A 43,773-nucleotide genomic window follows, 5' to 3' on the forward strand; every position below is an offset into this window, starting at 1 on the left:
ACCTATAAGCCACATAAACCGCAACATATAGCTGAAAATGTTTTAAATAGAAAATTCCAAGCCGACTATAACGCGATGGAAGTATTATTAACAGATGTCACTGAATTCAAGTACGGAGTTCATTCGAAAGCATATTTAAGTGCCATCTTGGATTATGGTGAAAATAAAATTGTAGCCTATAAATTATCACGACATAATAACAATGCCTTAGTACGTGATACGGTCACTCAGATTAAAGATACGATTATTCCAATGAAGACATTATTTCATAGTGATCGTGGCTTTCAATACACCTCCCATGGATTTAAAAACTTTGTGGAAGAACACAAAATTATCCAGAGCATGTCACGTGTTGGTAGATGTATTGATAACGGTCCAATGGAGAATTTTTGGGGGATCATCAAGGAAGAGATGTATCGATTAACCACTTATAACACATTTGAAGAATTAGAAAAAGATATTGAGGCTTATATTGAATTTTATAATACAAAGCGCGTGACGTTGAAGATGGGGCTAAGAATTCCAGCATAAGAAAAGCCATGCATGGAATTCATACATGGCACAAAAAATTTGTTTTTTTACCTGTCTACTTGACAGGGGGCAGTTCAAGCTTGAGTCACTTTCTTCCTTTTTGTATAAATTCTGCTACAATACGCTGATGAATATCCGGATGACATGTCAATACAGGATTTTTATCAACCATATTTAATTGGTTGCCATCAATATCTGTTGTAATACCTCCAACTTCATTAACTAGAATTATACCTGCTGCTATATCCCATGGCGCTAAACTCATCGTTATGTAAGCTTCTACTATCCCCTCTGCCACATACGCAAATTCTAATGCAGCAGATCCATATGTTCTTGTACCACGTACGGTCTTCACAAGAGACTGCATAGACTGTTCCTGAACCAAACGGTTTTGGCATAACCATAAATGATTTAAGCCAATGACCGACTCTTCTAAGACTTGTCCCTTTTTAAGGGGGGCTAATTTAACCTCATCACGGAATGCTCCCTCTCCCCTTTTTGCATGATAAAGGATATCATCCATCACATTATAAATTAACCCTATTTCGCCGATACCATTATGATAAATACCAATAGAAATAGCAAAGTTTCGTTTTTGTTGTACAAAATTCATCGTACCGTCAATAGGATCTATAATCCAGACTATACCATCTAATGACCGAATATCATCTCCAAATCCTTCTTCAGATAATAAAAGATGATCTGGATAAGTTGTCTTAATTTTTTCCACAAAATATTTTTCGGTATTTTTATCCATGGAAGTAACGAGATCATTTGGATTGGATTTCGTCGATACGTCAAGTGGATCATTTATTTTATTGCGAATCGTACTACCCGCTTCTAAGATCCAATTCCTTGCCTGCTGGTATAATTCATCACGTAGTAATTTATCCATCATAAAGCCTCCATTACAATCTGATTACTACAATAGTATCAGATTGTACCATACCCGTCATATATTATGAAATTTTCGTTATGTACAAAAAAATCCCCCAAAGGAACTCCTTACTTACAGTAGGATCCCAATTGAGGTAGTGAACTATTAATCCAATAAATCAAGTAGTTGCTTGCGTAATTGCTTTAGTTTTTGCTTCGATTTAATCATTTGTACGTTATCTTCGACTTGCATGGCATCATATAACGTTAATAATTCATAATCAATTTCCAAACGAATGACTGGTAGTCGTTCTTTTTCTTCTTGCTTTCTTACTTCCTCAAGTATATATTTCAACCGTTCCACACCCTTTCATACAAGCTAAATCATGATAAGCGGATAGAAATACGAATTATTTCAAGTATTAGTGTTACTATATTTTCTCTCGTTTTCTTTATATATATGAGCTTTTTATCAATTTCGTTCGCTTTTGTTGTTAGATGGTTAAGGGATATGGCTTGACTTGTTTAAATTAATTTGTTCATAATAATTACTATAATCTATAGATTAACAGAAGGGTTGATATGCACATGAGTAATATAGGTTTCGTACAAAAAGATTTCGACGTATTTCAAATAGATGGATTAGAAGCAAGAATGGAAGCGATTCAAACACGAATTCAGCCAAAGTTTCGGGAGATTGGTCAGGAACTAGTTGACTACCTATCCAGTCAGTTAGGAAATGAAGTATATTTGCATATTGCAAAGCATGCCAGAAGAACGGTAAATCCTCCAAACGATACATGGTTAGCAATCGCTCATGATAAGCGTGGTTATAAGAAGCACCCACATTTTCAAGTCGGATTATTCGATGACCACCTCTTTATTTGGCTGGCATGTATTTATGAATTAGACCACAAAAGTGACATTGCCAAAAGATTTCTTTCAAACTATACGAAGTTAAAACAATTACCAAGTGATTTTGTCATTTCCATGGATCATATGAAAAAGGACGCAATCTCCATTAGCGAATTAGAAAAAGGACATGTAGAACGTTTCCGCGATGTTAAAAAAGCTGAATTCCTAATTGGAAAACAACTCTCTCCTAGTGATTCTGTCGTTAGTAATGGCGATTCATTAGTGAAAACAATTAAAACAACCTATGATGCGCTAATACCATTTTATCAAATGGCCTTACAAGCTAAATAAACGAAACAGCGACAACGTAAGAATCGATAAACAGATACCTTTCCTGTGTTTGAAATAACTACAAACAAAATCCCGAAATAGGTCCATACACTAATTTTCGGGATTTTATCTTTCCATAAATACTATTTCTGTCAACCACTTACTTCATTTTCACTATCGATTTATCTGATTCTTTCGCTTGTTTTAGCACATGAAAACTTGAATAACCCGAATCCTTCTCAAATTCAGCAAAGTATTTTTTTTCCTCGCTTTTAGACGGTACTATATGCTTGAACTTTCGGTAGCCTGCCAGTAATATATCCCGGTCAATTCCTTTTTCATATGCCTTCTCGATCAACGAAAAAAATTGAACGACATCAATAATTTCCTGTTTGCTCCAACTAGTATCAAAAGGGTAATGGTAATTCATCCCTTAATCCACCTCTATTTCCATTTGTTTTTAATTGCTTCCGCTTCTTGTATTATACCATCCATTAATTCTTGAACGGAAGGAATCGAAGTAATGCTTGCTACTCCCTGACCCGCCCAGCCAAAGCCTTCCGCTATCTTTCCGTTGTGAATATAATTCCTATTCGCTTGCCCACTTATGTACGACTTCAACCCATCATAGCCTACTTCCTTAGATTCTAATGCCAATATTTGATCTGTCCATTCATTGCGTAACGCTCGTCCAGGTGTTCCTAGAGAACGTTTAATAACAACTGTCGCATGTTCATCGGCATTTAGAATAGCTTGTTTATACACCGGGTGGGCGTCCACACATTCCTTGGTTGCGATAAATCGTGTTCCCATTTCTACACCTTCTGCGCCAAGTGCTAATGCAGCCATTAGGCCTCTTCCGTCGACAATTCCTCCTGATGCCACTACTGGCACAGACACACTATCCACCACTTGCGGAGTTAAAACCATTGTTCCAGTATCAGCTCTCCCTAGATGGCCGCCACCCTCTTGCCCAACGACAATTACCGCATCAGCACCTAGTTCCTCTGCTTTTTGTGCTTGACGTTTTGCGGCAACTAAAACCAACGTTTTAATTTCATGACCTTTGACCATATCGATTACGCCTTTGGGATTTCCACCTGTAACGGATAAGACCGGAACACTCTCCTCGATTGCTACTTCAACCATCTGTTCATAGGGTCGGCCATGTTGACCGATAGCAAAATTTACACCGAATGGTTTATCGGTAAGTTCTCGCACTCGTCTTATTTGATTTCGTAAGGCCTCCGGACCTTCCAAGCTCATCGCAGTAATTTGGCCCAAAGCACCTGCATTTGAGACGGCGGCGGCTAAATCAGCATAAGCCAAATAAGCAAGACCTCCTTGTATTATTGGATATTCGATAGCAAGTAATTCTGTTAATTTCGTTTTCCAGACCATACTTTCTCCTCCAATTGAAACGTATATATCTTTATCCTATCACGTTCAAGGAAATGTACCCAAGAAAAAAAGCTGCATCACCATGCAACTTTTTTAGTGTTAAATTATTCCGCTTTTTCTATCTTAACATGTTACTTCTTCGTACCGGCTTTACAAGTAGGACATGTTCCATACAGAACAACTACCTTGTTATTTTCATAATGGTCAATGATTTGTTGGCACTGCTGACAAACAATGGTTCCCATTTGTTCATCTCCCTTAACACATTAATGGTATAACATATTTATTATATAGTATGTTATATATTATTTTTTTACCACTATTAGAATAACACATTGATGTAAAGCCCCATTTTTCACATTTTATTTTTCTGTTTTAATTTGATGGGGATTCAATATTTCATATCCTTGTTCACGTAATCCAATTACAATATCGCGTAGCCCTTGTGCTGTCCACTCTCGATCATGCATTAATAAATTTGAGCCATTTCCTAAATAAGGACTTGTTAACATGATGTCGACAATTGCTTCCTTCGTACGATAGTCTGTTTCCCAGTCATAGCCATAGGACCAATTCATCAATACCATATTCTCCTCTTTAGCAATTTGCTTCGTGTAGTCCGTGTTCGCACCATTTGGAGCTCTAAAAAACGCTGGACGGGTACCAATTATTTGCTCGACCGTATCATTCAATTGAATAATTTCATCCTTTTGTTCTTGTTCTGTAAGATTCGGAAGGTATGGATGGGAATAGGTATGATTTCCAATTAGAAAACCCATTTCATAAATTTGCTTTAATACCTTCTGTTCCTCTGGTGTATCAAGAAAGTGCCCATTCACAAAGAAAATTGCTCCTGCATCTAATTCGGATAAAGTCTGCGCCATTTCTAATGCATGTTTATCTGGTGCATCGTCAATCGTTAGTAATACTACCTTTTCATTTGTGCCTTCTTCCAATGGAACGATAGACCAATTTTCGGAAACCTGGTACTTAGGAGCTTCTTGCTCCTCTGTTTCTTCTTTTAATTCGTCTGTGTCGGAATTATTTTCTGGCGTAGAACCTTCTGCTTCATCTGTGGATTCACTTTTTTGCTCTTCTGTATCTATCGAGCCTTTTTGTGTGTCATCCGGTTGTTCCGAAGTATTGCATGCAACTAAAGACAGCATGAAAAACAGCGAAATCAATGGTAATAGTAACTTCATGCCTTTCCCCTCCTGATGTTATAAGACTTCTCTCCATTCAAGTGTAAAGGACGATGAAAAGGAAGACAACCACATTATTAGTAATTCCAAAAAAATGTGAAATAGTAATTAAAATAGTTGGTAATAGTAAGAACTGTACCCTGGAAATTTTCACTTGCTTAATCAGGAGTACGATGTACTTTTCACAGAATAATCTGTTACACGGAAAGGATCGAAACGATGAATAAAGTTACCAATGTATTTTATATCTCTGTTATTGTTAGCATTTTATTTATAATTTGGGGGGTCATACCAGATAAGGTCCTACCGAACGGAAATCTTGAGACAGTAACGAATTCGATTCAAAGCTTTATCGTAGATCGTTTTGGCTGGTTTTATTTGATTAGCGCAACGCTTTTCTTGATTTTTTCCCTATATCTAATCTTTTCTAAATACGGCGGTATTAAATTAGGGAGACCAAATGATAAACCGGAATATTCCTACATCACATGGTTTGCGATGTTGTTTAGTGCTGGAATGGGAATTGGATTAGTATTTTGGGGGGCTGCTGAGCCGCTTTCTCATTTCCATACCCCGCCTTATGGTGAGCCTGGTACAAGTGATGCAGCAAAGACAGCAATGCAATTCAGTTTCTTTCACTGGGGATTTCATCCTTGGGCTATATATGCGACGATTGCTTTAGCGCTAGCCTACTTTAAATTCCGAAAGCACTCTACTGGATTAGTTAGCGGTATACTCGTTCCGCTATTTGGTGAACGAGGAAAACATGTATGGGGTACACTTGTGGACTTTATAGTCGTATTTGCTACTGTTTTTGGTGTTGCGACCTCACTAGGGTTTGGTGCCATACAAATTAGTGGTGGATTAGCTTTTGTCTTTGGAATTGACCAAACCTTTTTGTTACAACTAATTTTGATTATTATTGTTACCGTATTGTACATGTTATCCGCTTCAACTGGATTAAATAAGGGCATTAAATACTTAAGTAACTCCAATATTGTATTGGCAATTGCATTAATGCTATTTTTGCTATTTTTAGGACCAACAACATTCATATTAGATTTCTTTACGACTTCATTTGGAAACTATATTCAAAACTTACCATCCATGAGCTTTCGTTTGACCCCATTTAACGAGGACAATACTGAATGGGTCAAAGGCTGGACAATCTTTTACTGGGCATGGTGGATAGCCTGGGCACCATTTGTTGGTACTTTTATCGCACGAGTATCACGCGGGAGAACTATCCGCGAATTTGTTTTAGGGGTATTATTAGTACCTACTATTTTTGGTGCTTTATGGTTTTCTGTTTTTGGTGGATCTGCCATTCATTTAGAGTATTTTGGTGGCAAGGATATAATTAGTTATGTTAATAATTCCGGAGAAGAGACTGCTTTATTTGCTGTCCTGGAAAATTTCCCATTAGGTGCTGTCATGTCGGTTATTGGTATTCTATTAATTAGCACGTTTTTTATTACATCAGCTGATTCAGCAACCTTTGTATTAGGAATGCAGACTACGGGAGGAAGGTTAGAACCACCTAATTCCGTCAAATTAGTTTGGGGTATTATTCAATCTAGCGCAGCAGCAGTTTTGTTGTGGCAAGGCGGATTAAATGCATTGCAAACTGCATCAATTATCGCAGCATTTCCTTTTACAATTATCATGTTACTAGTTGTTCTATCTCTATTGAAATCCTTCAAGCAAGAGGTAAAGGAAATGGAACAACGTAGGAAAACCTAAGCACTCGTTATTTTCCAAAATGATGTATTATGGTACAAATCCATTTCACTATGATAACAGTTTAGTAACAACCTCAAAACTACTGCTGTAATTTGGTAGAATAAGCATTAATACAATTCGTTATCCAGTAGGTGATGGTTATTAAAAAATACTTCCTATACAGTAGTTTTTTGGTAGTAATTATAATGTGTAGTGGTTGTATCAATGAGCAAAAGGATGAAGTACAAATAATTTCATTTGAACAAAAAGATTATAAAATCATGCTTTACACTTTAGAAAGTACCAATATGTATTTGAATCAAATACTTGAGTTAAAAGCAAAATATCCACAAGAGTTCCAAAATCCAACCATATCCAAAAAAACGATCGATAGTGATACAGAAATGGATTCCACAACTTTTCCTATACTAATTGTCCAAGAAAATGGTACTACAATTAAAAAGCTGTCAGGAATTCAAACTAGTCAAGATATGGTAAAGCAACTAGAGGATTTAATCCAATAACATAACGCAAAGCCCTGCGCTGCGATGAATGGACTCGACTGAGTTTTGCGACTACTAAAGTTACTCAGTTACTGCATGTTGTAGTTTCCTAAACATTAAAAAAAGCGATTAATGTATGGTAACCATACACTAATCGCTTTATTTCTATTCTTATAGCATGTGAATTGGAGTTCCTAAAGCTACTTCCGCTGCTTCCATTGTAATCTCACCTAATGTTGGATGAGCATGGATTGTCAACGCAATATCTTCAGCTGTCATTCCAGCTTCAACTGCTAAGCCAATTTCAGAAATCATATCACTTGCATTTGGACCAGCGATTTGACCACCTAGAATTAGACCGTCTTCTTTACGTGTAACTAATTTTAAGAAGCCATCAGTATTGTTTAGGGATAATGCACGACCATTTGCACCGAATGGGAATTTAGCTACTTTTACATTGTAGCCTTGTTCCTTCGCTTCTGCTTCTGTTAAACCAACTGTTGCAAGCTCAGGCTCAACAAATGCTACCGCCGGCATACCAATGTAGTCCACTTCAGATTTTTCGCCGCTGATTGCTTCTGCAGCTACTTTACCTTCATAAGAAGCTTTATGTGCAAGTGGAATACCAGGAACAATATCACCGATTGCGTAGATATTTTCTACATTCGTACGACATTGCTTATCCACTTTAATTAGACCTCTTTCGCCTAATACAATTCCTACTTGCTCAAGACCGATTTCACTAGTGTTTGGACGACGACCAACTGTTACTAATACATAATCAGCTTCTACTGTTTCTTCTTTTCCGCCAACTTCATACGTAACTTTTACGCCATCTTTAGTTTCTTCCACACCTTTAGCCATAGCTTCAGTGACAATAGTTGCACCTTTATTCTTAAGACGCTTCTTCACAAGCTGTGTCATTTGCTTTTCAAATCCGCCTAGGATATCTTTCGCACCTTCTAAGAAGGTAACTTCCGTACCGAAGTTAGCGTATGCTGTACCTAATTCTGCACCGATAAATCCTGTACCGATTACTACTAATTTCTTAGGAACTTCTTTTAAAGCTAATGCTGCAGTAGAATCTAGGACACGATCAGAGAACTTGAACGTTGGAATTTCAATTGGTGATGAACCAGTTGCAATAATACAATTTTTGAATGTGTATGTTTGAGATGTCTTCTCATCCATTACTTTAACTGTATTTTTATCAACGAAATAAACTTCACCATTTACGATGTCAACTTTATTTCCTTTTAATAGGCCTTCAACACCTGAAGTTAATTTATTTACAACAGAAGCTTTCCATTCTTGTACTTTTGTAAAGTCAACTGTTACTTTTCCAGTTTTAATACCTAACTCTTCGTTACCGTGAGCATGCTCAACAGAATGTCCTGCTTCAATTAATGCTTTTGAAGGAATACAACCAACATTTAAGCAAACTCCTCCAAGAGAACCTTTATCAACGATTGTTACCTTTTGACCTAATTGTGCAGCACGAATTGCAGCTACATATCCCCCAGGTCCAGCACCGACAACTAAAGTGTCTAATTCAATTGGAAAATCTCCTACTACCATAATCCTTACGCCTCCATCATGATTAATTGTGGATCATTTAATAAACGTTTGATTTGATTTAGGGCCATTTGAGCAGTAGCGCCATCAACAATACGGTGGTCAAAGCTCAATGAAACCGCAAGTACTGGAGCAATAACTACTTCTCCGTCACGTACGATTGGTTTCTCAGCAATACGACCAATTCCTAAAATTGCTGCTTCTGGGTAGTTAATAACTGGTGTAAACCATTGACCACCAGCAGAACCAATGTTAGAAATTGTACTTGAAGCACCTTTCATCTCATCTGGTGCTAGTTTACCATTTCTAGCTTTATCTGCCAATTCATTAATTTCTGCAGAAATCGTGAAGATTGATTTGCGGTCTGCATTTTTAACAACTGGTACTAGTAGACCTTTATCAGTATCTGCTGCAATACCAATATTATAGTAATGCTTCTGTACGATTTCTTCTGTTGCATCATCAATAGAAGCATTTAAAATTGGATAGTTCTTCAATGCAGAAACAATTGCTTTTACTACATATGGTAGATATGTTAATTTAATACCTTGATCAATTGCAGTTTGCTTGAATTTCTTGCGATGTGCTACTAATGCTGTAACATCTACTTCATCCATTAATGTAACGTGAGGTGCTTTAGACTTCGAATTAACCATTGCTTTAGCAATTGCTTTACGGATCGGAGTCATTTTCTCACGAGTTTCAGGATAGCTACCTTCTAATACTGGAGCTTTTGCTGCAGGAGCAGCTTTCTCAGCAGCCGGAGCTTCTGTAGCTTGTGCAGCTGGTGCACCACCATTTAAGAAGCTATCAATATCTTCTTTTGTCACACGGCCATTACTTCCAGAACCTGTAACTTGTTTAATATTAACATTGTTATCACGTGCATATTTACGAACAGATGGCATTGCAATAACGCGTTTGTTATCATCAACTGCTACATCAGCTTGTGGTGCTGCAGCTTGTGCTTGCGGTGCTTCTGATTTCGCTTCTTCTTTCACTTCTTCTGCTTGGTCACTACCTGCATCCTCGTACCCCTCAGCATCAAAGGAAATAAGTGTATCACCAACAATTGCTACTGTTCCTTCTTCTACATAAATCTTTTTAACAGTTCCCTCAACTGGAGAAGGGATTTCTACTACTGCTTTATCATTTTGTACTTCACAAAGAATGTCATCTTCTTTTACTGTGTCGCCTTCTTTAACCATCCATGAAACGATTTCTCCCTCATGGATTCCTTCACCAATATCCGGTAATTTAAATTCAAAAGCCATTTAAATAGCCTCCTATTCTATTAGAAATTCATTACAGTGTTTACTTTTTCAATGATGTCATTATAATTTGGTAACCATACTTCTTCTGCTTCAGAGAATGGGTATACCGTATCAGGTGCTGTAACACGTAATACAGGAGCTTCAAGATCTAATATTGCTCTTTCTTGGATTTCTGCTGCAATGTTAGCTGCAATACCAGCTTGACGTTGCGCTTCTTGAACAACAACGACACGATTTGTTTTTTGAACCGACGCTAAAATCGTATCAATATCAATTGGTGATACAGTACGTAAGTCAATAACTTCAACATCTACTCCGGTCTTCTCTAGTTCTTCAGCAGCTTTTAATGAAGCATGAACCATTGCACCATACGTTACAATTGTTACATCTTTTCCTTCACGTTTTACGTCTGCTTTACCTAATTCAATGGTGTATTCACCTTCTGGAACTTCACCACGGAAAGAACGATATAGTTTCATATGCTCTAAATATATAACTGGGTCATTGTCACGAATAGCTGAAATTAAAAGTCCTTTTGCATCATAAGGTGTAGAAGGAATAACTACTTTTAATCCAGGCTGTTGAGCCATTAAGCCTTCTAATGAATCAGCGTGTAATTCTGGTGTGTGTACCCCACCACCGAATGGTGAACGAACAGTAATTGGTGCATTTTGCGTTCCACCAGAACGATGACGCATACGTGCCATTTGACCACTAATGGAATCAATTACTTCATATACAAAGCCGAAGAACTGAATTTCAGGTACAGGACGGTATCCTTGTAATGCAAGACCGATTGCAAGACCACCAATTCCAGATTCAGCTAATGGTGTATCAAATACACGATCTTCCCCAAATTCTTTTTGAAGGCCTTCCGTTGCACGGAATACACCACCGTTTTGGCCGACATCTTCACCAAAGACTAACACGTTTTCATCATTCTTTAATTCTACGCGTAGTGCATCAGTGATTGCTTGAATCATTGTCATTTGTGCCATCGTTTACTTCGACTCCTTTGCTTTGTACTCTTCCAATTGCTCTACTAAGTTACTTGGAAGTGTTTCAAACATATTAGAAATAAAATCAGTTACTTTTTGTTTTGGATATTGGTCTGCTTTTTTAATAGCTTCTTTAATATCTTCTTTTGCTTGTTCGATTACTTTGTTTTCCTCTTCCTCAGACCATAATTTCTTACCTTCCAAGAATTTACGGAAACGTACTAATGGGTCCTTTTTCTCCCACTCTGTGTCAAGGTCTGCTGAACGATAACGTGTTGGATCGTCACCAGCCATTGTATGAGGACCATAACGATAAGTAATTGTTTCAATAAGCATTGGACCTTTACCTTCAATAGCACGCTCACGAGCATATTTAGTAGCAGCATATACTGCTAATACGTCCATACCATCTACTTGAATTCCTTCAATACCAGCTGCAATAGCTTTTTGTGCTAAAGTCTTCGCTGCAGTTTGCTTATCACGAGGTACAGAGATAGCAAATCCGTTATTTTGAACGATGAAGATATTATTAGCTGCATATGCACCAGCAAAGTTCATACCTTCATAGAAATCACCCTGTGAAGTACCACCGTCACCAGTGTAGGTAATTGCAACTGCTTTTTTACCACGCATTTTAAGTCCAAGTCCAACACCAGCAGCTTGAACATATTGCGCACCGATAATAATTTGTGGTGGTAATGCATTCACTTCTGGCATTTGATTTCCATGGAAATGTCCTTTTGAGAATAGAAATGCTTGATAAAGTGGTAAACCGTGCCAAATTAACTGTGGAACGTCACGATATCCAGGTAAAATGAAATCTTCTTTTTCTAGGGCAAAATGACTACCAAGTTGAGACGCCTCTTGACCAGCAGTTGGTGCATAGAAGCCAAGACGACCTTGACGATTTAATGCGATCGAACGTTGATCAAGAATACGTGTATATACCATTCTTCTCATTAGTTCTTTTAATTCCTCGTCTGACAATGCAGGCATGTCATCCTTAGCTACAACTTTTCCATCTTCATTCAGAATCTGGAACATTTCGAACTGACTTTCAACACTCTCTAAAACGTGTTTCAAAATAGTTCACCTCTTCCTTTCATGTATCCTTGTTAGATTATCTTTACTATCCTTCCCAAAAAAAAGGAAAATCTGTACCGATTTGCTCTTATTTGTGTATGGTTTTTCATCTAGCAAAACGATATGTAAAAAACAGACACAAACTGTTATATATTGTTCGCAAAAATGACTGGTACAATTCTTATTACAATTAAAGTGTAGCTATAATTACCCATTCGGTCAACTACTTTGATTAATGTTTTTATATTATTTGATTCTCTATTTAGCTTAGCAAATCATGAAACGACCACAATAACTGAATTCTGTTATAGTTTCATTTCGCGTCTGTATCATAAATCTTTCAAACAAACAAAAAAACCTAACGATTTCTCGTTAGGTTTGATACGAACCTATTTAGGATTATTATTTTGTGTTGTTTTCTACATATTTCACATTGATATTAGCTTGTTCATAAAAACCTTTTTTCAGTTCATTATACTCATTTGTGAAGCTATTAAATTCCTCATTGGCTTTTATGATTTCTTGGTATTTGACATTTATTTTCTCAATCTGTTCTTGTAAAGCTGCTTGATCTAAATCCTCTAATTGAAGCATTTCGTATAATTGTTTTTCAAGTGATAGTGATTCATTATAAGCTTTATTCAGCTTATCATATGCATCGTATCGACTTATCATAGTGTCGTACAATTTCTCTGCCTTTTCTTTCACTTCTGTATCCTTGATGTCTTGAACGAATGATTCCACTTTGGTAAACGCTTCTCGTGATGTAGCTAAGCTCTCTTTTTCCATCTTAATCTTTTCAGTGCGTTCCTCAATCGATGTCAGGGCTTGCTGTGCTAAATCTTTAATCTTATCGAACTCATCAATTCCAAGTTCAATGATTTGATTGTATAGGTCATGTTCCTTTGTTTCTAACTGTGTTATTGCTTCTTGCTGCTGTTGAAAGCCTTCTTCCAATTGAACTGCTTCCTCCAGCTGATTGTAAATTTGTGACTCTGGTGTATCTCCACAGCCCGCTACTATCAATGGAATGATCATAATGATGAGTAACCAAATCTTATTAAGCTTCAAGATAAACTTCCCCCTCTATCCATGCTGCAGTTTCTAATAGTTGTAAACTGTATATTAGTATAGCATAAAATTACCGTGTTGGATTTACAAATTATCAAGTTGTCTATAGTAAAATTATGCCTACTAGATGAAATATATGATAAACTATTTAATTGATTGCACATATAATTTCTGAGTGGAATAATATAAAACACATACATATAGAGACGGAGTGAAGATTATGTTAACAATGGACGATGTCGTTCGGGAAGGACACCCTTCCTTAAGAGAGGTAGCTAACGAAGTACAAATTCCTCCAACAGAAGAAGAAATAACACTGCTAAAGGATATGCTTCAATTTTTAAAGAATAGTCAAGACGAACAGGTTTGTGCAAAGTATGATCTTAGACCTGGAGTTGGACTTGCAGCTCCACAGCTAGGAATTAATAAACGAATGATTGCTGTACATTTCGAGGATGGAAATGGAAACCTGTATAGCCATGGCCTGATTAATCCTAAAATCGTCAGTCATTCTGTTGAAAAAGCCTACTTAACAGTTGGCGAAGGTTGTCTATCCGTTGATAGAGTTGTGGAAGGCTTTGTCCCAAGATATGCTAGGATTACCATTAAGGCTACTGACTTAAGCGGGAATGAACTAAAACTTCGCTTAAAGGATTATGCTGCTATTGTATTACAACATGAAATTGACCATTTAAACGGTGTGATGTTTTATGACCACATCAACAAAGAAAATCCATTCGCCATTCCTGAAAACGCAAAACCCATTGAATAACTTATCGAGGCTAGAATAAACGTATTGGTTGAGATAAAACGCGTACACCAAGACACAATCTTACATAGAGATTTGTGTCTTTTTGCTTTTTAGGTATTCCATTTACATTTATTCTGGTCTGTTTTATTTTGGTAGATTGTTCGAAAAGCTCAGCATACAACGACTCCCGAAGTAGCTTCTTATGCATAGATTTACATGATTAGAGAAAAATATCACTAAAGAATTATACTTTGGCACCGTTCTAACGTTTTGAAAGCTTTTCAATGTATCATTTTTAGTAATCGTTATAGGCTATGTGTTTAACTGTACAGAAATTTTTTAGAATAAATTCGTCATTTTTATTTCAAAATTCCTAAATCCATACTATACTATAGTTAAGAGGGATTGGACGGTAGAAACTTTTGATGCTTTTCTTTAATCTAGGGAAAGGAGTGTATGTCCTTATGTTACGTCGCCTAAAAGAAAAGCTAAAGAAGCGTTGGAAAGATTTTTTAGGCCAAGGACGTGTACCTACAACTTTAAAAGAATAAGCAATAGATTTAGGCAGGGTATAAATAAAAGCCTATCTACCGATAATGATAAATCTAACACATATTTTACCTGCCTTTTTTGTTACGTGTTGCAAGGAATTTATTGTAAGGAATACGGATTGTTACGGAAAAACGGAATTTAGTAATTATGTACGATAGACGTTAATGAAGCACTTGTTTTAAAATAATGAAATCAACTCTATCTTCAGTGTGGACGAAACCTAGACTGAGGATAAGTTACATAGAAAGCGTTACGCTAATATGTAGTTGTTGGCATTTCTTATCATGGCAAAATGAATACTAAAAAATAAAGTTTTTGTAGAGAGAGACAGGAGAGATAACATGATTTACAAAGTAATTTATCAGACTTCATCTTATGAAGTACCTGTACGTGAGCGTACACAAAGCCTTTATATTGAGGCTGATTCCCAAAAAGAAGTAAGACAAAAATTAAGCGATCGCAACTATAATATTGAATTCATCCAACCACTAGATGGAGCACATTTAGAATATGAAAAGCAATCTGAAGCTTTTCAATTGGAGACTGTCTAGATGAAATTTGTAAAAAACGATCAAGCGGCGGTATTTGCCCTAGGTGGACTTGGCGAAATCGGAAAGAACACCTATGCGGTGCAATTCCAGGATGAAATTATTCTTATCGATGCAGGGATCAAGTTCCCAGAAGATGAACTACTTGGAATTGATTACGTTATTCCAGATTATACGTATCTAGTGCAAAACCAAGAGAAAATTAAAGGTTTAATTGTAACACATGGTCACGAAGACCATATTGGTGGAATTCCTTATTTACTGCGTGAGGTAAATATACCGATTTATGCAGGTAAGCTAGCGATTGGCTTAATTCGAAACAAATTAGAAGAACATGGTTTATTAAGAAATGCTAAATTAAATATCATCCAAGAAGATGATGTCATTAAATTCCGTAAAACATCTGTAAGCTTTTTCCGTACAACACATAGTATTCCTGATTCCTATGGTATTGTTGTTAAAACACCTCCTGGAAATATTGTACACACTGGTGACTTTAAGTTCGACTTTACTCCAGTAGGTGATCCTGCAAACATAGCAAAAATGGCTGAAATCGGTAAGGAGGGCGTGCTTTGCCTTCTATCTGATAGTACAAATAGTGAGGTCCCAGGCTTTACAATGTCTGAAAAAGTTGTTGGTTCTAGTATCAATGAAATTTTCGGTCGAGTAGATGGACGTATTATTTTTGCTACCTTTGCATCCAATATTTATCGTTTACAACAAGTCGTTGAAGCAGCGGTCAAACACAATCGTAAAGTAGCTGTATTTGGTCGTAGCATGGAAAATGCAATCAATTTAGGACAAGAATTAGGGTATATCCAAGCACCTAAGGATACGTTTATTGATGCTAATGATATAAACCGTCTTCCAGCTCAGGAAGTAACCATTCTTTGTACTGGTTCACAAGGTGAGCCTATGGCTGCATTATCTCGTATCGCAAACGGTACTCATCGTCAGATTCAGATTATTCCTGGAGATACTGTTGTATTTTCTTCCTCACCAATCCCGGGGAATACAATTAGTGTAAGCAGAACAATCAACATGCTATATCGCGCAGGAGCTGAAGTCATTCATGGGAAACTAAATGATATTCACACTTCTGGTCATGGTAGCCAAGAAGAACAAAAACTGATGTTACGTTTAATTCAGCCTAAGTACTTCATGCCAATTCATGGTGAGTATCGCATGCTAGTAGAACATACAAAACTAGCTGAGATGTGTGGTGTTCCTTTAGAAGATTCCTTTGTAATGGACAATGGAGACGTACTTGCACTTAGCAAGGATACTGCCCAAGTCGCTGGTAAAATTCCTTCTGGTTCTGTTTATGTAGACGGAAGTGGAATCGGTGATATCGGTAATATCGTCTTACGTGATCGTCGCATTCTTTCTGAAGAAGGATTAGTTATTGTAGTCGTAAGCATTAACATGAAGGAATTCAAAATAGCCGCCGGTCCTGATATCATCTCACGTGGTTTTGTATACATGAGAGAGTCTGAGGATATGATTAATGAGGCACAGAAGCTTGTTTCCTCTCATTTAAACAAAGTAATGGAGCGCAAAACAACTCAATGGTCTGAAATTAAGAATGAAATTACAGATACCATTGCACCATTCTTGTATGAGAAAACGAAACGTAGACCAATGATTCTACCAATTATCATGGAAGTATAAGTTATAACACAAAAAATAAGGATGCCAATTAGATTGGCATCCTTATTCATTTTGTAAATTGTTAATCATCTATCACTAATTGTTTTTCAAAACGAGCAATATCCTTATCCGCACCAACCACGACCAAAATATCATTTGGTGTTAGAATATCATCTGGTGTCGGTGATACATTAATATGCTTTCCTTGTTTGATAGCAACAACTGTACAGCCATATCGTGCACGAATATCCAATTCGATAATGGACTTTCCAATCATCTTATTGCCTGCCTTTACCTCGACAATACTATGATCATCTGACAACTCAAGGTAATCGACGATATTATTAGAAATGATACTATGGGCAATTCTTCTTCCCATATCACGTTCTGGATGAACAACTTGATGTGCTCCAATTTTATCAAGAATCTTAGCATGATAGTCATTTTGTGCTTTAACCGTTATTTTCTTCACGCCAAGCTCTACTAAAACTACCGTTGTTAAAATACTTGCTTGTATATTATCACCAATCGCTACGATAACATGATCAATGTTTTTAATACCTAGTTCCTTTAATGTGGTCTCATCTGTTGAATCTCCAATTACAGCATGGGATGCGATGTTTTTAAACTGATTAACACGTTCTTCGTTTTTATCCATCGCTATTACTTCCATACCCTCCCTGCTTAATTCCTGGCATATACTCCCACCAAATCTGCCCAAGCCAATGACTGCAAATTCTTTTTTCATACTTAGTTCCTCCAGACAGAATACTCTATTACGTCTAACGCTTATACCTATAACTTTATCAAGAGATAGAAAAAGAAGCAATTTCTATGTAAACGAAATTGCCTCTTTCTTCTCATTAGATAGCATCTAACATTTGAAATTGGGAGCGTACCAAACCATAGTATTCTCCTTTTAACGCCATTAATTCCTCATGGTTTCCATTCTCTAGTACTTTACCATGTTCTAATACAAAGATATTATCTGCCTCACGAATCGTCGATAGTCTATGCGCGATAATAATCGCTGTTCTATCTTTTAATAATCGGCGGAGTGCAGCTTGTATCTTAACTTCTGTTTCGGTATCAATACTTGCTGTTGCTTCATCCAAAATAATGATACTTGGATTAGCTAGTAATGCACGTGCAAAGGATAACAGCTGACGCTCACCAGCCGATAGGATATTCCCTCTCTCCTCTACCTCTGTTTGATAGCCATTCGCCAACCGCTGAATAAAATCATCCGCACCAACTTCTTTAGCTGCAGCCATAACCTCTTCATCTGTCGCACCTGGTCGTCCGAAGCGAATATTTTCCATAATCGTTCCTGAAAAAATAAATGTATCTTGTAAAACAACACTAATATGCTTTCGTAAGCTACTTAATGATGCTTCGCGTAAATTATGACCATCTATTTTTACGATTCCTTTTGTTGGATCATAGAACCTGCTAATTAGGTTGGCAATTGTTGATTTACCGCTTCCAGTATGACCAACTAAGGCAATCGTCTGTCCTGCCTTCATCTCCAGTGAAATTTCATGTAGCGCAATTCGCTCCTCATCATAGGAGAATTGAACACGATCAAATTCGATATGACCTTTCATTTCATCAAATTCATAAGCATTTTCTACTTCATCAACATTCGGTGTTTCATCCAAATATTCAAAGATACGTTCAGAAGACGCCATTGCCACTAACAACTGATTATACATTTGACCCAAGCGTGAAATTGGATCCCAGAACATTCCTAAGTAAAAGGCAAACGAGACAAATGTCCCTAAAAGAATTCCACCATTTTCTGGTGTTAAGATGATTAAATGTGCACCGTAAACAATTAAAATTACGGTTCCAACTGCATTACTCATCTCAACGAATGGTCGAAACATCGCACTCTTCTTCGTTGCATTTAGCCATGCTTTGAAAGTATCCGTATTAAGCCCATCGAAGAATTCCGTGTTTTCTTTTTCTTGTGTGAAGGACTGTGTAATCCGAATTCCTTGAATACTTTCATTCAAATGTGAATTCATCCGAGACTGCTGGATACGAACATCCTGCCAGGAGCGACGAATCCTTCTTCTTAGGACACTAGTCACATAGAACATTAATGGTAATACAATCATTACAGCTAATGCCAATTTAGGACTTAGCGTGAATAGAATCGTCACAATACCAATCAGTGTCGCAATATCCATTAATAAGTTAATAATACCGTTTGAGAATAACTCTTGTAAGGAGTTGGTATCATTCATAATGCGTACTAAGATAGATCCAGCCGACCTAGAATCAAAGAATCGGTGGGAAAGTCCTTGTACATGGGTAAATAGATGTTGCCTTAAATCATAAATGACATTTTGCCCTAAAATATTAACCCATTTAATCCGGAAATAGTTTGCTATATAACTTAGTAAATACAATACCGCAATAATAATTACTAGATAGATTAATTGTGTTGTATTTTCATTTTTAATCGCCATATCAATGGCTGCTTTACCAATTAATATTGGTATAAGTAATCGAATTGCAGTTGATACAACCATTGCTAAGATTGCCCCTAACAAATACGTTTTTGTATAGGGTTTTAAATAGACTAGTAAGCGCCAAATCTGCTTCCAGTTAAAAGGCTTTTCAATTGCTTGATCAACAGTATAGTAGAAACGTTTTAAATGACGTTTGTTTTTTTCTTCAGTCTTAGCCATCGCTCACTCTCCCCCCCTAATTCACAGCTTTCATGATGACATCATGATCCTGATATTGTATCTTATAGATTCGTTCGTAGACACCATTGTTTTTCAGTAATTCGTCATGTGTTCCACGTTCGACTACTTCACCATCTTCTAACACTAATATTTCATCCGCATGCTTCAAGGATGAAATACGATGGGCGATAATAAATGAAGTACGTCCTCGCATAACTTCCTTTAATGCCTTTTGTATCTCAAATTCCGTTTCCATATCTACCGCAGATGTTGCATCATCCAATACGAGAATACTAGGATCGATACAGATTGCTCGGGCGATTGCAATACGCTGCTTCTGTCCACCCGAAAGCCCCATACCTCTTTCACCTAGTAATGTATCATAGCCATTTGGCATCTCCATGATAAAATCATGTGCTTGAGCACGTTTTGCAGCATCAATAATCTGTTCATCTGTTGCATCTGGATTACCGTATGCAATGTTTTCCCGTATGGTTGTTGAGAATAGGAATGACTCTTGTAAAACAAATCCAATGTGATTACGTAAATTTTTCAAATCGTAGTCTGCTACAGGTCTTCCATCAACCAATACTTCCCCAGCTTCTGGCTCGTAAAAGCGTGTGATGAGCTGTGTAATACTCGTTTTACCAGATCCAGTGGCACCTATTAGTCCAATCGTTTTACCAGGAGGAGCATCGAAAGTAATGTGCTTCAATGCAGAATCATCATCCTCTGTATACGTTAACGTCACATCTTTGAATGTTACATGACCTTTAATCGGTGTATCAATTGCATTTTCTTTTACAACAATATCTTCTTTTGCCTCTAGGATTTCTCTTAAACGCTCACCTGATGCCTTAGCCTGTGAGAATTGGTTAATAACATAACCCACGTTCATAAGTGGCCCCATGATATACCAAACTAAACTAAAGAAGGCTACAAGTTCACCAGATGTTAGGTCCCCATTAATTACGAGATACCCACCAAATGCTAAAAGTGAAACCGCACAGACATTACCGATAAATTCCATTAATGGAAAGAACTTCGCCCATATTTCAGATGTTTTTACATAATTTTGACGATAATCATCATTACTAGATGAGAATCTACCTATCTCAAAGTCTTCACGGGACAATGATTTTACAGTCTGCATTCCGCTAATATTCTCTTGCACTCTAGTATTCAATTTCCCGAATGATTGACGAATACCTCGAAATGCAGGATGTGCCCGCTTTTCAAAACGCATAACAACAATTACAAGAAATGGCATCGCCGCCATTGTTACAAGTGCAAGTGGCACCGAGTAATAAAACATTACACTTAAACTGATTCCAATAAGAAGAACAATACGTAGTAATTCAGCAAACCCAAATGATAAGAAGAAACGAAATCCTTCTACATCTGATGTTAGTCGTGACATAATGTCGCCTGTTTTGGCATTATCATAATGTTTAAAGGATAATATCTGAAGCTTCTTATACAATGCGTCACGTACATGATACACAGCTGTTACCCCAAATAATTCTCCTAAGTACTGATGATAAAACGTTGCAATACCCTTAATAACCATTAGAATAACAAAAATAGTGGATATCCAAGGTATTAATTCATATCTCTCTTCTGCTACAACATCATCAATTGTTATTTGTAAAATAATCGGATACACAACTGTAATGACCGTCACAAAAAACAAAAATAGTAAAGAGGTAAAGAAATACTTTTTATAAGGCCAATAAAATTGTTTTAATTTTCTAAATGTATCCACAATTAACCCTCCCCCATGAAGTGATTTTCTTTCACGTAACTACTAATATAACGGTTTCCGAAATAAATTGCTATATCTTTTGCACAATTTTTTAAAAAATTTTTTATTTGGTTACTTATGTCACTTTTTAAGCAAAACTAACCTTAGAAAAACTCGTATTCGTTTCTCTTATATCTAGAGCTGACGTCACTGTTTAGGTGATAAAATTACTTCGGCATCTGAATTCATTGTTTCCTGAACGCCAAAAAAGCCGGGACAAGAGTATCTATGATAAGACAAAATCCGAACGCGTGGCACTATCTCCACCTCTGGATATAGTGCATGGTTCAGCTAATTATCTTCTCATTTTACTTTTGTCCCGACCTCTTCAGGTTAACTTAATTTATCATTTACCATCTGACAAATTGCTTGTGCGTCCTGGCCCTCTGCACTAATTACTGGACCTGCAATACTTGTGTTGGACATGCCCATTACATCTTGATCTAAACCAGTAATGACACAGCAATCGCAGTGAGCTGTATCTGCCTCTGACTTTAAATCGATTACTTCATGTCCCATTTCCATTAAGGCCTCTTTTACATCCGTAAGGGACTGTTCAACCCCAATTCTCGCCATCATCTCACTCCTCTAAACATAATTTTACATGCTTAGTTTGACCGAAAGTGAATACAATATACGAGCTTAGTACTGCTTTTAAGCCATAGCATCAAACATAGCGACAACCGCATCAACTCCGACTTTCAGCGCTTCTTCATTAGGATTCAGCTTATCGTTATGTAATCCAAATGGCGAATCGACCCCTAACCAAAACATAAAGCCCGGTATTTCCTTTAGCATAAATCCGAAGTCTTCACCTGTCATCGCCTTATTTGCCATGGTGAACTTTATTCCTCTTTCAACCATCGTCTGTTCAAATAATTGTACATAGCTAGCATCATTGTAAACTTGGTAATAATTCGAACCATAATCTACGGTAATTGTACAATCATAGCTTATTTCGAATCCTTTAACCATCGCTTCGATTCGTTTCTTTATCGTCTGAATAACATCTGGTTTTAATGTACGAATTGTGCCTTCTAGCCTTGCAGATTCAGCTATTGCATTTTGCACGTGGCCACTTGTCATTTTTCCTATTGTGACAACTGCGCTTTCCAATGGATCTATTCCTCGAGATACAATTTCCTGAATTTGAGTCAGAAAACTTCCAGCAGCCACTGCCATATCCTTGGTTAAATGCGGATATGCTGCATGCCCACCCTTCCCGGTAAAATCTATAAATAACTCACTTGTATTGGCAAATAGTAAACCCGGCTTACTTGCAACCGTTCCTACAGGATATTCTGGAGCAATATGGAGTGCAAAAACACTATCTGGTTTCCATGCTAAAAATTCCTCCGATTGCATCATGGGCAATGCACCACCTGGACCCTCCTCAGCTGGCTGAAAAATAAACAAACTATCATCTTGTAATGGGTTATCAATTACATGCTTTAACACACCTAAGGCGATAGTCATATGAAAATCATGTCCACAGGCATGCATATTACCCGGGTGTATCGAAGAATAGTCAAGTTCCGTTTGTTCTGCAATTGGTAATCCATCTATATCGGTCCGATAACCAATCGTCTTCGTCGGATTTAAACCGGCTACCTTCACCAATATTCCCGTTTTCCATGTTTTAATTTCTACACGTTCTGTTGCCAATCTCTCCAGAAACTGTAATAAATAATTCTGTGTTTTGAACTCCTGGAAACCAAGTTCAGGAATTTGATGCAACTCACGTCGAATTCGCCTAAGTTCTTTTAAATCCATCATGATTCCCCTTGCTTAATTATCTAACTTACGCAATTCCTGTTTAATTTCTGTTTTCGATTTCGTACCTTCATCAATTTCTTTCAACACTCTAGCTGGAGTTCCTGCAACCAGAGTGTTTGGTGCAACATCTTTTGTAACAACAGCACCCGCAGCCACGATTGCACCTTTACCAATGGTTACACCTTCTAGTACCACAACATTGGCCCCGATAACAACATCATCTTCAACTACTACTGGCTTCGCAGATGGTGGTTCAATAACACCGGCTAACACTGTCCCGGCACCGATGTGACAATTTTTCCCTACCGTAGCACGTCCACCTAATACCGCATTCATATCAATCATGGTCCCCTCACCAACGACTGCACCGATATTAATCATTGCACCCATCATAATAACGGCACCATCACCGATTTCAACCTGATCACGAATGACTGCACCTGGCTCGATTCGTGCATTGATGTTTTTTAAGTCTAATAAAGGAATCGCAGAGTTACGGCGATCATTTTCAACAATATAATCCGTAATATAAGATTGATTAGCTTCTAATACAGCACTAACGTCGTTCCACTCTCCAAACAGTACGCCAGATGTTTTTTCAACGAAGGCTTTTACATTCCCAAAAGAAACCGTATCTAACTGCTGACCCTTTACATATACCTTCACAGGTGTGCTTTTTTTACTAGTCGATATAAATTGTATAATTTCATTAGCATCCATCATTTTCATTTATATTCCCCTCCATATTTTTTATAATTTTCACTTTAACAGACAATAGGATTCCGAGCAATTATTAACCGACTATACAAGACTTCCGTATTAAAAAGGCTACGACATAAGTGCCGCAGCCTAGATAGGATTATTGATTTTGCTTCTTTTTCTCGGTATATATATCTTTTCTAATTTCCTTTAATATTGCTCTCCTTGTTAGGATACCGTCGAAATATCCATTTTCATCTACCACACAAACAAAGGGATAATCAATTAACGCTTTTAAGCCTTCTAAAATCGTCTCATGCTTTTGTAATCTAGGTATATCTGTTGCCATCACATCTTGAACTAATAGACTCGATAATCTCTCCATCTCAAATCGTTCTAACCCGAGTATTTCATTTAGTATTTTGGTTTTACCAATGGTACCTTGTAACGTATAGGAAGCATCCAAAACTGGAACAGCAGAATATCCCGACTTCACAAGAACTAATAATGCATGTTCTAACGGATTATTAATTTGTACATGTGCTACTTTTTCAGATGGAATCATCATCTCTGAAATTGTAAGCGCTGTCAAATCCTTATCTTGCAATAAACTCATTATACCCGCTCCTTTACAATATTCTAAACGAACCTTATTCCATAACTATTGTTGTACCATTAGTTCTTCAACTTTTTTATAAACACTATATATACCCATTTAGAAGTACGTTACATTACAGCATACAACTACAATTTATTGTAACTATTCTTATTGTAACATACGCCTTGATAATTAAGCATGTACGATACATGTAACACTTGAAAATTTGTTCGACCAGTTTTATAATATGAACATATGCTCATATTATAAAAAGGGGTTGTCTTTTCAAATGGAATATTCACCATTACACGATACGTTAATCGATCAAGTAGCACAGACATTCAAAGCATTATCTGATCCAACCCGTATACGAATTCTGCACTTATTATTTTACAAAGAATGCTCTGTTACGGAAATTGCTACTGCACTCGATATGCAGCAATCAACCATTTCCCATCAACTAAAGTATTTAAAACAGCTACATTTAGTAAAAAATCGTCGGGAAAAAAACATGTACTTCTATACGGTTGATGATTATCATGTCATGAATTTGTTAGAACAGACTGTTGACCACATGAAACATACGAAGGGAGCAGTTTAAATGGGACACCATCATCATGGTCATGGTCATGATCATTCTCATGGTCATGGACATCACCATCACACTACTAACAAGCGCGTTTTATTCATAAGTTTTATTGCTATTTTTACATTTATGATTGTCGAAGCAATTGGTGGATTCCTAACCAACAGTCTTGCACTAATCTCAGATGCTGGACATATGCTAAGTGATGCTGTTGCACTTGGATTAAGTTTACTTGCATTAAAAATTGGAGAACGAAAAGCAACCAATGATAAGACGTATGGATATAAACGATTTGAAATCGTTGCCGCCTTTCTAAATGGAGTTGCCTTAATCCTTATTTCGCTTTATATATTATATGAAGCGATAACACGATTTGTTGAACCGCAGGAAGTTTCTGCAAATATGTTATATATAGCTTTGCTTGGCTTAATTATTAACCTTATTGTTGCCTTCTTCCTCTTAAAAGGTGATTCGAAAGAGAACTTAAATATACGGAGTGCACTTTTACATGTGATTGGAGATTTATTAGGCTCCGTTGGGGCAATTATTGCCGGGGTATTAATTCTTTTATTTGGCTGGTATTTAGCTGACCCAATTGCTAGTGTAATTGTAGCCATTCTAATTATCATTTCCGGATATCGAGTAACGAAAGATTCTCTACATGTTTTGATGGAAGGAAAGCCAACTAATATTAATCCAAAAGAAGTAATTTCGGAATTAGTTAGTCTTGATGGCGTTCTAGATGTTCATGATTTACACATTTGGTCAATTACTAATGAATTACCAATGCTTAGCTGTCATATTATTGTTGACGACACTGTAGACCGCGATAAGTTAATCGTTTTGGGTAATGAGATACTAAAAAAATCATTTCACATCAATCACTGTACATTACAAATCGAGGGGAAAAACACCTCTCACACCAACTGTGATCATTGCAATTAAATAAACAAAGGCTGTTGGATAAGGGACATTTCCTCATCCAACAGCCTTTGTTTTCTATTAAAAGGGGAACTTATTCAACCACTGTCCCCCATCCATCGTAACGACCTCTCCATTGATGTAGGACGCTTTATCGGATAATAAGAAATACGCTAGTTCCGCTATTTCCTCTGGTTTGCCTAATCGTTTCAACGGTACAGATGCTAACGTTCTAGTTGCGGCCTCTTCCGACAAAAATAACTTCTCTGCTCCGCCAGTTCTTTCAATAGGTCCAGGGGCGATAGCGTTGACACGAATACCATATTTCGTCCCCCACTCTACTGCTAAGGTACGCGTCATATTCAACACTCCTGCCTTTGCTGCAGAAGAATGAATAACTCCAGCCCCTGCATTCCACGCATAAGTAGCAACCATATTTAAAATAGACCCGTTAATCTGGTGGTCAATCCAATACCTTCCGACCGCTTTACTACAATAAAATGTTCCATTAAGCACGATATCAATGACCGCATTCCAGCCATTAATTGATAAATCCTCTGCCGCGCAAATAAAATTTCCTGCTGCATTGTTAATTAAATAATCGATGGTACCGAATTGCTTTATTGTTTCCGCAACCATCCGCTCTACATCCTCAGGATTTCGAACGTCCATCGTTATAATATGTAGCTTCCCAGTAGCTGTTTGTTCTAATTCTTCCTTAACTAAAGTAAGCCGTTCTAGATTTCTTCCTGTCAAAACAACATTTGCTCCCTCATCAGCAAACTTTTTCGCCATGTACTTCCCCATACCACTCGAGCTTCCTGTTACAATAATTGTTTTACTATCCATTTCATCCACCTTCCTTTCTGTTAAATGCATTACTTTATTGACGTAATTAGTTGATTTCATATTATTTTCATTTATATTAAAAGTCAAACGATTTCATTTTGTATAATTTGACCTACTGAAGCATCTTTTGTTGTATGATATAATCGACTAACAATCAAAACTTGGATAGTGAATTTATTTAACATAAGACAATCATTTTTTATTACAGTTTTTGAAGGTGACAGAATGAATAGAAGATCTTTTCTAAAAAAAGTAGTTGGAAGTATGTTTGGTATTGCCGGAATTTCAGGGGGTACCTACTACTACGCACGAAATATCGAGCCAGAATTACTTACCATGCAACAGCTCACGATAACAGATTCAAGAATTCCTAGCTCTTTTGAAAATTTTAAAATTATCCAGTTTTCCGATACCCATATTGGATTTCATTACAACCTAGAACAATTTGAAAAATTAACGGCTGAGATAAACAAGTTAAATCCTGATTTAATTGTCTTTACCGGGGATTTGGTTGATGATCCTGACCATTATCATTGGGACTCTAAGCTGACAACCCTCCTACGCAATTTACATGCCCCCTATGGGAAGTATTGGGTATACGGCAACCACGACCACGGAGGCTATGGTACCGAAACCATAAAAAAAGTGATGGAAGACGCTCAATTTACCCTACTCCAAAATAGTCATCATGTTATCGAAAGACAACAAGATCGAATTCTACTCGCTGGTATTGACGATGTTATTTTAGGTAGACCTGATTTAACTAAGACCATGGCAAATACCAATTCATCGCTATTCACGCTTTTACTAGCACATGAACCTGATTTCGCCGACACCACTATTCAATACCCAATAGATGTGCAATTATCTGGCCATAGTCATGGCGGACAAGTGCGTCTACCATTTATTGGACACTTATACACACCTATATACGCTGAGAAATATGTGCAAGGAACGTACACATTTCCGAACAACCGGTTAACCCTATATGTTAATAAAGGAATCGGAACAACTCGACTACCTTACCGCTTCTTTTGCAAACCCGAAATATCAATTTATACTTTGAAGCCAGAGTAGACGTAACAATTTAACCTCCCTATTGCATTTGTAACAGTTTATTCATAGTATCAATTCTATTTCCATGATAAAATTATGGAAACATTAGAATTTGGAGGAAATATCGTTGAAGCGTATAGCATTATTACTATTAATTGTGTTGCTAAGCTTACTTACTGCATGTGGTGAGCCGGAATATAATGGGAATATTTCTTATGAGGTACAGGATTTCTCCTTCACAAATCAAGATGGCGAAACGGTCAGTAAAAGTGACTTTGAAGGGGACATTTGGATTGCTGATTTTATTTACACCAATTGCCAAACGGAATGCCCACAAATGGTTTATAACAAACAAAAAGTCGAGCGTGCTTTATCTGATGCCGGAATTGATGACGTTAAATTTGTCTCCTTTAGTATTGACCCAGAACACGATACACCAGAAGTATTAAAGGAATATGGTGAAGTAAGAGGGATTGAATTCGACAATTGGACTTTCTTAACTGGATACGATTTTGAAGAAATAAAGCAATTTGCAGTTAAATCATTTAAGACGTTGATTGAAGAAATGGAAGACGATACATTTGTACATGGAATCAATTTTTTTGTTGTTAGTCCGGAAGGGAATGCCATCAACAAGTACAATGGCTACTACATGACAGATGAACAAGTCGATGAGATGGTTGCCTTTATTAAGGATATGTTGTAAGAGAGAGGCATCGACTGCTTCTCTTATTATTTTTCTATTGAAAATGGACAAGCTTTAGGCTACTATTAATGCAATAAGTTACGGAAAGGAGGTAATTGGATGAACAGCCAAGAAACAGCATCACTTCTTGATCTTGCAAAGGCACTTTATACGGTCAATCGCCACGCAAAAACAGCACCAGAGCCACAACATCTTTATTATATAAAAAAAGAAACAATCCAACGGCTATTAAAAGAAAAACGAGCAAAAAAAGTCGGACTTCATTTTTCAGATCATCCAAAACGAAGTAACCAACATTCAACTTTACTAGTTAAGGTAGCTGACTACTATTTTCATATACCTCCAACAAAAGACGACTTTAAAGAATTGGAGCATCTTGGGTCACTCGACCAAAGTTTTCGAAATCCGCAAACGAAAATGTCACTATCTCAAGCAAAAAAAATTATCTATCAATACATTGATTGGAAGCCTGAAAAGGAAAAACCAATGCATAAGCAACATACTTCTTCCTATTTCACGCCATCATCTTTAGGGAAAATGGATTGGACAAATCGAAAAACATATCGTTGAAAGCATATTAGATGATATGCTTTTTTTGTACTTTCTTTCTTCCCTTTTGGATATAGTTCCATACATGGACGAGAAATAATAACAATCCTAATACCGCTAATGATTGCAGGGTATATTTAAACAGATTATATAGAGTGATCTGTACTTCGCCAATGAATAGCACCGCTATAAAAAATATCGAAGTACAGAATAGACTACTAAGTAGATAGCTTAATAATCTTTCTGACTGTAGCGCAATTAGAAAGGTTATAATTGGACGTATTAACATATAACATCCTAGGATACCAAGAAAGATAACTACACTGTATACCATTTCCTCAGTCAAACCAAGTGAAGATAGTTGAGATAATTTAATTATAGTTCCATGGATAAATGTTTCCATCCTATCGCATCCAATTCTATTGTAATATCCTCCAGTGTATACAGCGAAGTTAGATTATATACGTTTAATAAACTGGATTTTAATCTACTATCATAAAACGAAACCTATTTGCTATAATGAAGAACAAGACGGCTTGATATGGAGGAATTATTGTGGAGCACTTACTTAATCATCAAGTAAAAACAATTGAAATTTCTGGTATTCGAAAATTCTTTAATATGGTTTCAAAGGAAGAAGATATCGTATCTTTAACCATCGGTCAACCAGATTTCACTACACCAGAACATATTAAAGAAGCAGCAATAAACGCCTTACATAAGAATAGAACAACCTATACAACTAATGCCGGCATACCAGAACTAAGACGTGCTATCGCAAATTATTATGAGTCTAGTTATCAGGTAAGCTACCAGCCAGAAACTGAAATCATCGTGACTACCGGTGCCTCTCAGGCAATAGATATCGTATTTCGAACGATCTTAAATCCTGGTGATGAAGTTATCATGCCTGGACCAATTTATCCCGGATATGAACCACTAGTAACCTTAGCTTGTGGAAAAGTGGTCCATGTTGATACTACTAATCAACAATTTAAATTAACTAAGGAAGCACTCTTGCAAGCTATTACGCCCAAGACAAAATGTGTCGTTCTCCCCTACCCTTCCAATCCAACAGGAGCATCATTTACAGCTACTGAATTAAAAGCGCTTGTCGATGTATTAAAGGATAAAAATATATTCATACTAGCAGATGAAATCTATAGTGAACTAAGTTTTGATTATGACCATGTGTCAATCGCCAGTTTTAAAGAAGTGTCGGATCGTACTATTGTGATCAATGGTGTCTCCAAATCGCATTCCATGACTGGATTTCGGATTGGCTATGTATTAGCTCCGAGTTGGATTACAACACATTTACTAAAAGTACATCAATACAATGTTTCATGTGCTTCTTCTATCAGTCAGTATGCAGCACTAGAAGCACTTACCAATGGATTGAACGATTCTAGTAAGATGCGCATGGAGTATCAAACACGTCGAGATTATGTCTATCAACGATTAATAGAAATGGGACTTGAAGTGAACAAACCAAATGGGGCATTTTATTTCTTTCCGAAGTTTCCACTGAAAAACATGACATCCTTTGCATTAGGGGTTGATCTTGTTCGAAAAGGAAAGGTGGCACTTGTGCCAGGAGATAGTTTTTCACCGATTGGACAAGGATATATGAGATTATCCTATGCCTATGATAAAATCACGTTAGAAGAAGGGTTAAATCGCTTAGAGAGGTATTTACAGAATAATGATTTAGAAGGTGGAATACAGTAATAGATGGGATAATGCAGTAATTGCGATATCCCTCCTATTAGCCATATGATAGTGTTATAATTTAATTTTATCTCTATCTGTTTCTGTCGTTCTTACATTTTTTTTGAGAATATCGTAGCTGTTTAAAAGTCGGTCCAGTTCTTGGCTAAGTGTAATTGCCTCGAGACTGTTTAACCCTTTTGTCGTTGCGACGGTACTCATTTTATTACGTAACTTTTCTATCTGTTTTAGGAGCTTGTCAGTATCGTACATAAATAAATTACAATACCTCCTTTACTATTTATATTACTTTAGCATAGAAAAATGGATAAGCACAATTATATTCTTATTATTTCCATTATTTCTTGAACAAATTATGAATCATTATTTACGTTTTTATCTCCCTATAACTGGTATAATGGAATTAATGATAGTTAGGAACAGAAAGGAATGTCTTTTTTGACCAAAACGAAAGAAAAAAACGAATGGCTTGAATGGGGTAAAGCAATTCTTATTGCCATTATTCTTGCATTTTTGCTACGAACATTCATTTTCGCGACTTCCATTGTTGAAGGTGACAGTATGGACCCAACTCTCCAAGACGGTGAGCGCGTTATTTTCAATAAATTTGTTTATTTAATTGATGGTCCTGACAGAGGAGACATCGTAATTATTCAACGTCCTGATAAAAATTACGTAAAGCGTATCATTGGGTTACCAGGAGAAACGATTGAAATTAGAAATCACAAGCTTTATATTAATAACGACTTACATGAACAAACATTTTTATCAGAGGATGCCAAAAATCATACTGGAAATTTTGGTCCAATCACAATACCTAAAGATCGTTATTTTGTTATGGGTGATAATCGGTCCATTAGTAAGGACTCTAGAAATGGATTAGGGTTTATCATGGAAGATGAGATTATCGGAAAATCAGAGTTTGTCTTCTATCCATTTAGTGAAATGGCTAAGACAAGATGAATTAATCTTGAGGTTATGAAGGTCCAGATAACAAGGACCTTCTTTTTTTATTTTAATTTCTACAGGATTACTTTTCATTATCCAAAAAACTACTACCGATATTAAAAAGTAGTATCACAGCGCAAACAATTCCGAGTGCAGTTTCCCACATGTAAAACCACCTCCTACAGTAATATTATGTACTAATGCTATCGTTACCAATTACTACTAATCTTTTTTATCATACCAATATCAGCACCCTAAATAAAGAGAAATATGATAAGATAGACTTAAAATTAATGTCGAATGTTAGAAGCAGGTGAAAATGCATCATGCACTGTCCTTATTGTGGATCAATTATCAAAGAAGAAGAAGCATATTGTGTTAGCTGTGGGAAAGCACTACCGAGCGATATCAATGAGCGTCATGTAGATAAAAAACACTTTGACAAATTATGGTATATGCCAATAGTTACAATAATCATCGTCTTACTTGTCGCAAGTTTATTCCAATCCTATCTTCAAAAGCAGACTACTCAGGCTAAGGAGTTATATGAACTAGGTGAACAGCACCTTGCAGTAGAAGATTATGAAGCTGCAAAGGAGTACTTTACTAAAGCACTTCAGGAAAAACCTAGCTTCAAACAAGGACAAACTGCCCTTGAATTTATTGAAAAGAGCTACAACGTTACCGATTTAATTGAAAAATCAAGAACAGAACTAAAGGAAAATAACTTTCAAGCTGCACTTTCTTTACTGGATGATGCCGAGACCTCCTTACAGAATTTCAATGGCTCTGCAACAACCACTTTAGTCGATCACATCGTATCACAACGTAATACGGTGAAAACAGAACAACTAAAAAGTATTCTTGCAGATAATCCATCAATAGATGAATTGAAAGGACTGCTTTGGGAAGCTGATGCAATTAATACGAGTGAAGCAAGCGAAATGAAAGAATCAATTCGCTCACAGATTATCGACTTTGCTTATTCAAAAGCAAGTGAACAGTTATCAAACAAGCAGTTTAGTGATGCACAGCTTATCGTAGATGATGGGTTAAAGTATGCACCAGAATCAGAGAAACTATTGAGTTTAAAGACAACTATTGAGAAAGAGAAAGTTTCCTTTGAAATCACACAGCAACAACGAATTCAACAAGCAATTAACACTGCTCAAGAAGAACGCGAAATGAATGAAACAGATGCGATTGAAGTAGTTTCAATTAAAGTTGAAAATGATGATCAAGGTAATCTGGTCGTAAAAGGTGAGGTAAAAAGTGTTGCGACTATCCCGATTAACTCTGTGCTCGTTGAGTATTCCTTACTAACTAATGAAACAGAATTTTTATCCAATAATGTCTATGTATATCCAGACACACTTTATCCAAATGAAACGGGTAAGTTTGAATTCACCCATTATGATATTGACAAGGATTTTAAAACAATTGACGTTAACACAAAAAAAATAACCTGGTATACCAACTATTAATCGTTATGACGGAGTGAGATTCACATGCAGTTAAAACAAAAATACCCACTAATCGCAACTATCATAATAGCCATACTTGGACTATCCTTTTTCATCTATCTATTTGTGGATTGGCAATCACAGGATCTAGTCATTAATAATCCGATTATTAATCAAGTCCAAACAGATGACGGTACCCTTGACCTGAAAACAATTGTCCATGAGGCAGAAAAAAACGTCGTACAAATCGAAGCTAAAAACGAGGATGAAACATTAACCGGATCTGGTTTTTTATACAACGAAAAAGGTGATATTATAACCAATGCACATGTGGTAAAGGATGCAGAAACAATTTATGTGCGTACTGCCAATGCTCGGTTTTATCCTGCTGCAGTCATTGGTATTGGTGATAATACGGATGTCGCAGTCATACGTGTACCACAATTAGCTGGATTAACTGGCCTTTCTATTGATCGAGAAACAATGGCAGAGATTGGTGATGAGGTTATTGCATTAGGTAGCCCACATGGATTTCAAAACACTGTTACTCTCGGTATAATTTCTGGGACAGAACGAGAATTCACCGTAGATGGATTCGATTATCACAACAATTATCAAATTTCTGCGCAAATAACACATGGAAATAGCGGTGGACCGTTGATAAATCGAGCAACTGGTAAGGTCATTGGAATTAATTCCGTTGGAACAGATGACGGTACCCTTGGTTTTAGCATTCCCATTATCGATGTGATTGCCACTATTGAGACTTGGTCAAACGAAGCGCAGAATGATCAATTAACCTATACAAGTACAGAAGATCTTCTAAGCACAATCGATTCTAAGCAATTTATGCAGGATGCAGAATATGTAATGGAATACTTTTTAGATAGTATTATTATCAGAGACTATGTCGGTGCATACTCGTTACTAGGGGATTCCTACCAATCCTCCACTTCATACTCTAGCTTTCGTGAAGGGTATATTCAAATTGTTGATATGGAGTATGCCGCTGAAACAACCGAAATCATTGACGAAAATCACGCTTCTGTCATTGCCGATGTAACCATAACCAAAAATCAACTAGATGAAGAGGAACAAATAAAAGAAACGGTTCGTTACCAATTTACCATCGGTTATGAAAATGACCAATTGAAAATCATCAGCCTCGAAACCTTGAAAAATTAAATTTTAACAGATATTTATAAGTAAAAAATCCGAATGGTAATGCACATCTTCCAGCTACAGTGCAACATCATTCGGATTTTTTATTGTCATCTAGGTGTTAATACCTCGAGCGTTCGATTGTAAAAAGATTCTAATACTCAAAAAATGGAAGCAATTCACTTGGTGGCAAAGGCTTGCTTAAATAGAAGCCCTGCATTTCATCACATCGTTCATTCGCAAGGAAATTGAACTGTTCCGTCGTCTCGACTCCCTCCGCAATCACTTTCATATTAAGGGAATGAGACATATGAATAATGGATTTCACAATTGCCTTGTTCTCTTTCTGACACTCATTTAAAAACATTTTATCAATCTTTAGCTTTGAAATTGGAAACATACTTAAATACTTAAAAGAAGAATACCCGGTTCCAAAATCATCTATAGAAACCTGTACACCTAAATCACGTAATCCGTGGAGCGTTTTTAAAATTTCTTCCTCATTTGACATTGCCATACTCTCGGTGATCTCTAGCTCTAGGTACTGTGGATCTAAGCGCGTATCTTTTAGGATTTGTTCAACCTTTTCCACTAGCTTACGTTGATAAAATTGTTTTGCTGATAAATTTACACTTACCGTTAAAGCTCGGTATCCTTTGTTCTGCCATTCTTTATTTTGCCTGCATGCCTCAACTAGTACCCAATCTCCAATATCAATGATTAAACCCGTTTTTTCTGCTAACGGAATAAATTCCGTTGGACCAATAGTGCCTCTTTCCGGATGGTTCCAGCGAAGTAATGCCTCTACCCCAACAACCTCATTTTTCAGTAAATTTTTCTGTGGTTGATAGTGGAGTTCAAAATGTCCCAATTTTAATGCTTTACGCATCTCGGACTCCATTGTCAGCATCGCTTTAAAGTTCTCTGAAATGGAAGACTCAAATATATTGTAGTAATTCTGTTGCTTCCCTTTAATTACATACATAGCAGAATCTGCATGCTTGATAAGGTCTTGTGCGCTATTACCGTTTTCTGGATATACACTAATACCTATACTCACCGTCGTATATATTTCATAATCGGCGATTTTAAATGGCTTCTCAAATTCCTTAATTAATTGCTCTGCTAAAATTACTGCCGTTTCCTTTGTTGTGTTACGTTGCAGGATTAAGAATTCATCCCCACCCATTCTGGCGATAAATGTATCCACCTGTTGAAACGACTTTAATCTTTTGGCACAAGCCTTGAGTAGCGCATCCCCAAAATCATACCCTAATGTATCATTGATTTCCTTAAAATAGTCTAAATCAAGGAAATAAACGGCGAACTCCTCTGTTTCCTGTGCCTGTAAAACTGCCTCGTTCAACACCTTATGGAAGAAGTTACGATTCGGTAAATCGGTTAATTCATCATAATAAGCCATATACTCAATTCTTGTCTCATTCTCTACCCGTTCTGTAATATCTTTAATACAAGCAACCCGAACAACTGAACCTTTATCTGTATATGGATATTCTACCATTTCAATGTGAAATAAACTGCCATCCTTTCGAACACCTCTAAGTTCAATGACCTGTTCATTAGAAAGGTGTTCAAAATCAGCAAATCTTTCATAACTCCTCGGGTCGATTAATTTACTAAGTGCCATATTTTTCATTTCATCTCGTGTATAACCAAACATTTCCGCACATGTATCATCACAGTCGATGATGTCGGTTTCACCATACAAGACAATTCCTTCAATGATGGAATTGGACAATTTATTAATATAACGTTTTATATCGTCAGCTTTATCCTGTACAGAAAAATCCTGTAATAAAAGACAATATATATCATTTTGCAACTGAAGTGATTTCACTTCAAGTAATTTCCCTTTTCTTTTCTGTAATTCTAATAACAAGTGAGCTTCAGACGAATCAAGCAGTACATCAAAATCTAAATACTCATAAATAGATTGTGATAATCCATCTAATTGGTCTAAATCAAGGATGGAATAGGCTGCTTGATTACCATCAATAATCGTACCATCCTTATGGACAAACAAAATAGCATCCTTTAAAAAGGTCAGTACCTGACTATCTATTGGCAGAGCCTCTCGATTTTTTTCCATATCGTTTCCCCTCACTTGTTTTCATTCATTAACCAATGCTAATTCGTTCCTTTGGATAATGATAATCCCCAGTTTTTTTCGTTTTCTTAAACATAAATAGAAACGTTATAATTCCTACTCTTCCAATAAACATTAAAAACATTAGAATTACTTTACTTACACTCGATAACTGATCGGTTATCCCTAATGACAATCCAACCGTACCGAATGCTGAGGTTACTTCAAACATAATCGTAGATATTGAAAATGGCTCTAACTTGGTGATCAAGAGAATCGAAGTAAAAACAAGAATAATGGCCATTAATGTGACTGTAACAGCTTTCATCAAATCTTCATCATGTACTTCTCTTCTGAATATACGAATACTATTTCCTCCACGTGCATAAGTAATGATGAAAATAACAACAAGTGCAAAGGTTGTTGTTCGTATTCCTCCACCAGCACTACTAGGAGATGCTCCAATAAACATTAGGAAAGACATCCATAAGTGGTTAGACTCTGTTAATAAACTTACATCCATTGTGGCAAGTCCTCCACTTCTAGTTGTTACCGACTGAAATAAGGAATAAAAAAGTATCTCATGCCAGGATTTATTAGCAAAGAAATTATTCATGTCTAATATGTAAATGACTATAGTCCCCACTACAATAAGGATAAAGAAAGTTAATGACGTTAGCTTTGTAAATAAACTAAAATGCATATGCATTCGTTTGTCTTTTTGGGAAAACAAGAAATTTTTCACTTCAATTAAGACTGGAAAGCCAATGGCACCAAAAATGATTAATAAAATATTCATGAATTGAACAAAATAATCATCTTTATAAAGTATCAAGGAATTTCCTGTAATATCAAATCCACCGTTGGTTACAGCACTTATCGTACCAAAAAATCCATGTAGGTAGGCTTCCTGTGCGGTATCGTAATATTTCAAAAAATACGTTCCTAATATGATAAAGGCAATTGCTTCAACGGTTATTAATACAAAAAAGATTTGCTTTATTAACCGAACCATTCCCTCAAAACTCGTTTGGTTTTGGTCAGTCATGATTAACTGACGTTCTTTTAAACCGATTTTTTTTCCTAAAAGCAGCCAAATAAAGGTACCAATTGCCATAACTCCAACTGCACCAAGCTGCAAAATAAAAGCAAGGATAAATATGCCCGGTATACTTAGCGTATCGATTACCGAAATGGTACTCAAACCCGTTACACTTAAGGCACTTATCGCAGTAAACACGATATCAATAAATTTAATTTGAACCCCTTCCTGATATGCTATTGGAAGGCTCATTAATAGCGTTGATACAATCGCTGCAACTAAATAGAAAAACAAAATAATACGAACTGGCGATAATTTATTTATCCAGTTAAGAAATTTTAATCCAAACATTTATGACTATACTCCTCAGGTTTGCCTTATTGTAACGAGGCAACCATACAAATTTATTATAGCAATGTATCGAAACTTTTACCTCACTTTTCGACACTTTTTCATCAACATTACCAATTTTTTTCTAATTTCAAACAATCTAAATAGAAAGTGAACTCGCAGGCAGAGGTAATTAATTGAACATTACCTGCTTTATTCTTAGATAAGCTGTTTAAATTTCTCTAATAATTCTTCCCCTTGATACCCTTTTTCGATTAGATTTTCGAGCATTTCTTCAATTTTACTTTTCCGTTTATCCACAATAGTTCCCATAAAAATAACCGATATATGCTTTCCTACCTCATGTAGACCATCAATGGTAGTAATAAACGTTGCCGGGGCGTTAGAATCTTTCGTAATTCTTACTTCTACCATGATTTGATCTCTTCTACTCCGTAAATCCTTAAAAAAAACCAAATAATCTTTATCGATATACGCCTCGATAAGCCAACTATTTTTATCATCCTCCCGATTAATGATTAAGCCATCTTCTAATGTAATATCAGTCTTTACTAAGTCTTCATTGATACTTTCTATGATTTGTAGTGATTTTAACTTAAAGGTTTTCATATACTGCCACCCGCCCATTATCGTTTAAGCTTAGTGTATCAAAATTCTAAACGAATGATAACATTTTTCTTACTAACACATACTAGAAAGGAATTTCTTCGTTCTATGTAAGGAACACATACCGATTAAATCCTAGGAGGTTTCAACTGATGATTCCTGTCATAGTCACCATTACCATTATTGTATTGCTTATCATTTATTTGATTGTCCGTGCCAATCGTTTAAATCTTCCCAAACGAACACTGTCAATTGCCGAAAATGATGCTCTCCAAGAAGACTACGTATCACACGGCTCTAGAAAAAATATCGAAGACTCAAAAAATCTATAGTAATCAATTACGTTGCATACCGTTTGGTCATTACAGCGAGAAATGAATCATGTATAATAACAAGTAATGAGATAACTCATACAGGAGGTATTCATGAAAAAAATACTTGGTTTTTTGTTTCTTTTTGTAATGATCTCGGGATGCTCTAATAATCAGCCTGCTATTGTTAAAGTAGATACCCCACCAGAGGAAGCTTCTTCAGAGCCTGAACTAATCGAGGAGGTATCTGACGATGAGGAAATAGATGAATTTATTGAGTTTCCACTTAAAGATGAAGTGATTCGTGTAAACTTAAGTCAAGTTCCGATTTTACAAGCCTACCTGCAAGCTTCGCCTAATTGGCAACCAATCATTGAACAAATGAAAATAGAACGATTAAGTAATAATACTACTAACGATATCTATTTATTAGAATTCTCCTGTTATCAGGAGCAATGCTCGTATTTATTATTGGATCAATCCAGCGATAATTCAGGATTTCTCATTGCCAATTTAGCACAATTAAAAGATGCAATATTTTCACCCGATGAAACGAAATTACTCGTAACATTTGACCGAGAATCGACAACAACGGAATTACCATTATCTGATGCTGTAGTCATTGATCTAGATAACTGGCAAGAATTATCCCTTAGCCATGATGTAGACGGATACAATTTGCTTGATTATCAGCGATCGTTTGTTAGCGCGGATTGGGTTGATGATGAAACGATCACAATATCCTTCCCTGATACAGTGAAATTGATTACAGATGACGACGAAGGGAATGCAACTAATTCTGTACTTTTCCATATTGTCACTAGTGGATAGTTTCCAGTTTTTTACCTGGATAAATAATCTCTAATTTACAAATAACTAAAGGTGTTTCGAATACGAAACATCTTTTTTGTTTTTTTACTACTGGGTATGCAAAATCTCGTCGTGTCACCATCCTTAAAGTAGGTTCTATCAAGGATAGAAACATTAAAGGAGGACATAATGCAATGACTGTTGGTACTCAAATAAAGCAAGTAGTAGCGGGGTTAAAAAGTGCACAAGCTAGCTTTGAACAATTTGCTTTACAAACAGAAAACAAACAGGCTAAACAGCTGTATGAGCAAGCAGCCCAGCAGACTCAAACTATACTACAATCTGTTGAACCACGTGTTCAACAAATTGAACAGGAAGAGCCTCAATATCAAGGCTTCTAACTAAAAGAGGGGTCTCCCCCCTCTTCAATACTTATCCGAAATAGGTGAAGCACATGGATTTGAATCGATTTATTTTTTTTATAGGTTGTTGTTTCGTCATCCTAAGCGGCTGTGAAAATGACTCCAGTTCACCGAGCGAATCGACTAATCCTTACAATGTTACGAACATGTCATCCGAACACCATTTTGATCAAACTCCCTCCAAACAAGCTGAACAATACTTAGTCCAGAAAGAAAATGTATCGGATGTTATCGCTGTTAATGATGATAAAAAAATGATCATTGCGATTGAAGTTCCACATCACGAACGTTTTCAATTAAAAAAAATCAATAAAGATTATTCCAGCGAGATGAAAGAGAAATTCAAATCAGTGGATATTACCGTGGAGCTGGCAACTGATAAAAAGATTTTTTGGGAATTAGATAAGCTTCATAAGCAAATACAACAAAACAAGATTACGAAAAAAAAGCTAACTAAAGAAATGAAGCATATCAGTAAGCTAATGAGAGAACAGACATAGTGGAAAGAGGGTCTTTACATGGCAGATAAAAAGAAAAAAAAATTACCGCCACAAGCACAGCAATATCAAACCTTTCAACAAGAGCGTGAAGTAAAGAGACCGATTGTAAAGAACTGCATCAAAGCCTTTTTAGTTGGTGGTTTCATTTGTTTTATCGGCCAACTTATTTCAACATTCTATATGTATTTTTTTAATTTTACTGAACAAACAGTTGGCAACCCGACAACTGCTACATTAATTTTTATCACAATGCTCCTGACCGGCTTTGGGATCTACGACCGAATTGGACAGTTTGCAGGAGCAGGTTCTGCCGTGCCAGTTACCGGTTTCGGAAATGCGGTAATATCAGCAGCAATTGAACATCGGACTGAAGGATATGTGTTAGGTGTCGGTGGCAACATGTTTAAGTTAGCAGGTTCGGTTATTTTGTTTGGCGTGTTCTCCGCCTTTATTGTTGCCTTAATTAAAACGATACTTATTCAATGGGGGGCAATCTAATGTTAACCGGACATCGTACGTGGCAATTCGAAAATGCGCCGGTCATTATATCAACAGGAACTGTCGGTGGTCCATTTGAGGCGAATGGAAATATTCCACATGCATTCAACATCCTACATGACGATATTTGGCTCGAACAAGCTTCCTTTGAAAAAGCACAACAGGTAATGATGGAAGAAGCCTGTCAAATAGCAATTAAAAATAGTCCCATCGATAAAGAACAAGTATCTTTCTTTATTAGCGGAGACTTAATCAATCAAATAACACCATCAAGCTTTGCCGCAAAAACAATTGCTGCGCCTTATTTTGGATTATTCAGTGCCTGTGCGACTTCCATGGAAAGCTTAGCCCTATCGGCATTTATTTTAAATGGAAATGGTGCTGAATATATCCTAAGCGGAACTTCGAGTCATAATGCTGCAGCTGAGAAACAATTCCGTTATCCAACAGAATATGGTGGTCAAAAGCCTCCTACTTCGCAATGGACCGTTACTGGTGCAGGCTGTGCATTAGTCGCCAAAACAGGAGAAGGACCTCGTGTTACATCCGCTACAATAGGAAAAATTGTTGATATGGGGATGTCAGATCCGTTTAATATGGGAGGTGCAATGGCTGCTGCTGCAGTTGATACGATAATGACTCACTTAAAAGAGAGAAATGTAGACGCATCTTATTATGATTTAATTATTACCGGTGATTTAGCCCATATCGGTAGAGAAGTTGCCTTAGATTTGCTTCATCAGAATAACATTAATCTTCCAGCTGAGAAGTTTGTAGATTGTGGGTTAACCATATACCGAGAGGATCAGCCTGTATTAGCGGGAGCAAGTGGTCCAGCATGCTCAGCAATTGTCACCTATGGGCATTTTTTAGATTTAATGAAAAAAGGAGAACTAACTAAAATTCTAGTAGTCGCAACCGGTTCTCTACATTCTCCCTTAAGTGTCAACCAAAAGGATCCAATCCCATGTATTGCTCATGCTGTATCCATCGAGTCAGGAAGTGGTATCGTATGATATTTTTCTGGGCATTTGTTATTGGCGGACTAATTTGTGTGATTGGACAAATAATGTTCGATGTATTCAAGCTCTCCCCTGGTCATACGTTAAGTATCCTAGTCGTTGCTGGCGCCATTTTAGACGGCTTAGGGTTATATGAGCCTTTGATTGATTTTGCAGGAGCTGGTGCAACCGTACCGATTACAAGCTTCGGTAATTCTCTTGTCCATGGTGCCATGCAGGAAGCAGAAAAACATGGCATTATCGGAGTTATCACAGGAATGTTTGAAGTAACTAGCTCTGGTATTTCAGCAGCGATTATTTTCGGTATGATTGGTGCATTAATTTTTAAACCAAAAGGCTAATATCCTAGATAGGAGGAGCAATATTGACCGTAAGTTCGCAAGTTAAAACCTGTTACGCAAGTATTAAAAATATAGAGGCTACACTAGCAATACTAAGAGCACAAACCAACGAGGCATCCGCTCGGAATGTATACTTCGAAACGGAACAACTAATCACAACAATTAGACAAGACCTTGAGCAACAAGTGCTAATGCTCGCTAGAGAAGAACCTCAGTATAAACAATAGAAAGGAATTTCACCATGCCAGATTGGATTCAAATTGTACTTCGGTCGTTCACTCTTCTAGTCATCTTGTTTTTATTTACCAAATGGCTAGGAACCAAACAACTCTCTCAGCTTAATATTTTTGAATATATTTCTGGTGTAGTATTAGGCGGTGTAGTTGCTATCCATGTCAGCACACTGGATAGCCCGATATATTATGCTTTACTAGCGATGTTTATTTGGTTTATCATCCCATATTTGGTGGAGCTATTGTCTTTAAAAAGTAAAGCATTCCGTAACTTTGCACAAGGAAAAAGTAGAGTGTTGATTCAAAACGGTAAAATTATGGAAGACAATCTGAAGAAAGAACATTTTTCCACAGATGATTTGTTAGAAAGCTTGCGCGATAAAAATATTTTCAAAGTAGCAGATGTAGAATTTGCTGTATTAGAGCCGACTGGAAAACTAAGTGTACTTCCCAAGAAAGATTATCGTCCTGTAACACCAAAAGATCTCGGGTTAAAGCTCGCACCTGATAAAGAACCGCAAACAGTTATTATGGATGGTCGTCCGCTTTTAGAGCCATTAGCTAATCTTTCCCTAAATCCTACATGGCTAGATACTGAGTTAGAAAAAATGAATATCCAAATTGAAAATGTATTTCTTGGTCAAGTGGATAGTGATGGACAATTAACCGTTGACTTGTACGATGACAAGCTTGCGGTTGCGAGTCCTACTCAAAAGCCGTTACTGCTTGCCACCATGAAAAAATGCCAAGCGGATTTAGAGTTATTTGCCCTAGCAACTGATAATTCCGATTCAAAGCAGTTGTATGAACGGAACAGTCAACGTTTAAAAAGAGCGATTGATCGTGTAGCACCTTATCTCCAATAGGGGCTGGGACATACGTGTTAATGGTTAGATAAAATCCGAACGTTGGTGCACGATACCCGCTCCGGGAATATACTTCGCTTTCACTTCCAGCACAGGGGTGACATCTGCTCGAAACTACCTCGCAGTGTCTACCTTGCCGCGGGGGCTGCTGAGCCTCCTCGCGCTGAAAAGCAGTGCGCCTGTGTCTGCTAGTATC

General features: G+C 36.8%; 48 protein-coding genes. 25 read left to right on the top strand and 23 right to left on the bottom strand.

All coding sequences use genetic code 11. The features are described 5' to 3' along the window. Positions 1-531, top strand: a 531-nt coding sequence (locus JF53_RS09755; protein ID WP_047982126.1) for an IS3 family transposase, incomplete at its 5' end; no start/stop codon positions are given. 85 nt (positions 532-616) lie between these two features. On the opposite strand, the gene JF53_RS09760 is transcribed toward JF53_RS09755, so the two are convergent. Together JF53_RS09760 and JF53_RS09765 are read right to left on the bottom strand one after the other, a co-directional pair. Next, positions 617-1,426, bottom strand: coding sequence for an inositol monophosphatase family protein (locus tag JF53_RS09760; RefSeq protein ID WP_047982141.1), 810 nt, complete (start codon positions 1,424-1,426; stop codon positions 617-619). A 147-nt stretch (positions 1,427-1,573) separates the two neighbouring features. Then, positions 1,574-1,771: a hypothetical protein gene (locus JF53_RS09765; protein WP_330218284.1), complete on the bottom strand. Its 198-nt coding sequence runs from the start codon at positions 1,769-1,771 to the stop codon at positions 1,574-1,576. A 224-nt stretch (positions 1,772-1,995) separates the two neighbouring features. Here JF53_RS09765 and JF53_RS09770 point away from each other — a divergent pair, with 224 nt between their 5' ends. Further along, a complete protein-coding gene (locus tag JF53_RS09770; protein WP_047982537.1) occupies positions 1,996-2,613 on the top strand; it encodes a YktB family protein in 618 nt (205 codons plus the stop codon). 139 nt (positions 2,614-2,752) lie between these two features. Here JF53_RS09770 and JF53_RS09775 read toward each other — a convergent pair whose 3' ends face one another. From JF53_RS09775 to JF53_RS09785, 4 genes are all read right to left on the bottom strand, one after another. Next, positions 2,753-3,022, bottom strand: coding sequence for a UPF0223 family protein (locus JF53_RS09775; protein WP_047982143.1), 270 nt, complete (start codon positions 3,020-3,022; stop codon positions 2,753-2,755). Between the two features lie 14 nt (positions 3,023-3,036). Then, complete coding sequence (locus JF53_RS09780) at positions 3,037-3,993, bottom strand: NAD(P)H-dependent flavin oxidoreductase (RefSeq protein WP_047982144.1); 957 nt, start codon at positions 3,991-3,993, stop codon at positions 3,037-3,039. Positions 3,994-4,124: 131 nt separating this feature from the next. Further along, positions 4,125-4,238, bottom strand: coding sequence for a GapA-binding peptide SR1P (locus tag JF53_RS17255; protein WP_083443601.1), 114 nt, complete (start codon positions 4,236-4,238; stop codon positions 4,125-4,127). A 117-nt stretch (positions 4,239-4,355) separates the two neighbouring features. Continuing rightward, positions 4,356-5,195: a polysaccharide deacetylase family protein gene (locus tag JF53_RS09785; protein ID WP_047982145.1), complete on the bottom strand. Its 840-nt coding sequence runs from the start codon at positions 5,193-5,195 to the stop codon at positions 4,356-4,358. 219 nt (positions 5,196-5,414) lie between these two features. Between JF53_RS09785 and JF53_RS09790 the strand changes: the two genes are divergently transcribed. Then, positions 5,415-6,938, top strand: a complete 1,524-nt coding sequence (locus JF53_RS09790) for a glycine betaine uptake BCCT transporter (protein ID WP_047982146.1) — start codon at positions 5,415-5,417, stop codon at positions 6,936-6,938. Positions 6,939-7,123: 185 nt separating this feature from the next. Then, entirely contained in the window at positions 7,124-7,441 is a 318-nt protein-coding gene (locus JF53_RS09795; protein WP_047982147.1) for a hypothetical protein, read from the top strand. Positions 7,442-7,591: 150 nt separating this feature from the next. Here JF53_RS09795 and lpdA read toward each other — a convergent pair whose 3' ends face one another. The 5 genes from lpdA to JF53_RS09820 form a co-directional block, all read right to left on the bottom strand. After that, on the bottom strand, positions 7,592-8,998 hold the full coding sequence (gene lpdA / locus JF53_RS09800) for a dihydrolipoyl dehydrogenase (RefSeq protein ID WP_047982148.1): 1,407 nt from the start codon (positions 8,996-8,998) through the stop codon (positions 7,592-7,594). Positions 8,999-9,003: 5 nt separating this feature from the next. After that, positions 9,004-10,269: a dihydrolipoamide acetyltransferase family protein gene (locus JF53_RS09805; protein WP_047982149.1), complete on the bottom strand. Its 1,266-nt coding sequence runs from the start codon at positions 10,267-10,269 to the stop codon at positions 9,004-9,006. Between the two features lie 20 nt (positions 10,270-10,289). Next, positions 10,290-11,267: an alpha-ketoacid dehydrogenase subunit beta gene (locus JF53_RS09810; RefSeq protein WP_047982150.1), complete on the bottom strand. Its 978-nt coding sequence runs from the start codon at positions 11,265-11,267 to the stop codon at positions 10,290-10,292. Between the two features lie 3 nt (positions 11,268-11,270). Further along, positions 11,271-12,311 carry a pyruvate dehydrogenase (acetyl-transferring) E1 component subunit alpha gene (gene pdhA / locus JF53_RS09815; protein ID WP_201777903.1) on the bottom strand — a complete coding sequence of 347 codons (1,041 nt, stop codon included), beginning with the start codon at positions 12,309-12,311 and terminating at the stop codon, positions 11,271-11,273. A 441-nt stretch (positions 12,312-12,752) separates the two neighbouring features. Beyond that, positions 12,753-13,421, bottom strand: a complete 669-nt coding sequence (locus tag JF53_RS09820; RefSeq protein WP_083443602.1) for a YkyA family protein — start codon at positions 13,419-13,421, stop codon at positions 12,753-12,755. A 220-nt stretch (positions 13,422-13,641) separates the two neighbouring features. Here JF53_RS09820 and def point away from each other — a divergent pair, with 220 nt between their 5' ends. The 3 genes from def to rnjA all read left to right on the top strand — a co-directional run bounded on the left by def (position 13,642) and on the right by rnjA (position 16,943). Further along, the gene (def, locus tag JF53_RS09825; RefSeq protein WP_047982152.1) at positions 13,642-14,193 is read left to right on the top strand and encodes a peptide deformylase; all 552 of its coding nucleotides are present in this window, start codon (positions 13,642-13,644) and stop codon (positions 14,191-14,193) included. A gap of 872 nt (positions 14,194-15,065) precedes the next feature. Further along, on the top strand, positions 15,066-15,275 hold the full coding sequence (locus tag JF53_RS09830; RefSeq protein ID WP_047982153.1) for a DNA-dependent RNA polymerase subunit epsilon: 210 nt from the start codon (positions 15,066-15,068) through the stop codon (positions 15,273-15,275). Continuing rightward, the gene (gene rnjA / locus JF53_RS09835) at positions 15,276-16,943 is read left to right on the top strand and encodes a ribonuclease J1 (protein WP_047982154.1); all 1,668 of its coding nucleotides are present in this window, start codon (positions 15,276-15,278) and stop codon (positions 16,941-16,943) included. A 61-nt stretch (positions 16,944-17,004) separates the two neighbouring features. Here rnjA and JF53_RS09840 read toward each other — a convergent pair whose 3' ends face one another. The 7 genes from JF53_RS09840 to cbpB form a co-directional block, all read right to left on the bottom strand. Then, the gene (locus JF53_RS09840) at positions 17,005-17,670 is read right to left on the bottom strand and encodes a potassium channel family protein (RefSeq protein WP_047982155.1); all 666 of its coding nucleotides are present in this window, start codon (positions 17,668-17,670) and stop codon (positions 17,005-17,007) included. A gap of 115 nt (positions 17,671-17,785) precedes the next feature. Further along, positions 17,786-19,621 carry an ABC transporter ATP-binding protein gene (locus JF53_RS09845; protein ID WP_047982156.1) on the bottom strand — a complete coding sequence of 612 codons (1,836 nt, stop codon included), beginning with the start codon at positions 19,619-19,621 and terminating at the stop codon, positions 17,786-17,788. 16 nt (positions 19,622-19,637) lie between these two features. Beyond that, positions 19,638-21,386 (bottom strand): ABC transporter ATP-binding protein, encoded by a 1,749-nt coding sequence (locus JF53_RS09850; RefSeq protein ID WP_047982157.1) that lies wholly within the window; start codon positions 21,384-21,386, stop codon positions 19,638-19,640. Positions 21,387-21,758: 372 nt separating this feature from the next. Then, complete coding sequence (locus tag JF53_RS09855; protein ID WP_047982158.1) at positions 21,759-22,001, bottom strand: YkuS family protein; 243 nt, start codon at positions 21,999-22,001, stop codon at positions 21,759-21,761. A 78-nt stretch (positions 22,002-22,079) separates the two neighbouring features. Further along, positions 22,080-23,198 carry an N-acetyldiaminopimelate deacetylase gene (locus JF53_RS09860; RefSeq protein WP_047982159.1) on the bottom strand — a complete coding sequence of 373 codons (1,119 nt, stop codon included), beginning with the start codon at positions 23,196-23,198 and terminating at the stop codon, positions 22,080-22,082. A 15-nt stretch (positions 23,199-23,213) separates the two neighbouring features. Further along, positions 23,214-23,930 (bottom strand): 2,3,4,5-tetrahydropyridine-2,6-dicarboxylate N-acetyltransferase, encoded by a 717-nt coding sequence (gene dapD / locus JF53_RS09865; protein ID WP_047982160.1) that lies wholly within the window; start codon positions 23,928-23,930, stop codon positions 23,214-23,216. A gap of 130 nt (positions 23,931-24,060) precedes the next feature. Further along, on the bottom strand, positions 24,061-24,516 hold the full coding sequence (cbpB, locus tag JF53_RS09870; RefSeq protein WP_047982161.1) for a cyclic-di-AMP-binding protein CbpB: 456 nt from the start codon (positions 24,514-24,516) through the stop codon (positions 24,061-24,063). 271 nt (positions 24,517-24,787) lie between these two features. Here cbpB and JF53_RS09875 point away from each other — a divergent pair, with 271 nt between their 5' ends. Both JF53_RS09875 and JF53_RS09880 read left to right on the top strand, forming a co-directional pair. Then, positions 24,788-25,099 carry an ArsR/SmtB family transcription factor gene (locus JF53_RS09875; protein WP_047982162.1) on the top strand — a complete coding sequence of 104 codons (312 nt, stop codon included), beginning with the start codon at positions 24,788-24,790 and terminating at the stop codon, positions 25,097-25,099. Next, on the top strand, positions 25,100-26,029 hold the full coding sequence (locus JF53_RS09880) for a cation diffusion facilitator family transporter (RefSeq protein WP_047982163.1): 930 nt from the start codon (positions 25,100-25,102) through the stop codon (positions 26,027-26,029). A gap of 57 nt (positions 26,030-26,086) precedes the next feature. Here JF53_RS09880 and fadH read toward each other — a convergent pair whose 3' ends face one another. Beyond that, positions 26,087-26,854 carry a 2,4-dienoyl-CoA reductase gene (fadH, locus tag JF53_RS09885; protein WP_047982164.1) on the bottom strand — a complete coding sequence of 256 codons (768 nt, stop codon included), beginning with the start codon at positions 26,852-26,854 and terminating at the stop codon, positions 26,087-26,089. A 225-nt stretch (positions 26,855-27,079) separates the two neighbouring features. Between fadH and JF53_RS09890 the strand changes: the two genes are divergently transcribed. From JF53_RS09890 to JF53_RS09910, 4 genes are all read left to right on the top strand, one after another. Continuing rightward, the gene (locus tag JF53_RS09890; protein WP_047982165.1) at positions 27,080-27,931 is read left to right on the top strand and encodes a metallophosphoesterase; all 852 of its coding nucleotides are present in this window, start codon (positions 27,080-27,082) and stop codon (positions 27,929-27,931) included. Between the two features lie 106 nt (positions 27,932-28,037). Continuing rightward, a complete protein-coding gene (locus JF53_RS09895; RefSeq protein ID WP_047982166.1) occupies positions 28,038-28,616 on the top strand; it encodes an SCO family protein in 579 nt (192 codons plus the stop codon). 99 nt (positions 28,617-28,715) lie between these two features. Next, positions 28,716-29,186 carry a YkyB family protein gene (locus tag JF53_RS09900; RefSeq protein ID WP_047982167.1) on the top strand — a complete coding sequence of 157 codons (471 nt, stop codon included), beginning with the start codon at positions 28,716-28,718 and terminating at the stop codon, positions 29,184-29,186. Positions 29,187-29,720: 534 nt separating this feature from the next. Next, positions 29,721-30,896 (top strand): aminotransferase A, encoded by a 1,176-nt coding sequence (locus JF53_RS09910; protein ID WP_047982169.1) that lies wholly within the window; start codon positions 29,721-29,723, stop codon positions 30,894-30,896. 54 nt (positions 30,897-30,950) lie between these two features. Here the strand turns inward: JF53_RS09910 and JF53_RS09915 are convergent, their stop codons facing one another. Beyond that, a complete protein-coding gene (locus JF53_RS09915; protein ID WP_047982170.1) occupies positions 30,951-31,148 on the bottom strand; it encodes an aspartyl-phosphate phosphatase Spo0E family protein in 198 nt (65 codons plus the stop codon). A 177-nt stretch (positions 31,149-31,325) separates the two neighbouring features. Here JF53_RS09915 and lepB point away from each other — a divergent pair, with 177 nt between their 5' ends. The 3 genes from lepB to JF53_RS09930 all read left to right on the top strand — a co-directional run bounded on the left by lepB (position 31,326) and on the right by JF53_RS09930 (position 34,492). Next, the gene (gene lepB / locus JF53_RS09920; RefSeq protein WP_064965380.1) at positions 31,326-31,859 is read left to right on the top strand and encodes a signal peptidase I; all 534 of its coding nucleotides are present in this window, start codon (positions 31,326-31,328) and stop codon (positions 31,857-31,859) included. 311 nt (positions 31,860-32,170) lie between these two features. Further along, positions 32,171-33,328 (top strand): zinc ribbon domain-containing protein, encoded by a 1,158-nt coding sequence (locus JF53_RS09925; protein WP_236686935.1) that lies wholly within the window; start codon positions 32,171-32,173, stop codon positions 33,326-33,328. 24 nt (positions 33,329-33,352) lie between these two features. Next, positions 33,353-34,492 carry a S1C family serine protease gene (locus JF53_RS09930; protein WP_047982173.1) on the top strand — a complete coding sequence of 380 codons (1,140 nt, stop codon included), beginning with the start codon at positions 33,353-33,355 and terminating at the stop codon, positions 34,490-34,492. A gap of 130 nt (positions 34,493-34,622) precedes the next feature. On the opposite strand, the gene JF53_RS09935 is transcribed toward JF53_RS09930, so the two are convergent. From JF53_RS09935 to JF53_RS09945, 3 genes are all read right to left on the bottom strand, one after another. Next, entirely contained in the window at positions 34,623-36,578 is a 1,956-nt protein-coding gene (locus JF53_RS09935) for a sensor domain-containing protein (protein WP_053071993.1), read from the bottom strand. 28 nt (positions 36,579-36,606) lie between these two features. Continuing rightward, complete coding sequence (locus JF53_RS09940; protein ID WP_047982174.1) at positions 36,607-37,968, bottom strand: TrkH family potassium uptake protein; 1,362 nt, start codon at positions 37,966-37,968, stop codon at positions 36,607-36,609. Positions 37,969-38,166: 198 nt separating this feature from the next. After that, on the bottom strand, positions 38,167-38,577 hold the full coding sequence (locus JF53_RS09945) for a YwpF family protein (RefSeq protein ID WP_047982175.1): 411 nt from the start codon (positions 38,575-38,577) through the stop codon (positions 38,167-38,169). A 149-nt stretch (positions 38,578-38,726) separates the two neighbouring features. On the opposite strand from JF53_RS09945, the gene JF53_RS09950 reads away from it, so the two are divergent. The 9 genes from JF53_RS09950 (at position 38,727) to JF53_RS09990 (ending at position 43,577) form a co-directional block, all read left to right on the top strand. Further along, the gene (locus JF53_RS09950; RefSeq protein WP_047982176.1) at positions 38,727-38,906 is read left to right on the top strand and encodes a hypothetical protein; all 180 of its coding nucleotides are present in this window, start codon (positions 38,727-38,729) and stop codon (positions 38,904-38,906) included. A gap of 93 nt (positions 38,907-38,999) precedes the next feature. Further along, complete coding sequence (locus JF53_RS09955) at positions 39,000-39,716, top strand: hypothetical protein (protein ID WP_047982177.1); 717 nt, start codon at positions 39,000-39,002, stop codon at positions 39,714-39,716. Between the two features lie 173 nt (positions 39,717-39,889). Further along, positions 39,890-40,096 carry a DUF1657 domain-containing protein gene (locus JF53_RS09960; RefSeq protein ID WP_047982178.1) on the top strand — a complete coding sequence of 69 codons (207 nt, stop codon included), beginning with the start codon at positions 39,890-39,892 and terminating at the stop codon, positions 40,094-40,096. 53 nt (positions 40,097-40,149) lie between these two features. Beyond that, the gene (locus JF53_RS09965) at positions 40,150-40,617 is read left to right on the top strand and encodes a hypothetical protein (protein WP_053071994.1); all 468 of its coding nucleotides are present in this window, start codon (positions 40,150-40,152) and stop codon (positions 40,615-40,617) included. An 18-nt stretch (positions 40,618-40,635) separates the two neighbouring features. Beyond that, complete coding sequence (gene spoVAC / locus JF53_RS09970) at positions 40,636-41,115, top strand: stage V sporulation protein AC (RefSeq protein ID WP_047982179.1); 480 nt, start codon at positions 40,636-40,638, stop codon at positions 41,113-41,115. Further along, positions 41,115-42,131 (top strand): stage V sporulation protein AD, encoded by a 1,017-nt coding sequence (gene spoVAD / locus JF53_RS09975; protein WP_047982180.1) that lies wholly within the window; start codon positions 41,115-41,117, stop codon positions 42,129-42,131. The genes spoVAC and spoVAD overlap by 1 nt, the downstream gene beginning before the upstream one ends. Next, a complete protein-coding gene (spoVAE, locus tag JF53_RS09980; protein ID WP_047982181.1) occupies positions 42,128-42,478 on the top strand; it encodes a stage V sporulation protein AE in 351 nt (116 codons plus the stop codon). Before spoVAD ends, spoVAE begins: the two co-directional genes overlap by 4 nt. Positions 42,479-42,501: 23 nt before the next feature. Continuing rightward, positions 42,502-42,705: a DUF1657 domain-containing protein gene (locus JF53_RS09985; RefSeq protein WP_047982182.1), complete on the top strand. Its 204-nt coding sequence runs from the start codon at positions 42,502-42,504 to the stop codon at positions 42,703-42,705. A 14-nt stretch (positions 42,706-42,719) separates the two neighbouring features. Beyond that, positions 42,720-43,577, top strand: a complete 858-nt coding sequence (locus JF53_RS09990) for a DUF421 domain-containing protein (RefSeq protein WP_047982183.1) — start codon at positions 42,720-42,722, stop codon at positions 43,575-43,577. Positions 43,578-43,773: the final 196 nt, after the last annotated feature.

The sequence above is a fragment of the Ornithinibacillus contaminans genome, assembly GCF_001038425.2.
GTDB lineage: Bacteria > Bacillota > Bacilli > Bacillales > Amphibacillaceae > Ornithinibacillus > Ornithinibacillus contaminans.

Excerpts from the sequence above, each read along its gene's own strand:
- JF53_RS17255 (WP_083443601.1), bottom strand. The coding sequence starts at position 4,238 with ATGGGAACCATTGTTTGTCAGCAGTGCCAACAAATCATTGACCATTAT.
- JF53_RS09955 (WP_047982177.1), top strand. The coding sequence starts at position 39,000 with ATGAAAAAAATACTTGGTTTTTTGTTTCTTTTTGTAATGATCTCGGGA.
- JF53_RS09965 (WP_053071994.1), top strand. The coding sequence starts at position 40,150 with ATGGATTTGAATCGATTTATTTTTTTTATAGGTTGTTGTTTCGTCATC.
- JF53_RS09770 (WP_047982537.1), top strand. The coding sequence starts at position 1,996 with ATGAGTAATATAGGTTTCGTACAAAAAGATTTCGACGTATTTCAAATA.
- pdhA (WP_201777903.1), bottom strand. The coding sequence starts at position 12,311 with ATGTTCCAGATTCTGAATGAAGATGGAAAAGTTGTAGCTAAGGATGAC.
- JF53_RS09780 (WP_047982144.1), bottom strand. The coding sequence starts at position 3,993 with ATGGTCTGGAAAACGAAATTAACAGAATTACTTGCTATCGAATATCCA.
- JF53_RS09805 (WP_047982149.1), bottom strand. The coding sequence starts at position 10,269 with ATGGCTTTTGAATTTAAATTACCGGATATTGGTGAAGGAATCCATGAG.
- JF53_RS09845 (WP_047982156.1), bottom strand. The coding sequence starts at position 19,621 with ATGGCTAAGACTGAAGAAAAAAACAAACGTCATTTAAAACGTTTCTAC.
- JF53_RS09775 (WP_047982143.1), bottom strand. The coding sequence starts at position 3,022 with ATGAATTACCATTACCCTTTTGATACTAGTTGGAGCAAACAGGAAATT.
- JF53_RS09785 (WP_047982145.1), bottom strand. The coding sequence starts at position 5,195 with ATGAAGTTACTATTACCATTGATTTCGCTGTTTTTCATGCTGTCTTTA.
- def (WP_047982152.1), top strand. The coding sequence starts at position 13,642 with ATGTTAACAATGGACGATGTCGTTCGGGAAGGACACCCTTCCTTAAGA.
- JF53_RS09810 (WP_047982150.1), bottom strand. The coding sequence starts at position 11,267 with ATGGCACAAATGACAATGATTCAAGCAATCACTGATGCACTACGCGTA.
- JF53_RS09945 (WP_047982175.1), bottom strand. The coding sequence starts at position 38,577 with ATGAAAACCTTTAAGTTAAAATCACTACAAATCATAGAAAGTATCAAT.
- JF53_RS09795 (WP_047982147.1), top strand. The coding sequence starts at position 7,124 with ATGTGTAGTGGTTGTATCAATGAGCAAAAGGATGAAGTACAAATAATT.
- JF53_RS09855 (WP_047982158.1), bottom strand. The coding sequence starts at position 22,001 with ATGGCGAGAATTGGGGTTGAACAGTCCCTTACGGATGTAAAAGAGGCC.
- JF53_RS09915 (WP_047982170.1), bottom strand. The coding sequence starts at position 31,148 with ATGTACGATACTGACAAGCTCCTAAAACAGATAGAAAAGTTACGTAAT.
- spoVAC (WP_047982179.1), top strand. The coding sequence starts at position 40,636 with ATGGCAGATAAAAAGAAAAAAAAATTACCGCCACAAGCACAGCAATAT.
- JF53_RS09940 (WP_047982174.1), bottom strand. The coding sequence starts at position 37,968 with ATGTTTGGATTAAAATTTCTTAACTGGATAAATAAATTATCGCCAGTT.
- spoVAE (WP_047982181.1), top strand. The coding sequence starts at position 42,128 with ATGATATTTTTCTGGGCATTTGTTATTGGCGGACTAATTTGTGTGATT.
- fadH (WP_047982164.1), bottom strand. The coding sequence starts at position 26,854 with ATGGATAGTAAAACAATTATTGTAACAGGAAGCTCGAGTGGTATGGGG.
- JF53_RS09880 (WP_047982163.1), top strand. The coding sequence starts at position 25,100 with ATGGGACACCATCATCATGGTCATGGTCATGATCATTCTCATGGTCAT.
- JF53_RS09890 (WP_047982165.1), top strand. The coding sequence starts at position 27,080 with ATGAATAGAAGATCTTTTCTAAAAAAAGTAGTTGGAAGTATGTTTGGT.
- lpdA (WP_047982148.1), bottom strand. The coding sequence starts at position 8,998 with ATGGTAGTAGGAGATTTTCCAATTGAATTAGACACTTTAGTTGTCGGT.
- JF53_RS09950 (WP_047982176.1), top strand. The coding sequence starts at position 38,727 with ATGATTCCTGTCATAGTCACCATTACCATTATTGTATTGCTTATCATT.
- JF53_RS09830 (WP_047982153.1), top strand. The coding sequence starts at position 15,066 with ATGATTTACAAAGTAATTTATCAGACTTCATCTTATGAAGTACCTGTA.
- JF53_RS09760 (WP_047982141.1), bottom strand. The coding sequence starts at position 1,426 with ATGGATAAATTACTACGTGATGAATTATACCAGCAGGCAAGGAATTGG.
- JF53_RS09875 (WP_047982162.1), top strand. The coding sequence starts at position 24,788 with ATGGAATATTCACCATTACACGATACGTTAATCGATCAAGTAGCACAG.
- JF53_RS09900 (WP_047982167.1), top strand. The coding sequence starts at position 28,716 with ATGAACAGCCAAGAAACAGCATCACTTCTTGATCTTGCAAAGGCACTT.
- JF53_RS09790 (WP_047982146.1), top strand. The coding sequence starts at position 5,415 with ATGAATAAAGTTACCAATGTATTTTATATCTCTGTTATTGTTAGCATT.
- spoVAD (WP_047982180.1), top strand. The coding sequence starts at position 41,115 with ATGTTAACCGGACATCGTACGTGGCAATTCGAAAATGCGCCGGTCATT.
- dapD (WP_047982160.1), bottom strand. The coding sequence starts at position 23,930 with ATGAAAATGATGGATGCTAATGAAATTATACAATTTATATCGACTAGT.
- cbpB (WP_047982161.1), bottom strand. The coding sequence starts at position 24,516 with ATGAGTTTATTGCAAGATAAGGATTTGACAGCGCTTACAATTTCAGAG.
- JF53_RS09990 (WP_047982183.1), top strand. The coding sequence starts at position 42,720 with ATGCCAGATTGGATTCAAATTGTACTTCGGTCGTTCACTCTTCTAGTC.
- rnjA (WP_047982154.1), top strand. The coding sequence starts at position 15,276 with ATGAAATTTGTAAAAAACGATCAAGCGGCGGTATTTGCCCTAGGTGGA.
- JF53_RS09840 (WP_047982155.1), bottom strand. The coding sequence starts at position 17,670 with ATGAAAAAAGAATTTGCAGTCATTGGCTTGGGCAGATTTGGTGGGAGT.
- JF53_RS09860 (WP_047982159.1), bottom strand. The coding sequence starts at position 23,198 with ATGGATTTAAAAGAACTTAGGCGAATTCGACGTGAGTTGCATCAAATT.
- JF53_RS09930 (WP_047982173.1), top strand. The coding sequence starts at position 33,353 with ATGCAGTTAAAACAAAAATACCCACTAATCGCAACTATCATAATAGCC.
- JF53_RS09935 (WP_053071993.1), bottom strand. The coding sequence starts at position 36,578 with ATGGAAAAAAATCGAGAGGCTCTGCCAATAGATAGTCAGGTACTGACC.
- lepB (WP_064965380.1), top strand. The coding sequence starts at position 31,326 with ATGTCTTTTTTGACCAAAACGAAAGAAAAAAACGAATGGCTTGAATGG.
- JF53_RS09925 (WP_236686935.1), top strand. The coding sequence starts at position 32,171 with ATGCACTGTCCTTATTGTGGATCAATTATCAAAGAAGAAGAAGCATAT.
- JF53_RS09960 (WP_047982178.1), top strand. The coding sequence starts at position 39,890 with ATGACTGTTGGTACTCAAATAAAGCAAGTAGTAGCGGGGTTAAAAAGT.